The organism is Cognataquiflexum nitidum (genome assembly GCF_022538055.1).
Classification (GTDB): Bacteria; Bacteroidota; Bacteroidia; order Cytophagales; family Cyclobacteriaceae; genus Cognataquiflexum; species Cognataquiflexum nitidum.
In genome coordinates this window covers 1-57671 of the sequence record NZ_JAKZAM010000034.1, presented here as the reverse complement: position 1 = coordinate 57671, position 57671 = coordinate 1, and the positions used below count along the sequence as shown (strand labels likewise).

The 57671-nt window shown below is 40.6% G+C and carries 56 protein-coding genes (1 of these 56 running past the window's edge); 30 read left to right on the top strand and 26 right to left on the bottom strand.

Going from position 1 to position 57671, the window contains the following annotated elements:
• On the top strand, nt 1–432 hold the end of the coding sequence (locus MMU07_RS18750; protein WP_241128139.1) for a M28 family metallopeptidase. Its footprint begins 1671 nt before the window's first position; the window shows 432 of its 2103 coding nt (coding positions 1672–2103); its start codon lies off the left edge, out of view; the stop codon is at nt 430–432.
• A 134-nt stretch (nt 433–566) separates the two neighbouring features.
• Here the strand turns inward: MMU07_RS18750 and MMU07_RS18745 are convergent, their stop codons facing one another.
• From MMU07_RS18745 to MMU07_RS18735, 3 genes are read right to left on the bottom strand one after another with little or no spacing between them, the layout of a single operon-like run.
• Nucleotides 567–1736 carry a THUMP domain-containing class I SAM-dependent RNA methyltransferase gene (locus MMU07_RS18745; RefSeq protein WP_241128141.1) on the bottom strand — a complete coding sequence of 390 codons (1170 nt, stop codon included), beginning with the start codon at nt 1734–1736 and terminating at the stop codon, nt 567–569.
• 48 nt (nt 1737–1784) lie between these two features.
• The gene (locus tag MMU07_RS18740) at nt 1785–2618 is read right to left on the bottom strand and encodes a DUF4249 family protein (protein WP_241128138.1); all 834 of its coding nucleotides are present in this window, start codon (nt 2616–2618) and stop codon (nt 1785–1787) included.
• Nucleotides 2618–5008, bottom strand: coding sequence for a TonB-dependent receptor (locus tag MMU07_RS18735; protein WP_241128140.1), 2391 nt, complete (start codon nt 5006–5008; stop codon nt 2618–2620). The genes MMU07_RS18740 and MMU07_RS18735 overlap by 1 nt, the downstream gene beginning before the upstream one ends.
• 109 nt (nt 5009–5117) lie before the next feature.
• On the opposite strand from MMU07_RS18735, the gene MMU07_RS18730 reads away from it, so the two are divergent.
• The 8 genes from MMU07_RS18730 to MMU07_RS18695 all read left to right on the top strand — a co-directional run bounded on the left by MMU07_RS18730 (nt 5118) and on the right by MMU07_RS18695 (nt 12943).
• Nucleotides 5118–6083, top strand: a complete 966-nt coding sequence (locus tag MMU07_RS18730) for a vWA domain-containing protein (RefSeq protein ID WP_241128137.1) — start codon at nt 5118–5120, stop codon at nt 6081–6083.
• A gap of 15 nt (nt 6084–6098) precedes the next feature.
• Nucleotides 6099–6947 carry a hypothetical protein gene (locus MMU07_RS18725; RefSeq protein WP_241128136.1) on the top strand — a complete coding sequence of 283 codons (849 nt, stop codon included), beginning with the start codon at nt 6099–6101 and terminating at the stop codon, nt 6945–6947.
• Nucleotides 6948–7189: 242 nt separating this feature from the next.
• A complete protein-coding gene (locus MMU07_RS18720) occupies nt 7190–8368 on the top strand; it encodes an acetyl-CoA C-acyltransferase (protein ID WP_241128135.1) in 1179 nt (392 codons plus the stop codon).
• A gap of 71 nt (nt 8369–8439) precedes the next feature.
• Complete coding sequence (locus tag MMU07_RS18715; protein WP_241128134.1) at nt 8440–9576, top strand: toxin-antitoxin system YwqK family antitoxin; 1137 nt, start codon at nt 8440–8442, stop codon at nt 9574–9576.
• A gap of 84 nt (nt 9577–9660) precedes the next feature.
• Complete coding sequence (locus tag MMU07_RS18710; protein ID WP_241128133.1) at nt 9661–10596, top strand: phosphoribosylaminoimidazolesuccinocarboxamide synthase; 936 nt, start codon at nt 9661–9663, stop codon at nt 10594–10596.
• A 207-nt stretch (nt 10597–10803) separates the two neighbouring features.
• The gene (locus MMU07_RS18705) at nt 10804–11184 is read left to right on the top strand and encodes an STAS domain-containing protein (RefSeq protein WP_241128132.1); all 381 of its coding nucleotides are present in this window, start codon (nt 10804–10806) and stop codon (nt 11182–11184) included.
• A gap of 2 nt (nt 11185–11186) precedes the next feature.
• Nucleotides 11187–12101, top strand: coding sequence for a ribonuclease Z (locus MMU07_RS18700; RefSeq protein ID WP_241128131.1), 915 nt, complete (start codon nt 11187–11189; stop codon nt 12099–12101).
• A 35-nt stretch (nt 12102–12136) separates the two neighbouring features.
• Entirely contained in the window at nt 12137–12943 is an 807-nt protein-coding gene (locus tag MMU07_RS18695; RefSeq protein WP_241128130.1) for a queuosine precursor transporter, read from the top strand.
• A gap of 339 nt (nt 12944–13282) precedes the next feature.
• Here the strand turns inward: MMU07_RS18695 and MMU07_RS18690 are convergent, their stop codons facing one another.
• The 4 genes from MMU07_RS18690 to MMU07_RS18675 form a co-directional block, all read right to left on the bottom strand.
• Nucleotides 13283–14200 (bottom strand): helix-turn-helix transcriptional regulator, encoded by a 918-nt coding sequence (locus tag MMU07_RS18690; protein WP_241128129.1) that lies wholly within the window; start codon nt 14198–14200, stop codon nt 13283–13285.
• Between the two features lie 181 nt (nt 14201–14381).
• Nucleotides 14382–14858, bottom strand: coding sequence for an exonuclease domain-containing protein (locus tag MMU07_RS18685; protein ID WP_241128128.1), 477 nt, complete (start codon nt 14856–14858; stop codon nt 14382–14384).
• Between the two features lie 279 nt (nt 14859–15137).
• A complete protein-coding gene (locus MMU07_RS18680; protein ID WP_241128127.1) occupies nt 15138–16295 on the bottom strand; it encodes an AAA family ATPase in 1158 nt (385 codons plus the stop codon).
• Between the two features lie 549 nt (nt 16296–16844).
• Nucleotides 16845–18149 carry a DUF2254 domain-containing protein gene (locus MMU07_RS18675; protein ID WP_241128126.1) on the bottom strand — a complete coding sequence of 435 codons (1305 nt, stop codon included), beginning with the start codon at nt 18147–18149 and terminating at the stop codon, nt 16845–16847.
• A gap of 360 nt (nt 18150–18509) precedes the next feature.
• Between MMU07_RS18675 and MMU07_RS18670 the strand changes: the two genes are divergently transcribed.
• Nucleotides 18510–18716, top strand: a complete 207-nt coding sequence (locus MMU07_RS18670) for a hypothetical protein (RefSeq protein ID WP_241128125.1) — start codon at nt 18510–18512, stop codon at nt 18714–18716.
• A gap of 274 nt (nt 18717–18990) precedes the next feature.
• Nucleotides 18991–19398, top strand: a complete 408-nt coding sequence (locus MMU07_RS18665) for a hypothetical protein (protein WP_241128124.1) — start codon at nt 18991–18993, stop codon at nt 19396–19398.
• Between the two features lie 88 nt (nt 19399–19486).
• On the opposite strand, the gene MMU07_RS18660 is transcribed toward MMU07_RS18665, so the two are convergent.
• Nucleotides 19487–19906 (bottom strand): Dabb family protein, encoded by a 420-nt coding sequence (locus MMU07_RS18660; RefSeq protein ID WP_241128123.1) that lies wholly within the window; start codon nt 19904–19906, stop codon nt 19487–19489.
• 160 nt (nt 19907–20066) lie between these two features.
• Here MMU07_RS18660 and MMU07_RS18655 point away from each other — a divergent pair, with 160 nt between their 5' ends.
• Both MMU07_RS18655 and MMU07_RS18650 read left to right on the top strand, forming a co-directional pair.
• Nucleotides 20067–22496, top strand: a complete 2430-nt coding sequence (locus tag MMU07_RS18655; protein WP_241128122.1) for a penicillin acylase family protein — start codon at nt 20067–20069, stop codon at nt 22494–22496.
• Nucleotides 22493–24085, top strand: coding sequence for a glucoamylase family protein (locus MMU07_RS18650; RefSeq protein WP_241128121.1), 1593 nt, complete (start codon nt 22493–22495; stop codon nt 24083–24085). Before MMU07_RS18655 ends, MMU07_RS18650 begins: the two co-directional genes overlap by 4 nt.
• A 76-nt stretch (nt 24086–24161) precedes the next feature.
• On the opposite strand, the gene MMU07_RS18645 is transcribed toward MMU07_RS18650, so the two are convergent.
• From MMU07_RS18645 to MMU07_RS18635, 3 genes are all read right to left on the bottom strand, one after another.
• On the bottom strand, nt 24162–24497 hold the full coding sequence (locus MMU07_RS18645; protein WP_241128120.1) for a rhodanese-like domain-containing protein: 336 nt from the start codon (nt 24495–24497) through the stop codon (nt 24162–24164).
• Between the two features lie 64 nt (nt 24498–24561).
• Nucleotides 24562–24825, bottom strand: coding sequence for a hypothetical protein (locus tag MMU07_RS18640; protein WP_241128119.1), 264 nt, complete (start codon nt 24823–24825; stop codon nt 24562–24564).
• A complete protein-coding gene (locus MMU07_RS18635) occupies nt 24806–25702 on the bottom strand; it encodes a sterol desaturase family protein (RefSeq protein WP_418884522.1) in 897 nt (298 codons plus the stop codon). Before MMU07_RS18635 ends, MMU07_RS18640 begins: the two co-directional genes overlap by 20 nt.
• Before the next feature lie 377 nt (nt 25703–26079).
• Here MMU07_RS18635 and MMU07_RS18630 point away from each other — a divergent pair, with 377 nt between their 5' ends.
• Together MMU07_RS18630 and MMU07_RS18625 are read left to right on the top strand one after the other, a co-directional pair.
• Nucleotides 26080–26685 carry a class I SAM-dependent methyltransferase gene (locus MMU07_RS18630; protein ID WP_241128117.1) on the top strand — a complete coding sequence of 202 codons (606 nt, stop codon included), beginning with the start codon at nt 26080–26082 and terminating at the stop codon, nt 26683–26685.
• Between the two features lie 103 nt (nt 26686–26788).
• Complete coding sequence (locus MMU07_RS18625; protein WP_241128116.1) at nt 26789–27592, top strand: universal stress protein; 804 nt, start codon at nt 26789–26791, stop codon at nt 27590–27592.
• Between the two features lie 112 nt (nt 27593–27704).
• Here the strand turns inward: MMU07_RS18625 and MMU07_RS18620 are convergent, their stop codons facing one another.
• Together MMU07_RS18620 and MMU07_RS18615 are read right to left on the bottom strand one after the other, a co-directional pair.
• Nucleotides 27705–28547, bottom strand: a complete 843-nt coding sequence (locus MMU07_RS18620) for an alpha/beta hydrolase (protein ID WP_241128115.1) — start codon at nt 28545–28547, stop codon at nt 27705–27707.
• Nucleotides 28547–29386 (bottom strand): 1,4-dihydroxy-2-naphthoyl-CoA synthase, encoded by an 840-nt coding sequence (locus MMU07_RS18615; RefSeq protein ID WP_241128114.1) that lies wholly within the window; start codon nt 29384–29386, stop codon nt 28547–28549. The genes MMU07_RS18620 and MMU07_RS18615 overlap by 1 nt, the downstream gene beginning before the upstream one ends.
• Nucleotides 29387–29467: 81 nt before the next feature.
• Here MMU07_RS18615 and MMU07_RS18610 point away from each other — a divergent pair, with 81 nt between their 5' ends.
• The 4 genes from MMU07_RS18610 to MMU07_RS18595 all read left to right on the top strand — a co-directional run bounded on the left by MMU07_RS18610 (nt 29468) and on the right by MMU07_RS18595 (nt 33120).
• Nucleotides 29468–30544, top strand: a complete 1077-nt coding sequence (locus MMU07_RS18610; protein ID WP_241128113.1) for an AMP-binding protein — start codon at nt 29468–29470, stop codon at nt 30542–30544.
• A complete protein-coding gene (locus MMU07_RS18605; protein WP_241128112.1) occupies nt 30541–30963 on the top strand; it encodes a DUF2141 domain-containing protein in 423 nt (140 codons plus the stop codon). The genes MMU07_RS18610 and MMU07_RS18605 overlap by 4 nt, the downstream gene beginning before the upstream one ends.
• A 31-nt stretch (nt 30964–30994) precedes the next feature.
• Nucleotides 30995–32194 carry an ATP-grasp domain-containing protein gene (locus MMU07_RS18600; RefSeq protein ID WP_241128111.1) on the top strand — a complete coding sequence of 400 codons (1200 nt, stop codon included), beginning with the start codon at nt 30995–30997 and terminating at the stop codon, nt 32192–32194.
• A 167-nt stretch (nt 32195–32361) separates the two neighbouring features.
• Nucleotides 32362–33120: a hypothetical protein gene (locus MMU07_RS18595; RefSeq protein ID WP_241128110.1), complete on the top strand. Its 759-nt coding sequence runs from the start codon at nt 32362–32364 to the stop codon at nt 33118–33120.
• Here MMU07_RS18595 and MMU07_RS18590 read toward each other — a convergent pair.
• A complete protein-coding gene (locus MMU07_RS18590) occupies nt 33107–33562 on the bottom strand; it encodes a hypothetical protein (RefSeq protein ID WP_241128109.1) in 456 nt (151 codons plus the stop codon). The genes MMU07_RS18595 and MMU07_RS18590 overlap by 14 nt on opposite strands.
• Nucleotides 33563–33803: 241 nt before the next feature.
• Complete coding sequence (gene ppsA / locus MMU07_RS18585; RefSeq protein WP_241128108.1) at nt 33804–36203, bottom strand: phosphoenolpyruvate synthase; 2400 nt, start codon at nt 36201–36203, stop codon at nt 33804–33806.
• 142 nt (nt 36204–36345) lie between these two features.
• Between ppsA and rluF the strand changes: the two genes are divergently transcribed.
• Complete coding sequence (gene rluF / locus MMU07_RS18580; protein WP_241128107.1) at nt 36346–37080, top strand: 23S rRNA pseudouridine(2604) synthase RluF; 735 nt, start codon at nt 36346–36348, stop codon at nt 37078–37080.
• 61 nt (nt 37081–37141) lie between these two features.
• On the opposite strand, the gene MMU07_RS18575 is transcribed toward rluF, so the two are convergent.
• The 6 genes from MMU07_RS18575 to MMU07_RS18550 all read right to left on the bottom strand — a co-directional run bounded on the left by MMU07_RS18575 (nt 37142) and on the right by MMU07_RS18550 (nt 42170).
• Complete coding sequence (locus MMU07_RS18575) at nt 37142–37909, bottom strand: XRE family transcriptional regulator (protein WP_241128106.1); 768 nt, start codon at nt 37907–37909, stop codon at nt 37142–37144.
• A gap of 10 nt (nt 37910–37919) precedes the next feature.
• Entirely contained in the window at nt 37920–38177 is a 258-nt protein-coding gene (locus tag MMU07_RS18570) for a hypothetical protein (protein WP_113924905.1), read from the bottom strand.
• Nucleotides 38178–38502: 325 nt separating this feature from the next.
• A complete protein-coding gene (locus MMU07_RS18565) occupies nt 38503–40758 on the bottom strand; it encodes a Tex family protein (RefSeq protein WP_241128105.1) in 2256 nt (751 codons plus the stop codon).
• A 184-nt stretch (nt 40759–40942) separates the two neighbouring features.
• On the bottom strand, nt 40943–41560 hold the full coding sequence (locus MMU07_RS18560) for an outer membrane beta-barrel protein (protein ID WP_241128104.1): 618 nt from the start codon (nt 41558–41560) through the stop codon (nt 40943–40945).
• Nucleotides 41561–41699: 139 nt separating this feature from the next.
• Entirely contained in the window at nt 41700–42023 is a 324-nt protein-coding gene (locus MMU07_RS18555; RefSeq protein ID WP_241128103.1) for a hypothetical protein, read from the bottom strand.
• A 6-nt stretch (nt 42024–42029) separates the two neighbouring features.
• Entirely contained in the window at nt 42030–42170 is a 141-nt protein-coding gene (locus tag MMU07_RS18550; RefSeq protein ID WP_241128102.1) for a hypothetical protein, read from the bottom strand.
• Nucleotides 42171–42778: 608 nt separating this feature from the next.
• On the opposite strand from MMU07_RS18550, the gene MMU07_RS18545 reads away from it, so the two are divergent.
• Nucleotides 42779–43369 (top strand): TlpA family protein disulfide reductase, encoded by a 591-nt coding sequence (locus tag MMU07_RS18545; RefSeq protein WP_241128101.1) that lies wholly within the window; start codon nt 42779–42781, stop codon nt 43367–43369.
• Nucleotides 43370–43525: 156 nt separating this feature from the next.
• Here MMU07_RS18545 and MMU07_RS18540 read toward each other — a convergent pair whose 3' ends face one another.
• Nucleotides 43526–44143 carry an outer membrane beta-barrel protein gene (locus tag MMU07_RS18540; RefSeq protein ID WP_241128100.1) on the bottom strand — a complete coding sequence of 206 codons (618 nt, stop codon included), beginning with the start codon at nt 44141–44143 and terminating at the stop codon, nt 43526–43528.
• Nucleotides 44144–44359: 216 nt separating this feature from the next.
• Between MMU07_RS18540 and MMU07_RS18535 the strand changes: the two genes are divergently transcribed.
• The 5 genes from MMU07_RS18535 (at nt 44360) to MMU07_RS18515 (ending at nt 49774) form a co-directional block, all read left to right on the top strand.
• Entirely contained in the window at nt 44360–44938 is a 579-nt protein-coding gene (locus MMU07_RS18535; protein ID WP_241128099.1) for a TlpA family protein disulfide reductase, read from the top strand.
• 101 nt (nt 44939–45039) lie between these two features.
• Nucleotides 45040–45690 carry a hypothetical protein gene (locus MMU07_RS18530; RefSeq protein WP_241128098.1) on the top strand — a complete coding sequence of 217 codons (651 nt, stop codon included), beginning with the start codon at nt 45040–45042 and terminating at the stop codon, nt 45688–45690.
• 314 nt (nt 45691–46004) lie between these two features.
• Nucleotides 46005–47351: a flavin monoamine oxidase family protein gene (locus tag MMU07_RS18525; RefSeq protein WP_241128097.1), complete on the top strand. Its 1347-nt coding sequence runs from the start codon at nt 46005–46007 to the stop codon at nt 47349–47351.
• A complete protein-coding gene (locus MMU07_RS18520) occupies nt 47348–48478 on the top strand; it encodes a nitrilase-related carbon-nitrogen hydrolase (protein ID WP_241128096.1) in 1131 nt (376 codons plus the stop codon). Before MMU07_RS18525 ends, MMU07_RS18520 begins: the two co-directional genes overlap by 4 nt.
• A gap of 30 nt (nt 48479–48508) precedes the next feature.
• Nucleotides 48509–49774 (top strand): carcinine hydrolase/isopenicillin-N N-acyltransferase family protein, encoded by a 1266-nt coding sequence (locus tag MMU07_RS18515; protein WP_241128095.1) that lies wholly within the window; start codon nt 48509–48511, stop codon nt 49772–49774.
• Between the two features lie 102 nt (nt 49775–49876).
• On the opposite strand, the gene MMU07_RS18510 is transcribed toward MMU07_RS18515, so the two are convergent.
• Genes MMU07_RS18510 through MMU07_RS18495 form a run of 4 tightly spaced genes read right to left on the bottom strand, consistent with a single transcriptional unit; the run spans nt 49877 to nt 52830 of the window.
• Entirely contained in the window at nt 49877–50860 is a 984-nt protein-coding gene (locus tag MMU07_RS18510; RefSeq protein WP_241128094.1) for an MlaD family protein, read from the bottom strand.
• Nucleotides 50860–51618, bottom strand: a complete 759-nt coding sequence (locus MMU07_RS18505; RefSeq protein WP_241128093.1) for an ABC transporter ATP-binding protein — start codon at nt 51616–51618, stop codon at nt 50860–50862. Before MMU07_RS18505 ends, MMU07_RS18510 begins: the two co-directional genes overlap by 1 nt.
• Nucleotides 51611–52408 carry an MlaE family ABC transporter permease gene (locus tag MMU07_RS18500; protein ID WP_241128092.1) on the bottom strand — a complete coding sequence of 266 codons (798 nt, stop codon included), beginning with the start codon at nt 52406–52408 and terminating at the stop codon, nt 51611–51613. Before MMU07_RS18500 ends, MMU07_RS18505 begins: the two co-directional genes overlap by 8 nt.
• Before the next feature lie 53 nt (nt 52409–52461).
• Nucleotides 52462–52830 carry a response regulator gene (locus MMU07_RS18495; protein ID WP_241128091.1) on the bottom strand — a complete coding sequence of 123 codons (369 nt, stop codon included), beginning with the start codon at nt 52828–52830 and terminating at the stop codon, nt 52462–52464.
• Between the two features lie 423 nt (nt 52831–53253).
• Between MMU07_RS18495 and MMU07_RS18490 the strand changes: the two genes are divergently transcribed.
• The 4 genes from MMU07_RS18490 to MMU07_RS18475 all read left to right on the top strand — a co-directional run bounded on the left by MMU07_RS18490 (nt 53254) and on the right by MMU07_RS18475 (nt 57476).
• Nucleotides 53254–54630 (top strand): TIGR00341 family protein, encoded by a 1377-nt coding sequence (locus tag MMU07_RS18490; RefSeq protein WP_241128090.1) that lies wholly within the window; start codon nt 53254–53256, stop codon nt 54628–54630.
• 12 nt (nt 54631–54642) lie between these two features.
• The gene (locus MMU07_RS18485; RefSeq protein WP_241128089.1) at nt 54643–55104 is read left to right on the top strand and encodes a YciI family protein; all 462 of its coding nucleotides are present in this window, start codon (nt 54643–54645) and stop codon (nt 55102–55104) included.
• A 151-nt stretch (nt 55105–55255) separates the two neighbouring features.
• On the top strand, nt 55256–56599 hold the full coding sequence (locus tag MMU07_RS18480; protein WP_241128088.1) for a sugar porter family MFS transporter: 1344 nt from the start codon (nt 55256–55258) through the stop codon (nt 56597–56599).
• Nucleotides 56592–57476, top strand: a complete 885-nt coding sequence (locus MMU07_RS18475) for a carbohydrate kinase family protein (protein ID WP_241128087.1) — start codon at nt 56592–56594, stop codon at nt 57474–57476. The genes MMU07_RS18480 and MMU07_RS18475 overlap by 8 nt, the downstream gene beginning before the upstream one ends.
• Nucleotides 57477–57671 lie beyond the last annotated feature (195 nt).

Genomic DNA, 57671 nt, shown 5'->3' with positions numbered 1-57671 from the left:
AAAGACCTGACAACGCATTTTGAAAATGCGGAGAAAGGAGTCAAGGGTTTTGACAAAGATTTTAAAGGATTTGAAAATTCCAAAGCAGCCATAGCAGGTCTCAAGATTAGTGCAGAAGCTTTGGACAGCAAGATCGCCTCCACTTTGGCGAGCGGTCAACTTGATTCCAAAAAGATCAAGGCGATCAACAAAGACCTGATCGCATTGGAAAAAAGCTTCATAGATCCTAAAGGAATGTACTTTGGAAATTGGTACAGGTCACTTTACGCCTCTACAGATCCATTTAGCGGTTACGCTTCATGGATGCTTCCGGGGATCCAATACGAGACAGAAATGAAATCCTCTGCAAGATTGAAAGAATGGGATGAGCGATACAGCAAAGCCATCCTAGACCTCAAATCCAAAATGGATGCACTCCTTAAAAGCCTATAATCATTCCAAAAAAAACCGGCAGATGCCGGTTTTTTTGTTTTTATACATTTTTGCTCATCACCAGACACATCAATTAAAAATATGGCCTGATCCAGGGAATCACCCACTATGGGCCGTGGTCTGTGTATTGATAACTAATCAACCTTCTCCCTCGTCCCCCTATACAATTCAAATTTCAATAATCGGCAATCAATAGTCCCGTTATAAAATTCTATTTTTCTAGCTGCCCGAAGACCAACTTTTTTGCCAAGTGAAACATTACCGGTAAAAATATACCCCGTATAACCCGGGCATTTCTGCTTCATAAAATCACCCATTCTTTTGTATGTAATTGCCAGGTCCTCTTCTTCACCCAACCTTTCTCCATATTCAGGATTGAAATACACAACTCCGGAATCAGACTCAGGAACTGTCGTTTCCTCAAAATCTCCTACCTCAAATTCAATCAAATCCTCCACTCCTGCCGTACTTGCATTTTCCCTGCTAAATAAAATCGCCTGCTCGCTGATATCGCTTGCTATGATTCGCAGACCGGGTCGTTGAATTATTTCTGCCTTGAGCTTTTCCTTTTCTTCCTGGTAAAAATCCTCGTCATAACCTTTGATATGCATAAAAGCATAATGGTCTCTCAAAAGCCCGGGGAAACGATTGGTAGCCATCATCGCAGCTTCGATGGCCAAAGTCCCGGATCCGCACATGGGATTGACAAAGGGGCTCTCCTTATCCCAATCGGCGGCAATGATGGTAGCCGAAGCCAATGCTTCCAACATCGGTGCTTTGCCGGGAATCTTTCGGTATCCGTGTTTGGCCAAGGTATCGCCGCTCGTATTGATATACAGATTGGCCTGTGTTTCTTTCCAAAAAAGCTGAAAAACAGCCCCTTCCAACGCTGATCCTGAATCAGGCCTGATACCTGACTTTTCCCTGAATCGGTCTACGATGGCATCTTTGATCCTGACATTGACAAAAAGCGGATTGTCTACACTCTGATTGTCCACATGCGAAATGACTGAAAAATAGGAAGATTCAGAAATGTAATCTTCCCAAGGCAATGCCTTGATTCTCCTGTAAATATCATCCGCATGGTGGAGATAAAAAGACCTGATCTCATACAAGACATGGCTGGCAGTCCTAAGGTGAAGGTTCAAAAAAATACAATCTGACAAAGAAGCCTCCAATTCAATGGATGTCCTTTCGGTTTTTTTAGGCCTAAAACCCAAATCAATCAGTTCTTTTTCAAGGTATGATGAAAACCTATCCTTGCAGGTGACGACTACCTTTCCTTTCAATCCAAAATCTACCATAGCCACAAAGGTAAAAATATTATCCTTATGGAACCCAAAAGCTAAAAATCAAGGTTGCTTGGCGGGAATCTGCACTGTCTCACTGACAATGGGGCTTGTCATAAAATAACCTAAAATCGATCCCTGACCGTTTTTTAGCCTGATGTTGGATTGTGGGTTTTGGGGTGGCGGGGAAAAGAGCCCTCCGTCATTGAAAAGAAGGCTTACAAGCTGGTTCAAATAATCAAAAGCCCCTTGATTCAACCTGAACAGTTCCAGCCGGATTTTGTCGTTTGCCTTAAAAGGAAATCCCGAAAGTTCAAAACCATTGTCCAAGATGGAAGTCCCAAAAGAATCATCAAATAATAAATAATCAAATCTGCTATTCCTTAAGGTGTCATTCTCAATGATTCTGATCCTGTAATTGTTATCTTGGGTAAAAGGGATTTTCCCATACACTGTCAGGTAATAGCCCTCTTCCCTAAAAAGCCTTTCTTCTTTGAATTCTACAACTACGCTGTCCAAAACAGGCGGCGGCAGGATGGTTCCTTGGGATACATATTCGTTTTGGCCAATTATAACACTCAATTCATACCTCTGACCGACTATTCCTCTAATACCATTTTGAGCCAGGTATTTTTTGTTTGAAGGAGAATAAAAGAATAGGATAACTGCACCTGAGTCAATGTTTTTGATACTTACATCTGCATTTTCTACCACCTCATTGTCTCCCTCTAGGTAATAATCCTTGGACAGGGTTATTTTTACCTGATTGATAGAACTGTTGTCTGTCCATATTGCCTCAATGACAGGGATGGGCTCAAGGGTTTCCAAATCCAAAAGCACTTCTTCCTGACAGGAAGAAAACAAAATAAGTGTCAAAATTAAAATCAGGTATCTCATCAGAATTTGAAATTATAAGTCAATGCCGGTAAAAAGGTAAAAAGATAAGTCATAATCACCCCGGGTCTTTGGGACACTATTTCTCCTCCATCTTCAGGATCAAAATTAATGTCGTCATTAAATATGTCAGTAAACTGAAAGGTAAATGGGTTCTTTCTCCCATAAAGATTATAAATGCTGAAGTTCCAGCTTCCCCTCCACTTTCTTCCTTTATCCTGATTCTTCCAAGTGACCGAGGCATCTACCCGATGATAATCCGGAAATCTGTCATCATTTCTCTGATCACCATACACCGGTACCCTTTGGGAATCTACTACATAGGTCCCCACAGGAAAGGTTACTGCCTGACCTGTAGTATATACAAATGTAAGCCCTGCACTCCACCTATCTGAAAACTCATGGTTCAAGACAAAATTCACATCATGTGGCCTATCAAACCTAGGATTATACCAAGTATCATTACTGATGCCTACTATTTTTCTCCATGTTCTGGAATAAGTATAGCCAAGCCACCCGGTTGTTTTTCCAACATTTTTTCGGATCAAAAATTCCGCACCATAGGCATAACCCACACCTGACAGCAATTCTGTTTCTACATTGTCAGTAAAAAGTACACTTGCCCCTTGACGCAAATCCACGACATTTCTAAAATCTTTGTAATAAGTCTCTACCGAAACTTCCCAGGTTCCCTTGTCAAGGTTCTTGAACAGCCCGACAGAAAACTGATCACCTCTCAAAGGTTCTATGTAGGTTCCGGATGGAAGCCAACGGTCAATAGGAAGACCTGCAGAACTGTTGGAAGCCACTTGCACATATTGGTGATTGCGGTTAAAGGCGGCTTTGAAAGATAAATCTTCAGCTATAAGGTACCTGAGTGAAATTCTTGGCTCCAACCTTTGAAAAACCTTCATCCTTTCCAATCTTCCAAAAGTCAGGGTATCGGTCACCTCTACCTCTGGACCGGGTACTCCCCCTTCATACTGATAGACAACCCCTTTACCTACTTCCTGATAATGACTCAATCTCAAACCTGCCTCAACGAGAAGTTTATTGCCTAATTCTGTGGTACCCGAAACATAAATATTGTTGAGCAGACCATTCTTTTGGGTGGTATTGATATCGGAAAGGTTAGACTCCGGGGCTAGCTCCAAGTTGATCGGAGCAAAATGGTAAAGTTGCCCATGATAACCGGCTTTAACTACTGAATTATTCCCAAGCAGCCAGGTCCAACCTAGGTTTACGCCACTTTCAGAGAGAGAATTGGTCCAATTAAACCCATCCTGTGGGTCGTCAAACTTCACTTGATATTGATACCTGCTGTGGTATGCACTCAGGTCAAAGAATTTGGTAGAGCTGATGTTTCTGTTCCAATTAAAAGAAGAAATGAAATTGTTCCAGCCAAGCCCAAACTGCCCCGAAAGTCCCAAAAAGTCTGTACCATAATATGTGGAGAAAGATATTTTGTCCCTTTCTCCTAGCTTGAAAGTAAATTTTCCGCTCAGGTCATAAAAGAAAAGCTGGTTATTATTGATATTTTCATTGTTTGAAAGCTTCAAAAAGAGATCTGCATAGGTTCTTCTTCCTGATACAATAAATGAAGATCGATCAGAAAAAAGTGGCCCATCTACGGTTAGCCTAGAACTGATGGTGCCTATTCCTCCCTCGCCTCTGACCTTTTGAAAATTACCTTCTCGCATGGACACATCAATCACTGAGGAAACCCTGCCACCCAATTCTGCAGGAATATTTCCCTTATAAAACTCAATATCCGACAATGCATCGGGATTGAATACAGAGAAAAACCCAAAAAAGTGTGAGGGATTATATACCGGTGCACCATCAAGGTTGATCAGGTTTTGGTCAGCCGATCCTCCCCGGACAAACAAGCCTGTCGTCCCTTCTCCGGCAGTCTGCACTCCGGGCAAAAGCTGAAGACTTCTCAGGATATCTACTTCACCAAACAATGCCGGAATGTTCTTTATGGTCTCGATAGGTACCACAGATTTCCCCATTTCAATGCCTTTGACATTTTGTTCGGGATTGATTTCCCTAATGATGATCTCCTGCAAAGAAAGCTCTTCAGGTTTGAGAAAAAACTTCAAGGGTTTTTCAATATCCTTGACAGAAAGTAACCGCACTGATTGCGAATAACCAATAAAAGAAATAATAAGTTTTGCTGGTAAAGGGACAGAGGCCAAGCTAAAAACTCCATTTATATCAGAAACGACACCTTTCTGAGGCGCTGATTCCCAATAGATATTAGCCCCCGGCAGTGGTGTATTTCCTTCAACTTCATAAACGGTACCTGAGATAAATGACTGTTCTTGGGAATAAAGTAAGGTGGTACTCAAAAATAAAAGGACAATAAGCGTAAGTGGCAAAAACTTCATGTAGAAAATTTGGTTTTCATGGATAACGGATTTTGGCCGTTTGGTGTTGAAATTTATGTCATTAATTTCTTTTCCTTTTCTTTTCATCAATATTTTATAATTTCAGGGCATGATTTGGGCATACCCTGACGCGAAATTGATTTATGTATTGGCCATCGTTTTTGGCTTCCTGTACATGGTATACTTGTACCGTTTTTATTTGATCAACAAGAAACTTGTGGTTCAAAAACACAGGTTGATTATGAAACTTTTGCTTCGGATTTCCTATTTTGTTTTGTTTTTGATTGCCATGGCCGGACCATCTATCGGGACTTCCATGAAAGAAATCAAAGAAGAAGGAAAAGATATTTTCATTGCCATTGATTTATCCCAATCGATGAATGCTACCGATATAGGTCCAAGCAGGATTCAAAGGATCAAATATGAACTGAAAAACCTTGTCAAAAACTTTACAGGAGACAGGATTGGCTTGATCATATTCAGTTCAGAAGCCTTTATCCAATGCCCTTTGACTTTTGACCAAAATGTCCTGCAGCTACACCTTGATGGTTTGAATACAGGTTTGGTACCCAATCAGGGAACAGACATCAGTGCGCCCCTAAATATGGCGCTGAATAAATTTGACCTTGAAGAATCAGCAGAGGCCAACTCCAAATCCATCATCCTGATTTCTGATGGAGAGGATTTTGGAGATGAATTTCAGGACATTACTTCCAAACTCAGTGACAAGGGAATCAAGGTGTTTTCATTGGGAGTGGGCACAAGTCAGGGAAGCAATATTCCAAAAGGAAACGGAAAAATCATTGACCCCAACACCAACCTCCCTGCCATCAGCAGGCTTGAATCGGGTAACCTCAAACTGATCGCTTCCCAAACAGATGGTTCATATTTTGAACTGAGCGATGATGTACAGGAAATCCCAAACCTCATAGCGGCTTTGGAAAGACAGGAAGCCACTGTGACAGGATCAAGAATGGTGGAAGCCTCTGCCAACAAGTATTTTTATTTTCTGTTAATTGCATTGGGATTATCTCTCTTGGACTTGATGTTGCCATTCAAAACCATCAAATTGTAAAAACGTGTAACAATCATGATGACTTCAATACGGGTTTTCTTTTTATCGATTTTGATGATTACCTCTTCTTGGAATGAGGTAGGGAAAAGGAATGCCGCCATCAAAGCCGCCACAAAAAGTTACGAACAGGCAGATTATGAATCTTCTATCACCAACCACCTCAGACTGGTAAGTGAGTACAATCTCAGTACACCCAATGTCAGCTATGACCTTGCCCTGAGTCAGCATTATGGCGGTCAGCTCGAGCAGGCAGGCCTGACTTATCAGAGCTTATACCAATCGCCGGACAAAAACATTGCCTCATTTGCTTACAACCAAAACGGAGTCATCCTAGGAGAACAAAAGAAATACGATGAAGCACTTGATGCCTTCAAGATGGCTTTGATCAACAATCCCCTCAATGAATCTGCAAGATACAATTATGAACTGCTAAGCAGGTGGCTTGAACAAAACCCTGAACAGCAGGAACAACAAAAACAGGAACAGCAGGACAAAGAGGAACAGGAAAAACAAGAGGAGCAGGAAAAGCAGGAGCAGGACAAAAAATCTGAGGAAAAAAAGGACGGCGAAGGAGAAGAACAAACAGAAGAGGATGAAGCCACAGAATCCCAGAAAAAAGATGACAAGGAAGGAGAGAAATCCCAGGAAGAGAAAGATTCCGATGAAGCCAGTGACATAGAAAGTGATCTAAGCGACAGAGAAAAAGCGCTTGAAAAAGTAAAGGAAAAACTACAGGAAATGAACCTTTCACCGGAACAAGCAGCTCAAATCCTCGAAGCTATGAATGCTGCCGAACTCCGATATATCCAGCAAAACAAGAAAAAACCAACCAAAAAACCACAGAGGGGACTGCCGGAATGGTAGTTGGAGGTTGGGAAGGCGGGAAGTTTGGAAGTGGGATGTAACAAGTAAGAGGTAAGAAGTAAAAGGTGAAAATCGCGATTCTATGTCTAGAACCTTCACCTTAATATTCTGAATAGTAACCCTCGGTTTTCCAAACAAAGTTAAAGGTCTTGGTTCTTCTGTCTTTGTCTCATATCTCACGCCCCATATCTCAGGTCTCATATCTCATATCTCACGTCTCATATCTAAAAATATAAACCCAAATGAAAGAAGTCTATATCGTATCCGCAGTGAGAACTCCGCTTGGGAGTTTTGGAGGAAAGCTTTCGAGCCTTACAGCCATAGAGCTGGGCAGCATCGCTATAAAAGGTGCTTTGCAAAAAGCAGGCGTAGACCCAAATGAAGTTCAGGAAGTGATGATGGGAAATGTAATTTCTGCCAATTTAGGTCAGGCACCTGCCCGTCAGGCAGCCATCGGAGCAGGATTGGGGTACAACGTACCTTGCACTACTGTCAACAAAGTATGTGCATCAGGCATGAAGGCTGTGATGTTTGCTGCCCAATCTATCATGACCGGACAAAATGAGCTTGTCGTAGCCGGCGGTATGGAAAGCATGTCCAATGTCCCATACTATATCCCCAAAGGAAGGTTTGGCTACAAATATGGCAATGCCGAACTCGTCGACGGATTGGTAAAAGACGGCTTGTTTGAGGCATATTACAAATTCCCGATGGGCAACTGTGCAGACAATACCGCCAGAGAAATGAAAATCACCCGGGAAGAACAAGACACTTATGCCATCCAATCATACACACGTTCTGCTGAAGCGTGGAAATCCGGTGCATTCAAGGACGAAGTGATCCCTGTAGAAATCGCCGGAAGAAAAGGAGAAACCATCATCATAGATGAAGATGAGGAATTCAAAAATGTCATGTTTGACAAAATCCCCACGCTGAGACCAGTTTTTGAAAAAGACGGCACAGTGACTGCCGCCAATGCATCTACCATGAATGACGGTGCTTCCGCTTTGGTATTGGCGAGTAAAGAAAAAGTCGAAGAACTTGGACTGATACCCATTGCCAAAATCAGGGGCTTTGCAGATGCTGCCCAAGACCCGCTTTGGTTTACCACCGCTCCGGCTTTGGCTATTCCAAAAGCCATCAAAAACGCAGGTTTGGCCGCTGAAGATGTGGATTTCTACGAAATCAATGAAGCCTTTGCTGCGGTAGCCATCGCAAACCAACGTGAACTACACCTTGACAACGACAAACTGAATGTATTTGGCGGAGCTGTTTCCTTGGGACATCCGCTTGGCGCTTCGGGTGCAAGAATCATTACGACCCTATGTTCCGTGTTGGAACAGAAGAAAGGCAAAGTCGGTGTGGCAGGAATCTGTAACGGCGGTGGCGGAGCTTCGGCCATCGTCATCGAAAAACTCTAAAATTATCGGGGATAAAGGAACCATACCTTTATCCCCCTATTTTTTATACCTATTGTAGCCAAAAAAATCAAATGAGATTACCCGTCTTCTTACTTCAGATTCTAGGTAGATTGAAAACAACAACCTTGACCCTACTTTTTGGTATGGGGATTTTTTCTCCCTTATTTTCTCAGCAGTTGGTAAAGGTCTATTATGATGAGGACAAAAAATTACTGAAAGAAGAATATTTCACCCTTGGGGGCGTACCACAGGGAGAATTCAAACTCTACCTAGCCACAGGAGAATTGGCACAGACGGGCCAACTCAAAGACGGGAAGAAAGAGGGTTTGTTTATTGATTGGTATCCTGAGACAGGAGATACACTTAGGAAGGTAAACTATATCAATGACAAAAAGGAAGGGAAATCGATCAATTACTTCCCATCGGGCAAGATATCCCAAGAGCTAAATTATGTAGACAACAAAATCGAGGGAAAGATCATTTCTTATTTTGAGGAGGGGATGGTCAAGCAAAAATCAACCTTTAAAAATGACAAACCAAATGGGTGGACTTTGGTCTACAGGGAGGATTTGCCTGGATCCATATCGGAAAAGATTTTTTTCAATGAGGGAGTCATCGAAATCAGGGAAAATTATTACGAAGACCAAATCACAAACAGGTCGACTTACAAAGACGGCAAATTAAATGGTCTACAATTCACCTATTATCCTGAGGATAAAATTTCCTCTCGAATAAATTACAAAAACGGTATTCAGGAAGGGGAAGCTATATTTTTCTTCGAAAACGGGAATATAGCCAGACAAGGGAACTACAAAAAAGGAATCCCGACAGGTAAGTTTGAAAGTTTTTACGAAAGCGGAAAAACAGAAAAAGAGGTCAGCTACAAAAACGGAAACATCACAGGAAAAGCGATCAGCTACTATGAAAATGGAAAAACTTCAGAGGTGTCCAATTTCAATTCTTATGGTGAGATTGTACAGATCCTTGGCTATCATGAAAACGGCCAAAAGGAAAGGATCATTAACTTCAGAAATGGACTGGAGGAAGGTGAAGTTCTCATTTACCATCCAAACGGACAATTGAAAGAATCTATTTTCTACAGGTTGGGAAAGCCACACGGCATCCAAAAAATATATGATGAAAGTGGTAACCTGATTTCTGAAAGGTTATTCAAAGAAGGGAAGCCTGTCGACCCACCGACAAAATAAAAATCGGAAAAAAACCGATAATTAATCAGGCGCAAACCGCCAATAAACCCATCTTTTTCTAATTTTGCCAAATAGACAACAAAAATGAAAAAAGCCATAAAAGAAACCCATTTCAATTTCCCAAATCAAGTGGGTTTTTACAAAGGTAAAGTAAGGGACGTGTATATTTTTGAGAATACACTGGCCGTTGTCGCCACCGACAGGATATCCGCATTTGATGTGGTTTTGCCTAAACCCATCCCATTTAAAGGGCAGGTTTTGAATCAGATTGCAGCCCGTTTCCTAAAAGCCACGGCAGATTTGGTTCCCAATTGGGTGTCTGCCACGCCACATCCCTATGTGACGATCGGAAAAAAATGTGAACCTTTCAAAGTTGAAATGGTCATCAGAGGCTACCTGGCAGGTCATGCAGCTAGGGAATACAAAGCCGGAAAAAGAAGTATCTGTGGCGTTTCACTCCCGGAGGGATTAGCCGAAAACGACAAACTTCCGCATCCGATTATCACTCCCACTACCAAGGCATCTGAAGGCCACGATGAGGATATTTCCAAAGAACAAATTCTGGCACAAGGTATAGTAAGTCAGGAGGATTATGAAGTATTGGAAAAATACACACATGCCCTATTTGCTAAAGGAAGTGAAATGGCCAAAGAAATGGGATTGATTCTAGTGGACACCAAATATGAGTTTGGGAAATACGGAGATCAGATCCTTTTGATAGATGAAATCCATACCCCTGATTCCTCGAGGTATTTCTATGCAGACAAATACGATGAATACCAAAAAGCAGGCTTGGCCCAAAAGCAATTATCCAAGGAATTTGTAAGACAATGGCTGATTGCAAATGGTTTTCAAGGTAAAGAAGGCCAATCTGTTCCGGAAATGAAGGATGAATTTATAGAGGAAATTTCCAACCGCTACATTGAACTATATGAAAATATTATAGGTGAACCATTTGTTAAATCTGCCTATACAGATTTGGAAGGAAGTATAGAAAAAGCCATATTGGAGAATATTTAAAATGATTATCCGCCAATTTTGCCATTGACTAAGATAAATGTAAAAGCTTAGGATAATTCAGCCCACAGACCATGGAGGAATGTTCATAGCCACGTAATGGCACTCCCATCTGATTTCCATATAATGAGTGACAAGAAAGAGTTTATACACAATAATTAATTTAAAACACCGCCTTATTTTTAGGGGCAATATTCAAAAACGATAATTATGAAGTATTCAGTAGATAAAAAAGAACAATACGTAATTTTTACTCCTTTGGAAGAAAAGCTGGATTCAGCACTTTCTCCAAAACTCAAGTCCGAACTCCTTACCGTTCAGGCCGAAGGTTATGACAATTTGGTCATTGATATGAGTAATGTAAAATACGCTGATTCAAGCGGATTAAGTGCTCTTTTGGTAGGCAACAGAGAATTTGGCCGTAATGGAGGGATTTTTATCATTGCTTCCCCTCAGGACCATGTTATGAAATTAATTAAACTTTCCATGCTCGATAAGGTTTTTATCATTGTGGATACCATTGAAGAAGCTGCCGAAGCTATCTTTATCCATGAAATCGAAGGTAAAGATCAAGAAGAAGAGGAAGATTAATTTTGGAATTTGAAGTCACCATCCTAGGATCCAATTCCGCCATTCCTGCCCACGGAAGAAACCAGACATCCCAACTGGTATCCGTGGGCAATTCATTTTTATTGATCGATTGCGGTGAAGGAACCCAGATACAGCTCCGCAAGTTCAAACTCAAATTTGGAAGGATAGACTTTATCCTTATTTCCCACCTCCACGGAGACCATTTCTATGGCCTGATGGGATTGATTTCAAGTTTCCACTTGGTGAAAAGAGAGCGGCTATTGACCATCTTTGGACCGAGCGGATTGGATGAAATCATCACCACGCAACTCAAGCATACCAACACCAAACTGAGCTTCCCACTGCGATTTGTGCCTACACAAGCAGAGGGAAAAAACCTGATTTTGGAAGAACCCATGTTCAGGGTATTTACTTTTCCTTTGCAACATAGAATTCCCTGCACAGGATTTTTGATTGAGGAAAAGCCGGGACTTCGAAACATGATCAAAGAAAAATTGATAAAAACCAAAATGCCTATCGAAGCCATTGTCTCTTTACGTGAAGGAAAAGATGTGGTGGACTCCGATGGTAAAGCCCTCTACAGGGTAGAAGAATACACTTACCCTCCAAAACAATCAAAAAAATACGGCTATTGTTCTGATACGGTTTTTGACCCTACCTTGGTGGAGTACATCAGGGAAGTTGACCTACTTTACCATGAGGCGACATTCGGAGACGATGAAGCCGAGAGAGCAGGCACCACATTCCATAGCACCTCTAGGCAGGCCGGAATCATTGCCATGAAAGCAAATGTCGGAAAATTGCTCCTTGGACATTACTCCTCCCGATACAAAGACCTCACCCCGATCTTAGACCAAGCCAAGGAAGTCTTCGAAAACACTTACCTGAGCGAAGAAGGCGTGACTTACTCGATTTAACCATTTCAGCTTCCCAAATTCACCACCACACCTATATGGCAACTGCAATCGAACAGAAGACTTTTCAATCCAAAAAAACCAACCTGTTCATCATCCTGAGCGGTTTATTTCTGACCAATGCGATTTTGGCTGAAATCATCGGCGTCAAAATTTTCTCCGGAGAAATGACCTTGGGAATCGAGCCGGTAGGATGGAAAATCTTCGGAGACTATATCCTTGACTTCAACCTGACAGCCGGGGCGGTCATATGGCCTGTGGTTTTTATCACAACCGATATCATCAATGAATATTTTGGTAAAAAAGGAGTCAGAAAAATCAGCTTCATTACTGCATTTTTTATAGCCTATATTTTCTTGGTGATATCAGTAGTCACCGTACTTCCTCCTGCTGCATTTTGGCTCGAGGTCAATACTCCCGATGCGGAAGGCAATCCTTTCAATATCAACAATGCCTTCAATATGATCTTCAGACAAGGTTTGGGGATTATCATTGGATCCTTGACAGCTTTCCTATTGGGGCAGTTGATAGACGTTTACGTTTTCCAAAAGCTGAGAAAAATAACCGGGCCCAAAATGATTTGGCTAAGGGCAACCGGTTCTACATTGGTATCTCAGCTCATAGACTCATTTGTAGTCTTGGGAATCGCATTTTATATTTTTGGTAACTGGAGTTGGGCACAGGTAGCTTCCGTGGCGATCATCAATTATGTCTACAAGTTCAGCGTGGCCATCCTGCTTACTCCCCTACTCTATTTGGGACATTATTTGATTGATAAATACCTTGGAAAAGAAGTTTCTGAAGCCCTCACTCAAGAAGCAGCAAGTGACACCTCCTTCTTATAATCATGATTCCGGTCATTTTTTCTAATCCCAATTATGTGTCTAAATGTATACTGTTTATCCGGTTCTGGTTGGATTTTGTCTATTGACAAAATAATAATGGCGATCCCAAATCCCGAAACCAAAAAAGCAGGCTTCTGAAGTGCTTTAATTTTATGATGTGAAAACATTGGTATCAGAAAAAAAATTAGCCTTCACCAATCAGTACCAATGTCTTTTTGTTAATGCCGATTCGATGAACTTTTCCAAAGTTCTGAATAGAGGTTATATGATGCTCTTATTTTTGTCCCAAATTTGGAAAAGCTTTCCACTAATCAATAGCCTATCTTAACGACATGGAAATCAGTAGTGCTTATAAGCTTTCTCATGGGATTTTTTCACCTTATCGGCCAATTCTTTTGGCTCGATAACTTTCAGGTATTCTCCGAAAGAAAGTAATTCCATCAAAAAATCATGGGTTAAGCATAACCTGAGTTTAATCCTTATTTCATCTGAATTGTCAATCAAAATCACCTGAGAGTCATGCAAAGGCAATGTTTTGATATACTTTCCCTGAAAAGGGTCAAATGCTAAAATTATATCTTGGGGTGATTCTCCATTTGGGCTTATTATCCCAAAGCAATAGCGATAATTCTCTTCAACGCTGTAATTCTTTGGATATACAAAAGTCTGCTTTGAAATTTCGAGCTGCGTCAAACGGTCCAAAGCAAAACTTTTGATGTCATTGTCTTTGGAGTCTTTAGCAATTATATACCATCGGTTTTTGAATTCCTTCAAAGCATAAGGTTCCACTATTCGTTGACTCAGCTCGCCGTCCCAAAATTTCTGATAGGTAAATTCGATTTTTAACCTATTCTTGATACTATGAAGGAGTCCGTACAGATTTTCTGTTCCCTGTGGCCTGCGTTTCTCGAGGTGAATGAAAGGAGTTAAATCCTGCGCGAGGTTTAAAGAATTAAACATATCAAAGGCCTCCATCATTCTTTGGAAATTCATGTTTTCATTCTCGTTTTGACTGATAAAATAGCCCTTGTTGGATTTTGAAAATTCGATGTCAATCCCAAAAACGTTTCTGATTTCCTTGATGTCTCTTTGAAGCGTTCGCTTAGAAAAACCAATATTCAAAGTATCATCCTGCATCTGCAGGTAGTCAAATTGATTTTCTATATAAGCTTGTAACTCCAAATAGGTAGAATATGGCTTTAACTTAAGCTTTTTGAAAATAAGCAAGTAGCGCGATATGTAGCCTCGTTTGGACATTAGTTAATGAACTCCTTTAAGTAACATAAATATTTTTTTCTCTCTCTCATTTATCATTTTTATCCTGTTTTTTTTGTTCTTACCAGTTTTTCCGATTAGAAATGTAAATTTCATTGCAACCACTTGGATAAAACAACATTTTATCTAGAACATTTTAAACACTCCTTATAATCTCGCCCCATTATTGGTTTTGTAAATACATTTTAAATAATTCTGCGCAAGCCATTGCGTCACTCAGGGCATCATGGTGGTTTAATTGGATTCCATAGTTTTTGCAGAGAAAAGCCAAGTTAACTCCAAATATGCGGTAGGTACAATGCCCGGTAAATACCGGATTGGAAATACCATAGTACGCCAATGTCTCTTCCAAACATGGAAAATCAAAGCGGAATCCATTGTGGGCTACAACATGCTGGTTTGTGATAAATGGCTCAATTTGATCCCAAATTAAATCAAACGTTGGTAATTCCGCAGTTTGTTCGGGAGTAATTCCATGTATGTCAATAAATTTATTCCAATAGAAATTTTTTGGTGGCTGGACGAGAATAGATAATTTCTCTGTAATGATTTGATTCTCCACCCGGACCAATCCGACCTGACAAATACTCCATCGGTATCCCTGCGCTGTTTCAAAATCTATGGCGGTAAATGAATCCATAATCTATAAAGCTGGTGCGTGTTTTCCTTTATTAGAACCGCTTGGATGCCTCATGCATAGATAGCTTGTCAAGGAAGGAAGTGAAGAATATTTGGTACCACAATATTTACAGACGTATTGTGGTTTTTCGCTCCCTTCATAAAGTTTGTGCTTGCCTTTATTTGGCCCGGTTGGATGTCGCATACATTGGGCACTCGTCAGACTGGCCACACTTGGATACTTTGTTCCACAATATTCACAATAAAAATTTGCCATTTTCTTTTGAATTCAATTTGACGCCTACTCTATACAGTTTTCGGCTTGCCTGTTTTTGCTTAAAAGTTGAAAACCTACAGGATTACTTGTTTTTGCTTGATGGTAATCCCTCTCTTCTTGATTATAGATAGAAGTCAATGGCATGGGCTTGCTAAAGATGGTATTGAAGCCAAGTTTGTTGGATAGCTGTTGGGCTTTGGCCACTTCTAATTCTTTGAATTCATACTTTGCTATAAGTCTTCCTTTCCGAATCAATGCACTGTCAATCTTTGAAATATCAATGTTGAAAGAACAGATTATTTGAACATTCAGACAGTCAGCAAGCAATCCATCTGAAATATTCAACAATGCCGAAACCGGTGAATCTCCATCCTGCTCCCGATCCACTACAATATTTTCGGCATCTTCAATGACAAAGATGGAATTTGGATTTTCGATCAGAATGGAAATAAGGTTTGGGCTTGTGATGGCTCCTGCCATATTAGGCGGAAGAAAAATAATTTTCTTTTTAAGTGATGCGATGAGGTATCGGATATAAGAAGTTTTTCCTGTTCCGGGTTTCCCATGAAGCAGGATTATTCCCTTGTCATTTTTCTTGGAAAGTCTTTTTATAATAGCCCGATGAACTTCATAAAAGCCTTCGTTATAATTATCTTCAATATTCAATTTCGGCTTTGTTATTGCCAATGCTTCTGTATAAATCCCTTTCAAGCCACTCACGAGCAATAAAATCTTAGGCTTTCGATTGCTATTTCCTTTTTTGAATTTTTTAATTCCTTTGATTATTTCCTCAATTCTTGAAGGGTCAGTTTTTCTGAATAAAAATCTAACTATGGAACAATTGGTGTCAAAATCAACTAATAAATCTTCCTCCAAAAAATAATAAATATCATCAAATTCTGCTTTAACACTTCCACCAAAGTACCTTTTGTTGAAATAATGCGCTTTAACTTCTGCTCCAAACTTATTGCTAAACCAGACATTGGCCTTTTTGCAATCAATATCTATCTCGCTGATTACATTAGGAATACAATTATAATGTGCGACAAATAGCGTCAACTCGTTCAGGTAAGAAGTATTCATTTCAGAAAATACTTCAGAAAGGTTGATTTTTGAAGTGGTCTTTTGAAGATCAAAAAAATTCTCTCCGCTATTGTTCATTATTGGGTAGGCTGTTTTCATGCTTCTATTTTTTTCTAGTTTCTTTTTCAAAAGTAGAAGGATGAAACGCCAAAGTATGTCGCTCTAAAATTAATTACATAGAAATCAGGTTGGGAATTTCGGGTCGGGGTGATGGGATTAACGATACTTTTGTTAAAATATCATGCTACTCTTTTTGGCCGCTAAGGCATTTCTCTGTGATCATGTTATGCTTTTTCACAAATTCAAGGGCCCTATCACCCTCTACCTCCTCCAACCATTTATAGGGATCTTCTTGGGACATTGCACTAAAGCAAACTGAGAAAAATAGGATCGATAATATTTAGTAGTTTTTCATGAGGGATGTTTTATTGGTTGGAAAAATTAATAGGAAATTTTAATGAATGGGTTGAAAAAATGAGGTTTTGGATTTTGACTCATTTTCTCGCCAACGCTCATTCTTACATTGATTCATTTTGGCAAAGGAATCAATATCTAAGTCGTCCTACTGTTACTATTTGCAAGTATCAAAATATTCAATTTTCACGAATTGGTCTAAAGAAAAAAAATATTGATGCCCTGATCAACCAACTAATTTAAAATCTTCTTGGACCTTTTGATCAAATCTTCTTGGTCATGTTCTTCCTGTATAGTTTGCTTACCGATGGTCAACACCATTTCTGCATGCTTGATTACAGCTTTTTTGTGTTTTTCATCTGTAAATTCACTTAGGGTAATCAATGACTCCATCAGCCTGATTATTACAGCAGGGCTACCGGCCGAAAACTGCCTGATTTGGTTGAAAGCAGCATCCAAAACTCCATCGAAAGCGACTGTATCCGCAATAATCCTAAGATTTCCTTCCCCATCAAATCGATTTCTTGAGGGAAATTTAGCCTGTGCCAAATAGGACATGGTTGCCGTCAAATTGTCTATACAGGCAATGGCTGTGAAAGGGTCATTGACTCCGGGAGAAAGGGCGCGAACGGCAATTTCGACCATCTGATAAATAGAATATTCAATATCCTGCTGTGAGGTTTTGGTTTTTCCGATGACAAATTGCTCGTGGATTTTTTCAAACTCCTCTTTTTCCCAATTGCCTTTGGAATAAAGCATCCCAATTTCCACCCCTTCCACCAAGTGCCCACCCGGTCGGTGATACAAATCAAGAAGTGAATCATTACGGCTAATAATTTCCATCAATGTTTCCCCGTAGATATATTGGAGATAGCCACTTTTAGTGGATTTTATTGAACTACGATTTGGATATCCTGAAATGGACGCAGAAATATCAACGTTTTCTCCGGTATGGTTTTCCTCACCCATTTTTTCAGGAAAAAGGGTGAGAACTTGTTTAGAAATAAAGTCCGAGATATCAGAGATCACATGGTCCGCCTGAATGCTGGTAGCGATCCGGTGGATAAAAATTATCAATAAAATGATATTGGCAATGGCAGCAATTATCGCCACAAGAATGGAAATTGAAGGTATAAAGGTGAAATCATCGCCTGCTTTGAGGGAATTCAGAATCAGCAGGCAATAGAGGTAAGTTGAAATATAAGCCCCAAGTACAACCTGATTAAGCCTGACATACATAAAATTTTTGATGAGTCTTGGGCCAAATTGCGAGGAGGCAAGCGTCAAGGCCACCAGGGTAATTGAAAATACAGTTCCCGCGACACCCATCATCGCACCGGAAATGGTCGAAAGGATACTCCGTGCAGAATCAGAACTGTTTACAAAAAAGAAGCGACCTAAGCCATCTTGTGACACATCGATGAGTCCATCAAGATAGACAAATCCAATTGACAACAGGATGGAAATGATGATGATAATGACAGGAACAAACCAAAAAGTCGCTTTCAATTCACTCCACTGAAACAATATTTTTTTCATGGGACAAGTTCTTAGGTCAGAGGTTTATAAATGATAAGTTAAAAATTTTAAACTTGAAAGAAGCATTGAATATGGTTAGCCTTAAAAAATATTATAATTATCCACTTTTACACCGGTAGCCAAATATCATTTTTATCCACCTCGGCAAGCTCTGTGAAGGGATATCGTGAGATCAGATGGTTTTTGGGAGCAAAAAGGTCAAGATTGGAATTGTGTTTACACCAAAAACAGCGAAGGTTGATTTGTCAATTCAATTGAGTATCTCGGCTACTTATGTAACTTTGAAGCAACTATTGCCGGCAGACGTTCAAAACAAATAAGGAACAAGGCAATGAGTATCAATTCTTCAAAATTTGAAATATGAAAGTTTTATTAGACATAAAAGATGATAGGGCCAAACCCTTACTCGAAGTGCTTAAAGGCTTATCGTATGTAAAAGCCACAACAATATCTGACGATAAGGCTTTACTCATGGAAGAGATTAAAGAAGCAGTGGAAGAACTCAAGCTAGTAAGAGAAGGCAAACTGAAAGGCATTCCCGCAAAGCAGTTATTAGAAGAGCTATAATATTATTGCTGTTCCTACTTTTAGGAAAGAGTTGAAAAAGTTGGGTAGTCGATTAATAATATCCTACACAAAGTTGGGTCAACCCTAAAAAAATCAATGGTCAATTTCCTAAATGACATCAGGTTGAATTGATTTTTGGCTCAGGATGATGTAAAAATAAATGCCTAAACAAATTGTTGTTTAATTGAAGCATTTATGAGAAATTGGTTTTCAGATTTATAGTTTAAATTGCACAATTTCTGTAATTGTTTAAAGCATCTAAAAACCAACCAACATGAACAAATTTGTTAAAATCGGCATTTTTGCCCTTATCATTATCCTAGCGGGAGTATTTTACTGGAGGTATTACTTTGTATTCAGTGAAGGCGTCAAAGGTGGCACTCTTAATTATTTTGAGAAAAAGGGTTATGTCTTCAAAACCTGGGAAGGCCGTATCGTTCAGGAAGGTTTCCAAAGTCCTACTGCCGGTGCCCTTCAAAGCAACGAGTTTAGATTCAGTGTTCAGGATGAAGCACTAGTGGAGTTACTCGAGCGTGCTAGTGGAAAATTTGTAGAATTGCGGTACAAGGAATACCTCAATTCTTTACCTTGGAGAGGCGCAAGCGAAGTTGTCGTCTATGAGATCATAGAAATAGGCGGAAAAGGCGAGGTAAATACCGAGTTGCCGATGAATAAAAACTGAACCGAGAATATAATTTTTCCAAAAAAATCAAACAAAAAACTCCAACAGAAACGAACCTGTTGGAGTTTTTAATTTTTTTACTTTCTGATTATTTAGTCCAATAATCCACCACCAACACTTTGTCCAAATGTGGGCCCAATACTGCACCAAAAGCCTTATGGTCAGGATGTGGAAGGTAAATTTCTCTGTCTGCTTCAGAGGCAAAGGTTAGGAAAAAGCAATGCGTAAAGCCTTGATCCAATCCCTCAGGACTGTTATTGGTGCCCCATTCAATGGACTTGATGACATCAATCTTTGATGGAAGTGCGGTGAAGGCATCTACCACTTTCTGAATGTCCTCCTCAGTGGTACCATCTTTGAACTTAAATAAAACAACATGTCGCAGGGCTTTGTCCATAGTCACTATTTCTTTTTCGATTACTTTTTCAATAATTTTTTCTTCTTTTTGGGGAGCTTGGCAGGCTGCAAACAACAGCAGCGAAAAAGCCAAAATCATTAAGTTTCTCATGGTTGAAGGTTTTTGGTTATGGTGGCAATTTGAAAAATAAAGATGAATGGTTTCGACCGTTTATCCAATTTTCTGATTGGATTCAAAATATTTTCAGAACTTAAAAAGGACATTAAACCTCCCTGAACATTTATTTGTATCAGGCAAGAAATTAAGAACAATGAGAAAACTCCAAAAACAACCAAACATCTTATTTATACTTCTCCTCCTTTTAGGAATAAATCAAAATTCTTTTTCACAGCAACTCAGCATAAAAAATCTGCACGGGGAAGTCGAAGTATTTCGGGACAGCAGCGGAATCAACCATATTTTTGCCAAAAACGAACATGACCTTTTTTTCACCCAAGGCTACATGGCTGCCAAGGACCGCTTATTCCAGTTTGAAATCTGGAGGAGGCAAGCCACAGGAACCATGGCAGAAATCTTCGGGGAAAAAGAATTGGATCGGGATAAAGGGGTAAGACTTTTCAAATTTCGTGGTGACAAAAAATCCGAATTGGCCCATTATCATCCTAGGGGTGAATTGATTGTTGAATCCTTTGTGGAAGGAGTCAACACCTACATTTCAGAAGCCCGCCAATCGCCGGAAAACCTTCCTGTAGAATTCAAGCTTTTGGGGATCTTGCCTGAATTTTGGACTTGGGAAGTCGTTATTTCCCGCCATCAAGGACTGCTCGAAAACGTCAGGGATGAATTGAATTTTAGCAGAATAGTAAGTCTCATCGGCGCTGAAAAAACGAAAAAAATCCACTATTTCCACCCGAACGAACCCATCTTGGATCTTGACAAGTCTATCCCGACAGAGTTGCTGTTCAAGGATATTCTTGCTCCCTACAATGCTTTTCGCAAAAGCATGACCTATTATCCTGAATACATCATCCCGGAAGCCCGAAACAATCCCGAAAAATTCATAACCCAATTACTGGATTATGAAACCGACATTCAGGAAACCCTCGAGACTGAGAAATTTTCCATAGGTAGCAACAATTGGGTAGTCAGTGGCAAATTAACTGAAAGTGGTTATCCCATCATGGCAAATGACCCCCATAGACTGATCGCAGTTCCTTCGCTTAGGTATATGGTTCACCTCCATGCACCGGGTTGGGATGTGGTGGGCGGCGGAGAACCTGTGATTCCGGGTATTTCGATAGGTCACAACCAATTTGGAGCTTGGGGTTTGACGATTTTCGAAACAGATAACGAGGACATGCGCATCTATGACATTCATCCCGAAAATCCGCAACTATATTTCCATAAAGGAAAATGGCATGAGATGGAAGTGATTTCCGATACTATCAAAGTAAAAGGAAAATCCAATGCTGTTGTGAAACATTTCTATACCATCCATGGTCCTGTGACATTCGTAGATCAGGATTTGAAAAAAGCAGTTGCAGTACAGTGTGCATGGCTTGAAAAGGGTGGCGCACCCTATTTGGCTAGCTTGAGAATGAACCAATCGACAACTTGGGAAGAGTTCAGAGATGCCTGTACTTACAACCACATTCCCGCTGAAAATATGATTTGGGCAGACAGGGAAGGGAACATCGGTTGGCAGGCAACAGGAATCTCACCTATCAGAAATGGTTTTTCGGGTATGGTAGCAACCTTGGGAGATGGCAGTAAGGAATGGGACGGCTACTTGCCCATCGCAGAGAGACCACATGATTATAACCCTGAAAATGGTTTTATAGCCACCGCCAACGAAAACGTAACTCCTGCTGACTATCCACATAAAAATGCCCTAGGCTATGAATGGGCTGATCCCTTCAGAGGTGACCGGGTCAGGGAAGTTTTAGGAAAAGGAACTGACTTTTCGATAGACGAAATGGGAAAGCTTCAAAATGACTATCTGTCGCTTCCTGCAAGAACCTTGGTCCCCTACTTAAAGGATCTTGTTTTTGAGAAAAATGAATCCAGTGAATTGAGGGATATGCTTTTGAATTGGGATTTCAAACTGGAAAAGAACTCTGTTCCTGCAGGAATTTATGTCATGTGGGAAAGAAAAATCAGAGAAAAAATAAAGGAAATATCAGTTCCTAAAGAGGTGATGGAATTGGTTGGCAGCATACAGATGACCCGTGTGATAACTTGGATAGAACATCCAGAAAGCTTATTTTCAGGGAATGCTGCTATGGAAAGGGACAAGTTTCTCGCAAATTGCTTGGAATTGGCACTTCAGGAACTTGAATCGAAACTGGGTAAAAACAGCAATAACTGGCAATACGGTCAGACTTCCTACAAACACGCCTACATTACACATCCTTTGAGCCCCGCCTTGTCGGATGCCTGGAAGGAAAAATTGGATGCAGGTCCGGTGGCAAGAGGTGGTTACAGTTTTACCCCCGGTGCAAATGCTTATGGAGACAACAATACTTCAGGTGCTTCCTTTAGGATGGTGGTCGATACCGGCAATTGGGAAAAGACCATTGGCATCAATACTCCCGGACAATCAGGCAATCCCAATAGTCCATTTTACCGAAATTTATTTCCTATTTGGGCGGCAGACGAGTTTGTCAATATACCTTTCGGATACGATAGAGTCAAAAAAAACGCAATCGAGCGAATCTACTTAAAACCAATGATCCCATGAAAATCCGACATATTTTTATCAGCTGCCTGCTTGCCTTATCAGGTTTCTTTTCATGCAATCAAAAAGAAGTTGAAATCCGGGTGTTTCCTTATGACAGCCACATTGAGCTCCAATGGCCAAAAATCGAGGGAGCAAATTCTTATTTGATTTTTGCCAGTTTGGATGGAGGCGAATTTGCCCAAAGGGCAGAAACTTCGGACACATTGCTGATGGATTTTTGGATGAATAAGGAAGATGGAAGAAAGCCAATAGACTATAAAATTGAAGCAGTCACCAACAAAGGGAAGAAGGAAATCGCACAGATAACCACCCAAACCCGTGAAATGAATGAGGAAGAATTATTGGACATGGTTCAATTTTACACCTTCAGGTATTTTTATCATGGTGCTGAACCAAATTCAGGAATGGCGCCTGAAAGGATTCATATTGATGGCGAATACCCTGAAAATGATGCCCATATTGTCACAACAGGTGGAACAGGATTTGGGATTTTTGGATTGATAGCAGGAATTGAAAGAGGTTGGATAAGCAAAGAACAGGGACTTGCACACTTTGAAAAAATGGTCACTTTCTTGGAAAAAGCTGACCGATACCACGGTATATGGGCACATTGGATCGATGGCCAAACAGGCAAAACCAAACCTTTTTCTCCAAAAGACGATGGCGCAGACTTGGTAGAATCCGCATTCCTGATGCAGGGACTCCTAGCGGTAAGGGAATATTACCGAAACGGGAACAACGATGAAAAGGCATTATCGCAAAGGATCAACAAACTTTGGGAAGAGATGCAGTGGAATTTTCATACCAAAAACGGGGAAAACAAATTGTATTGGCATTGGTCCCCCAACTTTGGATGGGAAATGAATTTCCCATTGGAAGGATACAATGAATGTCTGATCACCTATGTCCTGGCGGCAGCTTCACCAACTTTTACCATCGATCCTCCTGCATACCATGAAGGTTGGGCAAGATCAGGCGATATCAAAAATCCGGTAGAAGCCTTTGGATTGCCTTTACAGCTCAGACACAATTATGCCGAAAAAATGGGAGGTCCATTGTTTTGGGCTCATTACTCTTACATGGGCTTGGATCCAAGGGGATTGAATGATGAGTATGCCGATTATTGGCAGGAAAACCAAAATCAAACCCTGATCAATCGGGCTTGGTGTATAGCAAATCCAGGAAACTTTAAAGGATATGGAGAAGATCTTTGGGGATTGACTGCCTCCTACTCCACCAATGGTTATAATGCCCACCATCCGGGAAATGATACGGGAGTTATTTCTCCGACTGCGGCACTTTCTTCCATCCCTTATTCCTATGAAGAATCTATGAAAGTCTTGAAAAACCTGTATTTCAACTACGGTGACAAGGTTTTTGGAAAATATGGTTTCTATGATGCCATGAGTCCGGAACATGAATTTTTCCCAAAAAGATATCTTGCAATTGACCAGGGACCAATAGTGGGCATGATCGAAAATTACCGGACAGGCTTGGGTTGGAAGCTGTTCATGCAGGCACCTGAAATCTCCACAGGCTTGGAAAAACTCGGATTCTCAGTCAACAAAAATGGATGGGAAGAGCAATGACAGATTGAAGGAAAAAAAAATCCATCGGTCAGTTGCCTGCCGATGGACTTTAACACCATTCAACCCAATCAATATTTTAAACGATTTCGTAAGGCCATCTGATAATTCCTCCGGCCATATTATAAGTGTGTTCAAATCCCATTTCACTCATGACTTCACAAGCCTGTCCGCTCCTGTTTCCACTTCGGCAGTAGATATAATACTTTTTATCCTTTGGAAGGTTTTGGATTTGAGACATAAAGTTTGGACTCATCATGTCAATGTTCCTAGCGCCTTTCAATTTTCCGGAATGAAACTCCCCTGCTGTCCTTACATCAAGTATTACAGCGTCTTTGGCAGTCATACCTTTTTGGAAATCTTCACAAAATAGGTCTGTATATTTTTTTGGTTTAGTTCTAAAGAAATCAAACATGTTTTTTCCGTTTTATTATGATTACAAAGTTATGGTCAGAAATATTGCCAAACCGTAACCAAAATCACATAGGGTTTTTTGCTTCTGTTTGATTCTCTACCGGTTTTGGGAGCTTACCGGTCAGGTGGAGGATGGAAAGTCTGATCAACAATGCCCAAGGAATGGCATGGTATACAAAATCAAACCAATCCAAAGCAGCCATCCCTTTGGCCCCACCAGCTATCCATTTGATCTTTCCCCATATGTGTGGCTCTGGGACAAAAGGAGCCAAACCCAACGTCAGGCTGAGGATAATGACAAATCGCCAATTATTGATGGTTGCTTTCATGTTGCTTTTTCTTTATAAAAGGGTAAGTGATCTGCTGGAAGAAAGTCTTTGGAAATTCTTCCATTCCTTCAAAACCCAAGGGTTCATCTCTGCCTTCATGAGGAATATAATTGGTACCAAAAAGGTAATCCCAAACACTGAGGGTGATGCCGTAATTGACTCCGTAAGGCCTGTCTTTCGGCAAAACTTTCACATGATGCCATAAATGCATGATGGGATTATTCAGAATATATTTCAGCGGACCATAAGTGATTCTCAGGTTGGCATGGTTGAGATGACCGATGGCGGTAGTGAAGATGTGCACTATAAAGAAGTCCTCCAGACCAAAGCCAATCATTGCCAAAGGGATATACTGGGCAGATTTGTAAAGGATGGTTTCCATCCAATGGAATCTCAAATGGGCCGCAAAACCCATTTCTTCAACAGAGTGATGGACTTTATGGAACTCCCAAAGGATCGGAACCCTGTGCAATACCCTGTGAACATTCCACTGAATAAAATCTGCAACCAAAAACAGCAGTAAAAACTGGGACCATCTTGGCCAGGTTTCTATGTTGAGGGCTACAGTATTTTCGATTCCAAATAATCCCAAGAAGTCATTGAATGCTTCTACAGCTACATTGGAAATGGCATTGTAGGCAATCAGGGAAAACAGGAAATAATTGAAAAACATATAAAATCCGTCCAGCCAAAAATCCTTTCTGAATACTGATTGATTTTCCCTCCAGGGACGGAAAATTTCCAATAACCAAACCCCAACCGATAGGCCAAGCAACCACCAGAAGTAATTGTGCCAGGAAGGGTAAAACATTTCGCTGATGAGGTAATTCCAATAACCATAATAAGAATCACCGATTATCTTGATGTATTTCTCCAATTCCATATTCTAGCTTTTTTTCTTTTAAAAGAAAAAGGACAATCCACGTGATTGCCCTCTTTCGATACTCCCATAAACCACAACTAATTATCTTTGTTTTCAGCTCGGAGAGATTTTCTCCTTTTACCCAAGCTTACTTTTTTTTGACCAACTTTAGACACCTATTGACTTATTCTGAAGGGTAAGAACCGGGTGGCGAAAACTTCAATTTTGATATCTGAAACTCTCTCGTATTCTTATTTCAATTCAAAACTAATCATAAGAACCCTACTAAAATGTGACGAATGTTACATTTATTCATGATTTTAATCTGAAAAAGTGAGTTTTATTACTGAAGGGCTGAAAATATTTAGAGATTTTTGGGGAAATAACTAAAAATGGACAATATTTTCTGGAATGAAAAGTTTTCTCAAACTCCCAATCTATATGGGGAGCATCCTAATGAGTTTGTAAGATCCAATATCGATTCGATGTCGGCCGGCAAAATCCTTTTCCCGGGAGAGGGAGAAGGCAGAAATGCCTTGTATGCTGCTTCATTAGGCTGGCAGGTGACAGCCATAGACCAAAGTGAAACCGGCAAAAAACATTGTTTACAAAAAGCCGAAAAAATAGGACTTCAGATCGAATACCAAGTTTGTGATGCTATGATTTATATGCCCGAACCGGAATCTTTTGACGTGGTAGCCTTGGTGTATTTTCATCTTCCAAAGGAGATTTTGGCTGAAGTTTATTCCAAATTTGAAAAAGCCCTGAAAGTGGGAGGCAAAATGATCATTGAAGGTTTTGGTAAAAAACAACTTCAATACCAATCCGGAGGTCCAAAAAACCCAGATTTCCTCTATAACCTTACTGATTTGAAATCTGTTTTTGAAAATATCCAATGGCACATTGAATATGATGGGGTCATCTACCTGAATGAGGGAAAGGGGCATGAGGGTGATGCCCATGTGGTCAGGCTTTCCGGGAAAAAAATCAGAAATTAAACTGATGAATATCAGGATTTTGTTTTTCCAATTTATCTAAATTGTGTTCAAATAAAATACCAAAAAGAAAATTTAAAAGTTTTATCCAAAACCTGAAATGGCCATGAAAATCCTTGTTCCCACAGATTTTTCAGACAATGCAAACAATGCATTGGATTTTGCAACGAAGATCGCCTTAAAAGAAAAGGCTTCCATTACACTCATGTTCGCCTTTTATGCCGTGTATGATTTTGCTGCCCAAGCCACAGAAATCGTCAATCAAATTGAATCAGATGCAAGAAAAGCACTAAAAAAATCAGCAAAGGAAGTAAAGGAATTGGGAATTGAAATTGAATATAAGATTGCCCAAGGTACAGTGGCCTCGACAGTAACAGCATTGGCATACAGGGAGGAATATGACTTGATCGTCATGGGAACCCAAGGAGCAAGCGGGATAAAAAAAGCGCTTATAGGATCAAATACCGGCCATGTCATCAAAGAAAGCAAGGTTCCTGTACTGGCAGTCCCACAAAATGCAAAATGGGAAAATTGGACAAAAATCTCCACCGGCCTCGAGTTGATCAAAGAAGAAGAAAAGTTCTTCAACACCCTGTTCAAGCTAACCAGTAATTTTGACCTTCCATATGAGTTTTTTCATGTCAAAACTGAGGATAGTTTTGAAAAGAATATTGGGATGATAGGACTCGAGGAAGTGCTTAAGGAAAAGTATGAAAATGAGGAAATCAGCTTTGTTGTAGAAGAATCTTCTGATGTCAACTCCGGTATTGAATCCTATCTCAAAAAAAATCCAGGATCTATTTTGGTGATGTTTTACAAAAACAAATCATTTTTCGAATACCTATTCAACAGAAGCACGAGTCTGGAGATGGCTTACCATACCCACGTGCCGCTTTTGGTGATCAAGTGAAAAAGGTGAATGGTAAAAGGTAAGTGGTTAAAGGTAAAAGGTAAGAGGTAATCGGTTTCCACCTCTTACCTTTTACTTCTTACCGTATTAACCAATAATCTTTATCCAAGATTTAAGCATCCACCCTCCCCTCAATCCACTTCACTATATCTCCCATAATTTGCTCTTTTTCATATTCATTGACCAGTTCATGGAAAAGGCCGGGGTATTTATTGAAGGATTTATCATGAGATGAAATTTTCCCAAAAAACTCCTCTGATCCTTTTGGATTGGTAAGCATGTCAGCAGTTCCGTGAAGCAACAAGACCGAAAGTTTGAATTCTTTCGATTTTTGATCTATTTCCTTCATCATCCTGAGTAGTTCGTAGCCTGTCCTGGCAGGAATCGCTTCATGGTAATTCAAAGGATCTTCATCATATTTTCTTACTTCTTCAGGATCGTGAGAAACTTTACTGCTATCCAATTTCAAAACCTTTAACCTTGGAGCTATTTTACTGACCACTGAAGAAGCTGCGATAAGAAATTTGGAAACATCATCAGCAGGCTTCAAAGCTGCGGCACTTAGGACAATTCCTTTTGCGTTTGGCTGGTATTTCAACACATAGGCAGCGACCAATCCACCTCCCATACTGTGTCCAAAAATAAATGCAGGGACATTGGGAACGTAAGTTTTTACTTTTCCGAACAAAGCATCGATGTCTTTGAGATAATCCTCATGATCGGAAAAGTAGGCATCCGGCTTTGGAAGACAAGATTTTCCATGACCCCTCCCATCGAAGGTAAAGACCGCAATATCTTTATCCACGAGCTTTTTGGCCAAATGGGCATACCGGGAAGAATGCTCCCCCAAACCATGAACAATTAAGATTGCCGCTTTGGAATGCTCGGGCATCCAAGCCTGAAGGTAAAGCTTCAAGCCATCATGGGTCATATAACTTGTCTCCAGATGTTTCATTAGGGGATCCATTTGATGTCTTTGAAATTCGGTTTTCTCTTTTCAAGAAAAGCATTTCTTCCTTCTTTTGCTTCCTCTGTGCCGTAGGCCAACCTCGTCGCTTCCCCTGCAAAAACCTGCTGCCCGACCATACCGTCATCCGTTAAGTTCATCGCAAACTTCAACATTTTGATGGAAGTGGGGGATTTAGCTAATATTTCCTGTGCCCATTCATAGGCGGTAGCCTCCAATTCGGCATGGGGAATCACGGCATTGACCATGCCCATATCATAGGCATCCTGCGCAGAATAGTTTCTCCCGAGGAAAAATATCTCTCGGGCTTTCTTCTGTCCCACCATTTTGGCTAGGTACGCCGAACCATATCCACCATCAAAACTCGTCACATCCGCATCGGTCTGCTTAAAAATGGCATGTTCTTTACTCGCCAAAGTCAGGTCACAGACCACATGTAGGCTATGTCCTCCTCCCACAGCCCAACCGGGGACTACGGCTATGACGACTTTTGGCATAAACCGGATCAACCGTTGAACTTCCAGAATATTCAGTCTGTGGTACCCATCCTCTCCGACATACCCTTGCTGACCACGGGCCCTTTGGTCACCACCCGAGCAAAAAGAGTAGATCCCATCTTTTGGAGAAGGCCCCTCCGCTGAAAGTAAAATCACGCCTATCGATGTGTCCTCCTGCGCATCATAAAAAGCATCGTAAAGTTCTTTGGTGGTTTTTGGACGGAAAGCGTTTCTGACCTCAGGCCTGTTAAAAGCAATTCTTGCCACACCATTACATTTTTTATAGGTTATGTCTTCGTATTCCTTAGCGGTTTTCCAATTGATCTCCATGCTATTTTTGGTTTAATTATTTTACGCAAGATAACAGCCTTAAAGGAATTTTGTTGATTTTTGAAAAGGCAATGCTTTACAATGGGAAAAATCATTCTTGAAAAAAATGCATACACTTTTGACCAAATCCTAAAAGGAAATTGGGAGGAAGGGGATGCTTATTTTAGTGAAGTCCTTCTCTTTTGCCAAAGTTGGCTGCAGGGTCAGGATTCCTTTCTGCTCCAAACTTCTGGTTCGACCGGAATCCCAAAGACCATTGCTGTAGACCGAGGACAGATGGAGATTTCGGTTGCCGCAACGGGAAAATTCTTCGGGATTGCAAAAAATCCCCGCCTGCTCTGCTGCCTGAATATCCAAATGATAGCAGGCAAAATGATGTTGGTGAGGGCAATGGTGTGGGATGCGGACCTGATAGTAACCAAGCCAAAAGAAAATCCTTTCGAAGAAGAATGGGTGGATGGCGCATTTGACTTTGTGGCCATGGTCCCGATGCAGGTAGCATCATGCCTTTCTCAAAACTCCTCCCTCCAAAAACTGAAAAAAATCAAAACTCTTGTGATCGGCGGAGCACCTTCCCCAAAATCACTTCTTGAAAAAATCTCTTCTGAGAAGATTCCTGCTTACCAGACTTACGGGATGACGGAGACTGTTTCCCATATTGCTTTGGCCAAAATAGCAGGGACTGAGTTGGTATTTGAAACACTTCCCGGGGTAAGCATTGGCGCAGATCCTGACAAAAGGCTTTGGATAGAAGCGCCAATGGCAAAAGAAAAAAGGTTGCAGACCAATGACTTGGTAGATATCCTGGATGAGAAGCATTTCATGTGGATCGGGAGATCAGATTTCACCATCAATTCCGGAGGCTTCAAAATCCAACCGGAGATCTTGGAGAACCAAATTGCCCCTACCATTGAATCCTACTATGGAAAGGTGCCGTTTTTTCTTTTCGGACTGGATGACGAGAAGTTGGGTCAAAAACTCGCTTTAGTCATAGAGCACCCAATATTGGACAATCCAAAAAAAAGCAACTTATTGCACTCAATTTCACAGATTGTAGATAAATACCAAATCCCAAAAGAGCTAATCTTCGTTAGGGAATTTGTCAAAACTCCTTCCGGTAAAATCAATAAATCAGAAACCATAAAATCAGCAAGATGAAACTATTCATTTTTATTTTGACCATATCCACTTTGTTTTATACCAACCAAAATCCAACAACACTGACCCTTAAGGTGACTGAAGTCAAAAATGATCAGGGTTTTGTTAGAGTCTTGTTATTTAAAGGAGGGAATGGTTTTCCTGAAGAGGAATCAAAAGCCTTCAAAAGCGCCTCAGTTAAGATCAAAGATGGAATAGCTATAGTAGACTTTGGTTCCATTCCTGAAGGCACTTATGCCCTTTCGGTATTTCATGACAGTCAGAATACGGGCAAATTAAGAACCAACTCATTTGGAATCCCGAGGGATGGATATGGGTTTTCCAACGACGCCATGGGTACTTTTGGTCCTCCTACTTTTGAAAAAGCGGCATTTAAAGTAACCGCCGGTAAAAATAATGTCAGTATCAAACTGAGATGAAATTACCTTTGTGTCAATAAACTCTTCCAAAATGATCCTTCTTGATTACCCCTATGTCTCAGATTTTCTGTTACAAACTATCATTGAAAATAAATTTGAAGTAATTGCCACCAAAGAAGCCAAACAAATAGCCGGAAACAAGTTTAATAATTGGATAGCGGAGGAAGATGCGGCCCGACGTCTTCGGGATAATCCCCACACTCCTATTTATACCAATTCGGAAAACAGCATCAGTTGGATCCAACAACATACCCAAGGTACAGGCCTTCCCGAAATCATTGACCTCTTCAAAAACAAGTATAAGTTCCGGCAACTTATCAAAACGGCCTATCCTGATTACTTTTTCAAAGCTGTGGCAGTGGAAAAACTGAGGAGTATGGACGTTTCCGGATTCAAATTTCCGTTTATCATAAAACCTGCAGTGGGTTTTTTCAGCATTGCGGTATACAAAGTGGACAGCCCCGAAGCCTGGACAGGCACAGTGGCAAAGATTGAACAAGACATTATCAGGACTCAATCTCTCTACCCCAAGGAGGTCATCGACAATACCGAATTTATCATCGAACAATACATCAGAGGCGAGGAATATGCTTTTGATTGTTATTTTGATGTGAAAGGTAATCCGGTGATTTTAAACATCCTGCACCATGTTTTCACCTCAGAAAACGACGTCAGCGACCGGGTGTATTCAAGTTCTCCTGATATCATCCAAAAACTTCAAAGTCCTATTCATGACTTTCTTGCCGTCATTGGATCTAAAGTAAATCTCAGAAATTTCCCCTTGCACATTGAAATCAGGATGGACGAGAAAGGAAAACTTTTCCCTATCGAGGTCAATCCCATGAGATTCGGCGGTTGGTGCACCACAGGAGACCTGTCATGGTTTGCTTATGGAATCAATTCGTATGAACATTTCTTTTATTCCAAAAAGCCAGATTGGGAATCCATATTCCAAACCAGAAAAGGGAAAAAATACAGTTTGATCCTTTTGGATAATACCACAGGTTTCAAACCTGAAGAAATCGCAGGGTTTGATTATGATGCGCTGCTCGCAGATTTTGAAAACCCGCTACACCTCAGAAAAATCGATCTTGACAAGTTTGGGGTTTTTGGCTTTTTATTTACCGAAACTTCTGAGAAAAATGAATCCGAGCTGACAGAAATACTCCATTCAGATCTCAAAAAATACATCCAACTCAAATCAGGCTTTAAAAATGCAATAATGATATGACTAATTTGCTAAAAGCGGTTAAATCACCTTTCAAAAACGAAGTTTGAAACTAGATGAAAATGCTATTGAACCTTTCATCTTTCCCAAGAGGTTCTTACCGAAATACTCAAAATCAAAAGAATCGCTTAATTTTGAGTAAGAATATCCTTTATTAGAAGCCAAACAGCATGCATCTTAGAACAGAAGACCTGACAAGAATCGAAATTGAATATGATTCAGGCGTAATGCCACCGCCATACAGTCATATATTCAAGTTAAAAATCGGTTTTGGAAAGAATTTTCTGGATACCCAATTGGATTTGGTGTATACAGACCGTGAGGAGATTTCCGAGGATGATATCCTCAATGAGGGTTTTACCATGGATGATGATTATCATTTTCAAGGGGAAATTCCTAAAGTTTGGGAAAAACCTCTGAAGGAACTATATACCAAGTCAAAATGGTCCAATAAAAAACTCGATGATGAGGGAGGTGTCAAACTCCTTGCAAAGGATTCGCAGGGTCAAATTGTCCGAACCATTCCGTTGAATCAAGAAGATTGGCAGTTTTTATCGCAGGATTGTATTCAGGCCATCTACGAAATTACCCAAAAAGAAGCCCCTCTCACGATTCATTATCTGATAAGGGAAAAGGAAACTGTTCACGAAATCGGTTTGACAGTGAAATTTTCGATCAGAAAAATTGAAGCAACCGTAAACGGAAAAGCCAAAGAGGCCGATTGGGATATAACCAAAGAATTGCTTTCCTTCATTTTTTTGCCTGACTATGATTACGGAATCGCGACTGAGTCAAAGCCAACTCAAAAAGGTCATTTTATCGAGTGCGGCGATGGGTATTGGCATGACATGCAAAAAGGAGTCTTCAATATTGACGACTCCTTTGATGCAGTAAGCAAAATCAAGCAGGGCTTTATCAGACTGATTTAAAATCAGGATTGGCATTGGTGTAAAAATCCCTCACAAAAGCCCGGAGTTGGTTATCGGTAAGCTTATCACTTGTCTGTACAGAAAGCCATTTTCCATCAAAAGATTTGTTTTCGCGCAAGCGGTTGCGCATTTGTTCTTTGGCTACACCCGGACCAAATAGAAGAATATCATCAAAAGAATGAAGTTTGGCTTCCATCATTTTGAAATATTCATTGAGTTCCTTTTGGGAAATATTATGCTTCCGGTGTTCATTGTTGGAGGAATGGAGATTTGAGGAAGAAAACCTTGTTTTATCACTTCCTTCCCCAACTTCCCGCTTCATACTTTCAAAAGGGGATTCAATGGTCTCGATCAAAACGGTGTTCCCCTCATTGAATCCAACAAAATGTGCTTTGGAGTGGTCTATCCACACGCCTACTTGTTTGAATGAATTGCTGTTCATATTATTTGGGTTTTATTGATATAAATGTTCAAGATCTTGGTTTTAAAATCATTTTACATGTCTGTACACGATGATGTCATAAGTGTACATATATTTTTAAATCTTGTCTGCAGACTGAAATGCCCGGTACTTAGGTCTTCCCGCGCAACCGGAGAAGAATTTATGGTTGCTCGCAATGAAGGGTATATCCATTTCATTTTAATTCCTAAAAATAAGTTACTGTTTTAAGGCCAATATTCCTTTAAATTGAAGTACTTAATTTTTGATTTTCGTCCGTTTTTTTTGATTCTGCAAGTGCAATGTTTTCTATTCCTTTCAAAAGCGCATCAGGATTGAAAGAAATGCTGTCTATGCCTTCGTCCACCAAAAAACCTGCAAATTCCGGGTAATCACTCGGCGCCTGTCCACAAAGCCCGATTTTGACTTTGGATTTTTTGGCTGATCGGATTACCGATGAAAGCATGCTTTTGACGGCACCGTTGTTTTCATCGAAGATATCCGAAACTATTTCTGAATCCCTGTCAATCCCAAGGGTCAGTTGGGTAAGGTCATTGGAACCAATGGAAAATCCATCAAAAATCTCCGCAAATTCTTTGGCTAAAATGACGTTGCTCGGGATTTCTGCCATGACATAGACTTCCAAGTCATTCTTGCCTCTTTCCAATCCAAATTCTTTCATGGTCTCCAAGACCTTTTTCCCTTCCTCGACAGTCCTACAAAATGGAATCATCAGCTTGACATTGGTAAAACCCATGTCTTCCCTGATGACACGCATTGCCTCACATTCCAATCCAAAACCTGCTTTGTACCGCTTATTATAATACCTGGACGCTCCGCGGAATCCGATCATGGGATTTTCTTCTTCCGGTTCAAATACCTTTCCACCAATCAGCTGGGCATATTCATTTGATTTGAAATCACTCATTCTGACAATCACATCTTTGGGGAAAAAAGCCGCGGCCACCATCGCAACAGATTCGGATAACTTCTCAATAAAATATTTCTTTTTATCGGGATATTGTTGGGTGATGGCGGCGATGGATTTTTTGTCATTGGAATCATGAAGCTTATCAAAATCGGCCAAAGCCATGGGGTGAATCCTGATTTCATTGCTGATGATAAATTCCATTCTGAGCAATCCTACTCCCTCATTGGGATAAAACGAGAACCGAAAAGCCTTGGAAGGGTCGGCTAAGATAAACATCGGCTTGGTTTTAGTTGGCGGCACTTTCTGAAGGTCTATGACTTTCTCTGACCACTCCAACTTCCCATCATACACCATTCCCTCATCTCCTTCAATGCAGGAAACGGTAATCATTTGTCCATCTTTCAGTTTTTGGGTAGCGTCTCCTGTCCCCACCACGGCATGGATTCCAAGTTCACGGGCCACGATGGATGCGTGGCTTGTTCGCCCTCCTTTATTGGTAACAATACAAATCGCCTTTCTAAGCATGGCATTCCAATCCGGATTGGTAATGTCGGCCACGATGATGTCGCCATCCTTTACCTTACCCACATCCTTGACAGAATGGACAATGCAGACAGGTCCGCTTGCAATGGATCTTCCCACAGCCTTTCCCTTTGTGATCGGGTCAGCCTTGGTGAGCAATTTGTATTCTTTGGTTGTGATTTTTTGATCCTGTCCATGGATGGTTTCGGGCCGGGCCTGCACGATAAACATCTCGCCTGTCAAACCGTCTTTTGCCCATTCGATGTCCATAGGAAGCCTATAATGTTTTTCAATTTGCAGACACCATTTGGCAAGCAGTTCTACTTCTTCATCTGAAAGAGAGAAAATGTTTTGTTCCAAAGGACTGGTTTTGACGTTGATGATTGGTTTTTCCTTACCGACAGCGTAGATCATTTTGTTTTCCTTTTCTCCCAATTTCCTGCTGAAAAGGCTTTTTTTACCTTTTTCTATGGATGGCTTGAAGGCATAAAACTCATCCGGATTGACCGCTCCCTGTACAATGTTTTCACCCAATCCCCAAGCTGAGGTGATGTAAATCACATTAGCAAAACCTGACTCCGGGTCAATGGTAAAAGCCACACCGGCGCTGCTGATATCCGATCTGACCATGCGCTGCACACCGGCTGATAAGGCTACCTGCATATGGTCAAATCCATTGTCAATCCTGTATTTGATAGCTCTGTCATTGAAAAGTGATATATAGCAACCATGGATTGCCTCAAGGATCCTTTTTTCACCAGCCACATTCAAAAAACTGCTGTGCTGTCCGGCAAAACTCGCCGTCGGCAAATCCTCTGCCGTAGCAGAACTACGGACAGCAAAAGAGAACCCTTCACCCTGATTCAATTCTTTGAAAGCAGAAAGAACGTCTTGCTTTACTGCTTCCGGAATTTTTCCTGAAAGCATAAGTCCCCTACAAGCATCTCCAACTTCGGGCAAATTATTCAAGGATTTGGTGTCAAGCTTTTTTAATTCCTCGTTCAGAGAATCGATCAGGTTGTTTTCTTTTAAAAATAGCCTGAATGCTTCTGCAGTAGTCGCAAAACCATCAGGAATCCTGATACCGAGTGGACCCAATTCGTGGATCATTTCTCCCAAAGAAGCATTCTTACCTCCTACAATCGCAATATCCTTGTTTCGGATATCTTTAAATGGAATAGCGTACTTCATGGATAGGTTGTTTAAGGGGTTTATTGAGGAGGATAATTTACTTTGTATATCCAAAAAATAATATGACAGAAATCACTTAGGCTTCTGACTTTCATTTTTATTCTAAATGCCTGTTCTTTGCAATCTCAAATCATAGCTGAAAATGACCGATTCCAACGGCACACGCATCAATAAATACCTCAGTGAAGTGGGGTTTTGCTCCCGAAGGGAAGCAGACAAACTCATCGATGCGGGAAGGGTGACCATCAACGGCAAAGTTCCTGAAATGGGAACCAAGATTAACGCCGGAGATGAAATCCGAGTTGATGGAAAGTTGATTTCGGAACCTAAGGAAGAACATGTTTATATTGCATTCAACAAACCTGTCGGAATCGTCTGTACCACAGATATCAAAGCCGAGAAAAACAACATTATCGATTATATCAACCATCCGAAGCGGATTTTTCCGATAGGCAGGTTGGATAAGGAAAGTGAAGGGCTCATCTTGCTGACAAGCGATGGAGATATTGTGAATAAAATCCTCCGCGCCAAAAACAACCATGAGAAGGAATATGTCGTGACGGTGGACAAACCCATCACCAAAACTTTTATCCATAAAATGGGAAATGGAATTCCAATTTTGGACACCATTACCAACAAATGTGAGGTACGACAGGTGAGTGCTTACAAATTCAACATTGTCTTGACCCAAGGTCTCAACAGGCAGATTAGGAGAATGTGCGATTACCTTGGCTACAAAGTAACCAAACTCAAGCGCATACGCATCATGAATATCATTCTTGACCAACAGATGGGAAAATGGCGCGATCTGAGCAAAAAAGAAATGGCTGAGGTCAACAGATTGATTGCTGATTCTTCAAAAACCTATGAAGACTAGTATTTGGTCATGGTACAAGGAGTATTGGCAGGATTCACATTGATTGACTTAAAAAGAACCCTTATCGAAGGCGGATGATCTCTGACTTCAACTCAATGATCATTTGAGAAATATCATCCAAGCTTACAGGCTTGGCTTTGTCTTTTGGATTAGGGAAGTCCGTACTGATAAATGCCTTCGCTTCCCATATCTCGACGACATCTTCTGCTTTGACTTCGTAAGGTTTGTAATGTTCATTGTCAGAAACTAAAAATAATTTACCGTTTTCGTCGAGGTAATTGAACACCCTTTTGTAAACTACCCCCTCAGAAGAGGTGACAAGAACATATGTTTTGCCGCTTTTGATATCTCTCAATTGCTCAATATAAGAACCGATAATCACCGTTCCGGCGACCAAGGGAAGCATGCTGTCTCCGCTGAGTTCAAACGCCCGATAGGTAGCACTTCTCGAGAGGGTTGGAATATGAAACTGCGGCAAGGATTCCATGTACTCAGGATCCGCAAAACCATTCAGATAACCTGCTGATGCTTTTTGTCCCACCATCGTGATGTTCTCACGGTCGCTCTCGTCTGCGGCAATTGTCAGGATTTTGATTTCTTTGTTTTTCGATGCTTTTCTTCCAAACTGTTGGATATCGTGGTGGAGCAATTCATCAATACTCACCGCAAACAGTTCCGAAATGATATCCAAGGCAGAAAGCTTTGGTTCGGATCTTCCGTCTTCATAAGCTGAAATCATGGTGCGCTGCACACCAAGCTTTTCGGCGAGGTCAGTTTGGGTCAATCCCTTTTCTGTCCTGAGAAATCTAAGATTCTTGGCGAGTATCATATGAGTTCTTTTAAGCTGAATACAAATAAAAATTGTTATCCTCTTTTTGTTGGTGCATTACCGAGAATGGATTCAAACCCGAGGTTGCCATCCTTCTTCTCTCCAACCGCTCTTGGATTTCGGCGATGATCTCCCCTACCGGCTTGGGTTCGTTGACCAAAAGGTAACCATATTGGGGCTTCCTTTCATCTTCGATAAAAAACTTCACCTGACAATTTCCCGAAGGAAGTTCTTTTTGAGTTACACTGATTTTGTCGATAGCTTCCATGTCCATAGCGTTTTAACAGGAGCTAATATAAAAATGTTATTTTAAATAACATATATATGTTTATAAAAATAACCTTTATTCGACATATACTGTCGGAGTAATTGGAAGATTGAAAAATCTGGGATTGGAAAATTGAAGGAATTTGATTCAAATCCAAAATCATGGATTCAATATTGGCATTAAAATCAATTCCCAATGAACTCAGTGAAAAAAGTCCTAATCCACAAAAGTAGCTACTTTCATGGATTACGGACTTTTTAAAATAAAAAAAGCCTCTGCTTCCAGAGGCCATTTTTCAATTTTTCAATCTTTCAATTTTCCAATCCTACCGAAACCTCCCCTTCAGCATCGCCAACTTCGCAGCCAAGTCACCTTCTACTTCCGCTTCTTTCTTTTTCTTTTCTTCAGGTTTTTCTTTTGGGCTGAAGCTTCCTTTGGCAGCAAATGGATCCGATTTCATACTCAATGCTATCCGCTTCCTCGCAATATCCACTTCCATGACAGTGACCTGTACTTTTTGGTTGACGGAGACGACAGCAGCAGGATCATTCACAAACTTATCGGCCAAATGACTCAAATGTACCAAACCATCCTGATGAACCCCGATATCTACAAAAGCGCCAAACTTGGTGATATTGGTAATGATCCCCGGAAGTTTCATTCCCACTTTCAGGTCTTTCATTTCATTGACTCCATCTTGGAAATTGAATACCTCAAAACTTTCCCTTGGATCCCGTCCAGGTTTGGAGAGTTCTGACATAATATCCTGTAATGTCGGCAAACCAACTGTCTCAGAAACGTAATTCTTCAAAATGATTTTTGACCTGAGTTCTTCTGAAGTCATCAAGTCTGCTACTTTGGCACCGATGTCTTTTGCCATTTTTTCCACCAAGTCATACCGCTCAGGGTGGACGGCGGAAGCATCCAATGGATTTTTGGCATTTCGGATTCTCAAGAATCCTGCAGCCTGTTCAAATGCTTTTTCGCCCAACCTAGGAACTTTGCGGATTTCACTTCTGCTTTTGAAGGGCCCATTTTCCTCTCGGAAGCTCACGATGTTCTGTGCCAAAACCGGCCCTAGACCAGAGACATAAGTCAGCAATTGTTTGGAAGCAGTATTGACCTCCACCCCTACACCATTCACACAACTCATTACAGTATCATCCAATGAATTCTTCAACGCTCCCTGATCTACATCATGTTGGTATTGGCCGACACCGATTGACTTTGGATCGATTTTCACCAGTTCTGCCAAAGGATCCATCAGCCTGCGTCCGATAGAGACTGCTCCACGGATAGTAAGGTCATGGTCCGGAAATTCTTCCCTTGCCACATCGGAAGCGGAATAAATGGAAGCGCCGCTTTCATTGACCATGGTGACGATGACATTTTTTGGCAAACCCAACGATTTGACAAATGCTTCCGTCTCGCGGCTTGCCGTACCATTGCCGATAGCGATGGCTTCTACCCGATGCTTTTCTACCAAATGTCTGATGGTCGCCCCGGCCTCGGCAGTTCGCTTTTGGGGCTCATTGGGGTAAATCGCATCATAACTCAGCAACTGTCCCTGCGGTCCCAAGCAGACGGTTTTACAGCCTGTCCTGAATCCGGGATCAAGGGCCAAGACTGATTTTTCTCCCAAAGGTGCTGCCAATAGCAATTGCCTCAAGTTGTCCGCAAAAACCTTGATCGCCTCCTCATCGGCTTTCTTTTTGGTAAAAAGCCTTACTTCCGTCTCCATTGATGGTTTCAACAATCTCTTGTAGCAATCCTTAATCGCCAATTTCACCTGCTCCACTGAAGAATTTGCGGCATTTTGAAGGATCTCCTTTTCCATCAAGCCAACTGCTGAAATTTCATCAGGACAGGTATCCAACATCAGGAAAAGCTCTTTTTCTCCCCTTCTCATTGCCAAAACCCTATGGGAAGGTGCAGATTTGACAGGCTCTGACCATTCGAAATAATCTTTGTACTTGATCGCTTCCTCCTCCTTGCCGGGAATCACTTTGGATACGAATTGACCCTCTTTGATAAATAGGTTACGCATCTTCTTTCTCAGCTCCACATTTTCATTAACCCATTCGGCAATGATATCCCTGGCTCCCTGAAGTGCTTCTTCGATAGAATTGACCTCCTTTTCTGTATCTATAAAAGATGAAGCTTCGGACTCAAGGTCTATAGAAAGTTGCTCAAAAATCCTGGATGCCAATGGCTCCAAGCCTTTTTCCTTGGCGATTGTGGCTTTCGTTCTTCTTTTTGGTTTGAAAGGCAGATACAAATCCTCCAACAAAGACATGGTTTCTGCAGCAAGGATTTTTTTCTCAAGCTCGGGTGTAAGTTTTCCCTGCTCCTGTATGGATTTCAGGATTGCTTCTTTCCTTTTTTCAAGTTCTCGCAGTTGTTGGATTCTGTCTCGGATATTTGCTACCTGGACTTCATCAAGACTTCCTGTGACTTCTTTTCTATAGCGGGAAATAAAAGGAACAGTCGCACCTTCGTCCAATAATTCTACCGTGTCCGTAACTTGTTTGACTTTGATGCCGAGTTCCTCGGCAATTTTGATAAAATGATTTGATGACATTTAACTTAGGAATGAAATGATAAGCCTGCAAAGTAGCAAGCTTTAAAAAATACTCCTATCCATATCAAATAAATTAAATCCTTGTTCTTTCTAAGTTTTTGATTCTTTGGGGGAATGATTTTGATTGGGCAATAAAAAAACCCGCTTGATGTCAAGCAGGTTTTTTTACTAGATTATTAGCAGCTTATTGCTGCAAACGGAAAATAATACCGCCGGTAAAGCCGAACTGTACGATCGGAGAGAATGTGGATACACCCACGGATGTTCCCCCTCCCGGACTCCACCACAAACTCCCACCTGCTGCCAACACTGGCATCATCAGGTTTGCCTGCATCCTGATTCCAATTCTGTCAGTTGCAAAATATTTCATACCACCTTGAATGCCCCAAGAAAACTTGGTCACATTATTATATTCCCGGTCGGGAAATGCCAATGTACCCGTCCCCATTTTAAAACCAGCAAAAAAGGTCATCGCATCTGAAGCCGGAAATAACCTGTTGGCCCCAATCATCGCGTAATGCACATTAGTCCTGACATCCACCCTGTTGTTAAGCAATGAGGAAGATGCTGTAGCTCTTGTAGCCATATAATTATAAGAAAGCTCAATTTCCATAAAATCGTTAAGGGCAAATCCAAGATTTCCACCCCAATTTTGACCATCTCCCAATCTGGCAGTACCTGATGTGATACGATATGAGGCAGGAAATGTATAACCTGTAATAGGAGTAATCTCTAGGCCTTGTGCCTGGATTTCAAAAACTGAAACCACTGAAATAAGAATTATAACCAATAGTTTTTTCATAGCCGAAGTCAAATTTTTATGCTTGAGAAGCAAATATTAGAATTTTTTTTGAAACCAAAACACATAAAATCCCAGATTTAGTTATACTGTCAATCCTTTGCAATTAAAGGTTAAAAGGAATTACTTAATTTGTCCAAAATCAGTTTGGCTTACTTATCTTCTGTCTTTCGAAATAGAAAAGTCTTGTCAACAAAAATCTGATTACTGTCTTTGCCCTTAAATTGAACTGACCCCGGTCCATTCCGATATTTACCAAAATCATTGCCTCATCCGGTCCTCTTTCCTTTTTGCCATACCCGCATTCTACCCAGGGTTTCAAAGCAAAACCTTTATCTTCAGGAAAATCAGGATCTCCCACCACAAAATAGGTCAAAGCACCATTCTTGGTCTTTCTGAAAGTTTGCTCGTCTTGTGTCAAAGTGGGCTTGAAAAACATCCTTCCAGTGTCATAGGCATCTGTCAATACCTGCTAGGCAAAGGCCCTATAATCTCCTTCTGGGGCATGTAATCTACTGATTTCTATTAAGGCATCGCACCAAGCTAGTTGGGCGGCATTGATTTCAGCTATGGTCAGAGTGGGTTCAGCCACTTCGTTGACATTTACTTCCACTTTTGTCTCCCCCTGTGGTACTCATGAAGAAAATGCAGTCATTGCTCCCAATGCTGCGGCAATCATTAATTGGTTTATCATTTTTTGGAATAGTTGAAATTTTTAAAATAAAGATTGGGGTAATTAATGGATACCCTTCAAGATTGCCTTAGAAAAGTGCTGAATAATCCATGAATTCCAAAAAACTTAAATCAGGCATCATCTTACAATCTGTTTTTTTATTTGATTTGCAGAATTAGATGCAGGTCAGTTTATTTTTTACAATAAAAACTGATTGTCAAAAGTAAGGATAATGGCTATGATTTAAATCTTTTCAACTATTAGGGTTCTAATTTAATTTCGGTTTGGGGAATTAAACTTTGACATCGAAAAAAATTTTCACTTTGTACTTTTTATCACTCCAACTGAAGCAGCGGATTTTTAGGTTTGCCTTTCTTATATTTACAGTCTGACTATCCGCATTCTTGCTCCTATTTCTTATAGACAAAACGGCCTCGACTTCGCTCGGCCACCGAATCCGGTGCTATTGTTAGGAGGTGGAGGGAAATGCGGATATTTATAATTTACAATGTCTTTTCTTAAAAATCAGTCAAATAAAAAGTAAAATCATGCTTAGAAATAAAATTTTGTTTTCCTTGCTTGGAGTTCTGTTTTTAGGAGTTGCATTCTTTTATTTTACTGAAAAAGGAAAATCCATCAAAAGGCGCGTCAGATTGGAGCTTGTCGGCATGAACCTGATTGGTCCAAAAAATGAACCCCAAACAGATAAAGAAATCGAATTTGATTATGCGGGTACTTTTGTGGATATGGAAGGAAACAGGGTCAGCCTTGACCAATTCAAAGGAAAAACACTTTTTATCAATATTTGGGCTTCTTGGTGTGGCCCATGCAGAATCGAAATGCCTTACATCCACAGCTTATATGACAAAGTAAAAGACAATCCGGGCATCGAATTTTTGATGGTTGCTACCGATCAGGATTTTGGCAAAAGCAAAACCTTTATTAAGGATAAGGGATATACCTTTCCTGTTTTCCATGCCGATGAGGGTTTGAATTCCTCACTCTACACCAAAGCTATCCCGACAACAGTGGTGGTAAGTCCTGAGGGAAAAGTCATCTATTACCTCAATGGAACAAATAATTTTGATACTGACCACTTCAGAAATTTCTTGATATCAAGCTCCCAAACGTCCCGTTAAGAACTCTTCAATATTCCTGTCAATCGATAAAAAAGCAGGACAACAGGTATAAATACTTGCTATAAAACAGAATCAATCCAATCAGTTAAATAAATTTTTAAATCCCAAGAAGGAAAGCAAGGAGGCTTCTCCCTGGAAAAAAGGGTATTGCCGGGATTATTGTTGCAACCGAATAATCAATCCGGCATTCATGCTGACCGGAACGATCGGAGACCATCCGCTTATATTGGTTCCTGTATTTGGATTCCACCATATACTTCCCCCTTCGCTTACAATAGGAAGCAAAAGGGTGCCCTGAAGTCTAAACCCAATCCGTTCAGAAACATAGTAGCGCATTCCTCCCTGAAACCCAAGGGAAAATCTTGTCCGGTCCACATTGGGGCTGTCCTCGAAAAGCAAGGATGCTGCTCCGATTTTCAGACCGCCAAATAATATCACTTTTTCTGATGCAGGAAAAAGCATATTTACCCCTCCCATCAAAAAATGAAGGTTGGCTTTGGTGACCTCTTCTTCCACCAAATACACAGAATTCGCTCGGGCATCTGTCCCAAAATAATTATAGGAGATTTCAAATTCTAAAAATTCATTGGGAGTGTATCCCATCGAAATCCCCCAATTTGCACCTCCTTCCAATTTTCCGGTACCTCCTGTGATGTCAAATTGAGAGGAGAAAGTGTAGCCGGTGGTGGGTGTAATTTCAAAAGTCTGCGCAGTGACAAATCTTCCGGAAAGCAAAGCTAAAATTATCAGGCAAATTGAAAATCCATTTTTCATAATCCTTAGAATTTATATACCCCAATGAACAGCTATCGATGCTTCCAACATTATAAATTTAACTTTTTGTCGAATTTTTTAATGCTTAAGGCACTTCTTTTTTACTTTTAAATCCAAGCATACAAATTCCTAAAAGAGAAACCAGTATGAATTATCACAGAGTAAGCTGGTTGATCTTTGTAATTTTGCGTGGTGATGGAGAAAAATAATACAAAAATGATTGATTGGAAAAAGGAGTTGAAAAGTTGGGGATTGATTCTATCAGTTTTCGCATTTCTATATTTTACAGGGTTGATTACCCCGATTATGGGAGGACTGCAGTCGCTGCTTTTAGCCACTGGTATCAAAAAACCAAAAATCACTTTGGTCAATAAAGAAACCCAGACTTTTGACTACGCCGGAAGGTTTATCGATATGGAAGGGAATCCTGTCAACTTGGAAGATTACCGGGGCAAGACTGTCTTTATCAACCTTTGGGCTACTTGGTGTCCTCCATGCCGGGCCGAAATGCCACATATTGAAGATATGTATGCCAAAGTCAAAGACACCGAAAACCTAGAGTTTCTGATGATTGCTCTTGATAAGGAAATGGAAAAAAGCAAGTCATTCATTGATGATAAAGGTTTTACTTTCCCGGTCGTCCATGCGAGCTATGGGCTCAACAATTCCCTTCAGAGCGAATCTATCCCGACCACTTTGGTCGTGAACCCAAAAGGAGAAATCATTTTTTATCAGGAAGGGATGAGCAACTTCAACACAGAAGAATTTAGGAATTTCTTAACAGGAAAAAATTAATCCTTTGGTGTGCAAACACTTAAAAAGTTAAAACCTGAAGTAAAAAACTAAATAAACAATTTATTCGTAGACGGGGTATTGTTCACTTAAAATAATCCTCTATGAAGAAATTGTCAATTTTGTTCCTTTTCGTAATCGCGGTTATCGCTCAAGTCTCCGCGCAGGAATCAACAGAAAAATCTGTTTTTGATTATTCAGAAACCAAACATGAGTTTTCCTTAGACCTTGCTCCGATCATTCTTGGGCAATATCCGAGTAACCTACTCTATAGAAATCATTATGTCAGTAAAAATGGCAAAAATGTGGCCTTGAGACTTGGTGCTAATCTCAATGCCAATTTCAGTTCCAACCAAAATGATGATGGAAACCAAAATGACTTGAACAGAAACAATCAGGGGATCAATGTCTACGTTGGAAAAGAATGGCAAAAAACATTTCATCCAAGAATAATAGGCTATTATGGAGTGGATTTTGGGGCTGGATTTGGACGGAATGAAATCAGGAATACATACCAAAGCACCAATACGATCAATAGCACTTCCTTCAATTTAAACTCAATAGGGTTTCTTGGATTGAGGTACCATTTTTCAAAACATTTCTCCGTTTCAGCTGAGACTTCAGCTGCTTTGAATTTCCATACAGGAACAAACAGAATCGAAAGGCCTGACGTTCCTACCATCAATGAAAACTTCAATAGTGTTGGCTTGTCTATGTCCCCATTAAGAGCCATCCGCTTTTCCTTCCACTTCTGATAACTTTCCAGAATCACATCACATTTTTTCATAACAAAGACTTTTTGTGGATCAGGGTTTGATCAGGATGTTGAATCCAAATCCGAATTCACATGAAGTCTTTGCCTTTTCTGATTTTTTTCAATTTTGGTTTTCGGATACTATATCCCAACCATACCTTAAGCGAAAAAAATTACTTTTTGAGATAGAAAAAATACCGACCAAAAGGAGAAAGGTTTGAATTTGAATATTGATAAATTGCTATCTTGAAGGTCTGACAAGTCATTTATTTTCGACTGAAAAAATGACTTATTCACTTTGCCCAAAATATCCCTATGCTTGACACCATCATCATTGGCGGAGGGTTCTCCGGGATTGCCGCCGCACGCATCCTCCACAAAAGGAACAAATCCTTTATCGTACTTGAGGCAAGGGAACGTCTGGGAGGAAGGGTTTACACCAAAAGATTTGAAAATGGGCAATACCTGGATTTTGGCGGACAATGGATTGGCCCTACCCAAGACAGGATGTATGCACTCTGCAAAGAATACGGAGTGGACTATTATGAGACTTACAACGATGGCTACAATATCCTTGACTTTGATCAAAAAGTAAAAAAGTACAGAGGTTTGATCCCAAAAATCGACATCTTCTCATTGCTCAACCTCGATTGGTTATTGCATAAAATGGAAAGGATGGCCAAAGGAATCTCTGCTTCCAAACCTTGGTCGCATCCCAAAGCGGAAGCTTACGACAAGATCCTACTTTCAGATTTTATAAAAAACAACAGCCTCACCAAGGCAAGCCATAAAATTATCACCTACGGTCTAGAGACTGTTTTTGCCTGCGAGCTCAACACCATTTCTTTACTTCATGCATTGTTTTATATCAAGTCAGGCCATAATTTAAATAGTCTTATCAGTATCAAAGATGGTGCTCAGCAGCATAGGATCGTTGGAGGCATGCAGACGCTTGTCGACAAAATAGCAACTGAATTCTTAAACAAAGTCCACTTTAATCATTCTGTCCAGTCCATTATTCAAGATCAAAAAGGTGTGAAGGTTTCGGGCGATGGTTTTGAATTTGAAGCAAAAAATGTAATCATTGCCATTCCGCCACCACTTGCTGCTGAGATCAAGTTTTCACCTGAGTTAAGTGCTCAAAAGTCTCAGATAATCAACTTGATAAGTATGGGTAAGGTAGGTAAATGTTTCATGGTCTATGAGAAGCCTGTTTGGCGGGATAAAAATTTCAGTGGACAGGCTTTAGCTGATAAGCATTCCCCATTTCAGACTTTTTTTGATTCCTCTCCCAAAAACGGCGAATACGGAGTAATCCTTGGTTTCACGATTGCGGACAGAGCAGAGAATTTTTTCAAAAAATCACTTGAACAACGAAAACAGACCATGCTGAAGAAGTTGGTGGACTATTTTGGGGACGAAGCCAAAAACCCAACAGCTTACCATGATTTTACAATGACCGATGAAACCTGGAGCCGTGGCTGTTATGCGGGACTTTATCCCGTCGGCGTTTGGACCGAATTCCAAGATGCCTATTCCAAACCTGAAGGCAGGCTATTTTGGGCAGGGACGGAGTCTTCAGATGTCTGGTTTGGCTATATTGAAGGTGCCGTCAGAGCAGGAGAAAAAGCCGCACATATGACAATCGGAAATCCATCATGAAAAAAATATTGCTCGTAATATCGGTATTAGTCCTGATTTGGACCATTTGGGCAAACACAGGTTCCCATCCTGAGTTACCTGCCATTACACCTGAAATCAGCGTTACTGAAAACATTTACCCCATATCTTCTGACAGTATTCGGGGAAATGTGGTTGGAATCCAACCCTACATGCTGGAAACAGATTACCTGACGCAGCAACAGTTTCTCGCCAAACTGGAATCCTATTTCCATACTGCCAAGGAAAGCGGGTTTTTCAAAGAAAATACAATCGTTTTGCTGCCGGAATATCTAGGAACTTGGCTCGTAATCCTAGATGAAAAGAAATCCGTGGCCAATTCGGGAAACCTCACCTTAGCCATGGCACAACTGATTTTGAGCCATCCATTAGATTTTATCAGCTATTATTCAAGATCAGACAAAGAATCCGACAAACTTGCTGCCACCCTTTTCAGAATGAAATCAGAAAAAATGGCCAAAATTTATGCAGCGGTTTTCAGCCATCTTTCTTCTCAATATCAGGTATACATTGCAGCAGGATCTATTTTCCTTCCGGGTCCGGAAATCAAAGACGGTACCTTGACCGTTGACGCAGCGCAAGAAATCTACAACACCTCTTTTTTGTTTGACCCAAATGGCAATATCCACCCCCAAAGTATCCGAAAGGCATTTACTATAGATTCAGAAAAGCCTTTTGTAACCCAAAGTCCAAGTCAAATGATTCCGAAATTTGAATTGCCTTTTGGCAAAGTTGGGATTTTAGTCTGTGCCGACTCATGGTATCCGGAATCCTATCAGGCGATAGAGGGTGTGGACCTAGTTTTGGTCAACTCCTATTGTGCGGTGGACGGGGCAATGGATGTCCCATGGGCAGGCTATAATGGGGCTCCCATGCCTAGTGATGTCGATCCGAATGACATCGGGAAACTGACAGAAAAGGAAGCTTGGATGAAATATGCACTTCCGGGTAGAATCGGGAGCTCGGGTGCCAAAATAGGCGCAAATGTATTTTTACGAGGTCAATTGTGGGATTTGGGTACTGATGGCCAACCGTTTTTCATCAGAGATGGAAAATTATTGGAAACCAAAAAGGCTGAAAAAGGAGGAATCTGGAACATGGACTTTTGACTTTAGCATATCTTTAACCAATCACTGACTATGTGCGATACCCTGGTTGCCCTTCCCCACTTTACCAAAAACAAAAACCTGATCTTTGCAAAAAATTCAGACCGCGAACCGGATGAAGCGCAGGCATTACAACATTTTCCAAGGATTTCCCAAAGGGAAAACATAAAAGGGTCCGAACAGAATCAAACGTTAAAGTGCACATATATTGAGATTCCACAAGTCAAGGAAATCTATGAAGTGCTGCTTTCCAAGCCATTTCAAATGTGGGGAGCAGAAATGGGTATAAATGAATTTGGGGTTGTGATCGGTAATGAAGCCGTATTTACCAACGTCAAAATCCAAAAACAAAACACCGGGTTGACCGGAATGGACATGCTGAGGTTGGCATTGGAACGGAGCGAAACTGCAGAGGAGGCGCTAAACTGTATCACTAACCTTTTGTCCCTCTATGGTCAAAATGCATGTGGCGGTTACAAAAACAAGGATTTTTTCTACCACAACAGCTACATCATCGCTGATCCAAAAAAGGCCTACATCTTAGAGACAGCAGGTAAATCCTGGGCAAGCCGGAAAGTGGAAAGTTTTGCAAGCATTTCCAATGGTCTTGGTATCGGAACGGATTTTGAAAATATACATTTGGCAGAGGAAAAACGGACTTTCCCATTTTCTCTGAAACCAAAAAGCACTCCTTTCTCCTTTAGAGATTATTTCTCTGATTTCCTTTATACCAAAGTGGGGAGATCAAAAACCCGCCAAGCCTGCAGCAGCAACCTCCTTTCTGTTAGCAAAGGGGATTTTACAGCGGAGAAAGCCATGCAAATCCTCCGAACACACAACCTCCCTGAGCATCAATTCAGTCCCAGAAAATGCAATACTTCTTCTCTTTGTATGCATGCCACAGGACTGACCAATCCAAGTAGTACGACAGGCAGTATGGTGTCAGAAATCCGTACAGGCCTACCTTCTACAGTTTGGATGACAGGTACCTCCATGCCCTGTTTGTCGGTTTACATTCCTTTTTTTATTGGGACCAAAACATTGGAAAATTTCCTCCAACCTGGAGCAAATCCCGACAATTCGTTGTGGTGGAAAGCTGAAAAAGTCCATGGTTGGATTTGTGAGGATTATCAAAACAGAAAAACCGACTTCATCAAGGAAGCAAAAATATTAGAGGACGGCTTTTTGAAAGAGGAAAAAAACCTCCTCCTATCCGACGCCAAAGCCTCTCAACTTGAGGCATTCAGTGCAAATTGTCTTCATGCCGTGATGGACATGTATTCCAATTTTAAATTCTGAATTCCACCCATATTGACAAAATCCCACATCGCCTAGATACAGAGCCAAAAAAGCCCTTTCGAAATTGAATCAAAAGGGCTATTTCAATATTTGGTTCTTTCTTTAATTGTTTCCTGCAGCTTTAGCATCTGCCTTGGCTTTCTTCTTAAAGCCTCTTCTGAAAGGCCAAGTATATTCCAAAGCTTCTAAGCCTCTGTTCAGATTCAAAGTTGAACTGTCAACATTCACCATGGTGCTTTTTAGATTTTGGGCAAACTCGGGGTCGTTCAATAACATCCCTACAGCATTGTTCTGATCATCAAGTTTTTCAGAAACCCTGTTCAGGTTATCTGTCAGGACTTTTGTGTTTTGGGCTGTAGCCTGCAACTCACCGACTGTCGCTTTGAGGTTTGCAAAAGTCTCCTTATCGTTGGTAATATCATACAGCAAAGTTCCTTTTTGGTTGAGATTTGAAGAAAACTGACCAAGATCGCCCATCATTTTGTTGCTTTTGGCAGTAGCTGCTTCTAAGTTTGAAAGAGTATTTTTAAAGTTCTCCGCGATCAAACTGTCCGTCATAACAGCTCCTACAATGCCTTTTCCCTCGGCGATTTTGGTGGTGAGCACTTTAAGGTTTTCGGTGATGGTAACGAGGTTTTTGTTGTTTTCCTGAAGTGTTTCCATCATTTTATCCGTATCAAGAGGCATTTCGGCCGTAAGCCTATCCCCATCCTCCACAGCTGGCGCATTAGTAGTTCCGCCATAGATAACAATGATTTTGTTTCCGATGAGACCATCAGAACCAATCGTGGCTTTGGAGTCTTTGCGGATATAGTCTTTGACCTTTTCCTCTACACTCATGACGATTTCAACCTGGGATTCCCCATAGAAATTTATTTTTCGTACAGTTCCGATTTTGACACCGGAAAACCAGACATTGTTACCTGTTTGTAATCCTCCGATATCGTCAAAAACAGCATTGAGTTTTATGCTTTTTACAAATTTCTTTTGCTGTCCCCCCATGGTAAGGACCGCCGCTATAAAGATGATAATCCCGATCAGTACAAAAACACCAACGATCACGGATTTTTTATTGTCATTTCTCATTATCTGATAAAATTATAGTCGTAAAATGATTTTACTTGTTTGTCAGTAGCTTCCTCAAAAACTTTCTCAAAAGTTCCGACAGCTTTAAATTGCCCCTTTATCAAGACGGCCATTCTGTCCCCTGTCTGTTTGGCGCAGGTAAGGTCATGTGTAATGACAATCGAGGAGGTTTTATACCTTTCCCTTACTTCATTGATAAGGTTATTGATTTCTATACAGGTCACCGGGTCCAAGCCTGCTGTAGGCTCATCATAAAGCATGATTTCCGGATTGAGTATAAGTGTTCTTGCGATGCCGATTCTTTTCTTTTGTCCTCCTGAAAGCTCTGAAGGCATCTGATTGATGGTATTGGGCAAGGCCACGGCTTCAAGCAATTCCTCTACTTTAAAATCAATTTCTTTCCTAGTCAAGTTTTTGACATTTCTGACCAAAGGGAACTCCAGATTCTCCCTTACCGTCATACTATCATACAAAGCGGATGCCTGAAATGAAAACCCTATCCTCAGGCGAAGCTTATTCAATTCCTTCAGATTAAGCTTTAGGGTGTCTATACCAAAAATTTTGACCGAGCCTTCGTCCTGCTTGAGTAAACCTACCATTATCTTGATGAGAACAGACTTGCCGCTCCCTGATTTACCTAGCACGACGAGATTTTCACCTTTGTAAAGGTCCAAATCCACATTTCTGAGAACATGGTTTTCCCCAAAAGATTTGATCAAGCCCCTGATCTCTACGACTTTTTCCTGTTCGTTAAGCATATCGGATGGCATTTACAATTTGCATGATCAAAAGCTCCTCCACAAAGATCAGGAACATAGACATTACCACTGCTGCATTGGCGGCTTGCCCAACTCCCTCTGTGCCTCTGGAGGAATTATAGCCCTTATAGCAACCTACTATGCCAATGGTAAAACCAAAAACCAGAGATTTAATTACCGATGAGAATATATCGAGAAAGGAAACTGCCTCAAACACCTGAACAAAGAAGGTTGACAAACTCACCAATTCGTTCGCATTGACACTTGCATACGAACCCATCAATGCGACAAAGTCTGTATACATCACCAAAACCGGGATCATAAATGTAGCTGCCAAAGTTCTGGTGATTACTAGATATTTAAATGGATTGATCGCAGAAACTTCCATAGCATCTATCTGCTCGGTCACATTCATAGATCCGATTTCAGCCCCGATGCTTGAACCCACTTTTCCGGAGGCTATCAATGCTGTGACCAATGGACCCAAAGCCCTCACAACAGCAATAGAAATCAAAGAGGGCAACCAAGAAGTCGCACCAAATTCTGCCAAAGAGGGGCGCGATTGGTTGGTAAACACTATGCCGATAATAAAGCCGGTAAGTGATATCAAGGGAAGAGACCTATATCCTATTTCGTAACATTGTCTCAAAACTTCCTTAAACTCATAAGGCGGAAACCATACTTCTTTAAAAAACCTCTTGACGAATGCAAAGGCCTTTGCCATGCCGGTAAAAAACTCATCCAGATTTTTGGATAAAACAGGTTTATCTACCTTTTTGATTTTTGACATAAATAGCTAAAATTCATTTCACTAATCTAAACAAATCCGATTGGATCTAAAGATTATGTTCCCAATATTTCGGTTAATACTTCGTTGCTCAAGGGTTTAACCAAAAAACCTGAAACTTGTGGATATCCCTGGCTTTTTTCTACATCCATCGGATCCATAGAAGAGGTGAGCATTTTGACTTTGACCATTTTATTCATTCTATTCAACTCATCAAGAAAATCCCATCCCTGCATCTCAGGCATATTGACATCCAATATCAGAAGGTCAGTATCATTTTCCTTAAGCCATCCAAGTGCCTCATATGGATTTTCAAAAAACAGAAGGTCTATTTCAGGATTGATTCTAAGAATATTTTTGCGGTTGATCATGTGTTGGATTTTATCATCATCCACAAAAATCAATTTGCTGATTGGCTTCATCATTTGGTAAAAAGATTAAACTTAACAAGCTGTAACCATTACAAACCCATTGACCCAACCATCTAAATCTTATAAATTTTGATAGGGTTGATAAAGGATTAGGGTTACCCACAAATATAACAACTTAATCTACTCGTCAGGGAAAGTTTTTGATAAATTGAATATTTAGCCAAGACTAATTTTTTTAGCTTTGCCAAATTTAGATAAATCTAAAGTTGATTTATTTACCTTAAAATGAGGTATTTAAGATCACTCATATAATCTTATGATTTTGATTAATTACGCTATCCCCCACTACATTATTTTAGATCATTTCAATTGCTTTTTTTTAGCAACAAATATTGAATTATAATTTTTTTGCAAAGAATTAAATCAATTTTTCCTAAGTTTATTTCTTAGATTGCTAGATAAATCAACTCTCTTTATATGGAAGAAACTCCTAAACCTTCCCGAAACAGGAATAGGTTTTTTTCGCTTTTAATTTTTTTCAAAGACCGGTTTGACCTTCATGAAGGTAAGGAAGATGAGCTCGAAACCATCGACTATATCGGCAAGAATGTAGAGTTCAAGGGTGCCAATCTCTGGATTCTGATCTTTGCAATATTGGTGGCATCGATAGGACTAAATGTAAACTCTACAGCTGTCATCATCGGTGCTATGTTGATATCTCCTCTAATGGGACCCATCATGGGCATTGGCCTTGCTGCCGGAATCAATGATTTTGACCTGCTCAAAAAATCAATGAAAAATCTTGGAATTGCTGTAGCCATCAGTATCATTACTTCCACTGTTTACTTTTCATTTACTCCTCTCAATGATGCCCAATCTGAACTACTCGCAAGGACAGAACCTTCTATATGGGATGTTTTGATTGCTTTGTTTGGAGGCTTAGCGGGTATAGTGGCCGGTTCTAGAAAAGAGAAAAGCAATGCCATTCCCGGAGTAGCCATAGCGACAGCGTTGATGCCCCCACTCTGTACAGCCGGGTATGGTTTAGCTACCGGCAACATCTATTACTTCCTTGGTGCATTTTACCTCTTTTTTATCAATTCGGTTTTTATCAGCCTTTCCACTTATCTGATCGTAAGGTTTATGAAATTTCCAAAAAAGGAATTTATTGATTCAAAGAGAGAGAAGACCGTACGTACCTACATTTCAATTTTTACCTTACTGACCATTATTCCAAGTGTTTATCTAGCATACAATATTGTAAAGAGAACATTTTGGCAAAAATCGGCAACAGAATTTGTCAACACAGAATTTGACTTTACTGGAACACAAGTGATTTCAAGAAATTATAAATACAATCCTGACAGCAGTTTGATTGAGATTTCATTGATCGGAGACAGAATTGGAGAAAACGAAATTGCTCAAATCGAAAAAAAACTTGTTGCTTTCAAATTGGACAAAACTTATCTGAAAGTGAGACAAAGTGGGGATCAAGGAATGGACATCAATATTCTCCGTTCTGATATCCTCAAAGACCTCTATGAAAGAAACGAAGCTCTGATAAAAGATAAAGATTTGAGAATCGCGCTATTGGAAAGAGAATTGAATGAATATAGCTTTAGCAGCAGGCAGGTAACCGACATCGCCAAAGAGGCAAAAATACATTATGCAAACCTGGATCATTTTACACTTAACAGGTCTATCATAGCCAATCTTAGAGAAAACAGGCAGGATACCTTGCTTTTGGCAATAGCCAAATTCAATAAATCCCCCTCAAATCAAGAAAAAGACAGATTTCGGAGTTGGCTAAAATTAAGAACCAAAGCAGATACCATTTCCCTTATCTTTCAATAAAGATTTTCAGCCATGAAAAAATCTATCCTCTATCTTCTCATTCTCTCCATTTCTGTTATTCATTCAGAATTGAAAGCCCAAAACGGAAATTATGATGCAGAACTTGCCGAAAAACTAAAAGCAGATGACCTTGGCATGAAAAAATACGTCATGGCTTTCCTTTATTCAGGTGACAGCGTCGCTGAATACACCACAGAAGAAAGGGCTGAAATCCAAAAAGGCCACATGGCAAACATTACCAAACTGTCAGAAATGGGTAAACTGATACTAGCTGGTCCATTTTTCGGGAAGGAGTCATTAAGGGGAATTTTTATTTTTGACGTGGAGACCAAGGAAGAAGCAGCTCAACTTACCAACACCGACCCCGCGATTATGGCAGGGGTTCTCAGGATGGAGCTCAAAGAATGGTATGGATCAGCGGCTATGATGATGATTCCCGAAATCCATACTAAACTCCAAAAACCAAAAAATTGAATTTAGCCAAAACTAGATCTTTTAAGGGATAGGGAAATTTTTTGAGAGAAAACTCTTCTGAATGATACCTGAATCACTATCAAAACATATCCAAAATTTTAAAATTCCGATCTTCTGTTTAGTTTTAGACGCCTAACTCTAAAACCTATTTATGCAAAGCAAAAACTACGTTTTGTTCTTATCCATCACCGCAGCATTGGGTGGATTCTTATTTGGATTTGATACCGCTGTGATTTCAGGTGCAGAACGGGATATCCAAAAACTTTGGGACCTGGATGATTGGAGTCATGGCATGGCCGTAGCTGTGGCATTGTATGGGACAGTATTTGGTGCATTGTTTGGGGGGATACCTGCTGATAAATTTGGCAGGAAAAATTCACTTATTTGGATTGGTGTTTTCTATTTAGTCTCGGCTGTGGGTTCGGCATTGGCAAACGACGTCAACACATTTATGTTTTATAGGTTTCTTGGAGGATTGGGTGTTGGAGCCTCATCGGTGGTCGCGCCCATGTATATTTCAGAAATAGCCCCTGCCAAGAGAAGAGGACAATTGGTTGCTTTGTACCAATTCAACATTGTCTTCGGAATCCTTATGGCTTATTTTTCAAATTACCTGATCGGGACTGCCAATCTCAACGAAGCATGGAGATGGATGCTAGGTGTGGAAGCAATACCAGCTTTGATTTACAGTGTTTTGATCCTCAAAGTCCCCAAAAGCCCGCGTTGGCTGATCGCCAAAAAGCATGATTATGACCAGGCAAGGGAAATACTCACCAAAACAGACCCTGAGGGTGTAGATGAGGCCATGAAGCTCGCCATTGCTGAGAGTAAAGAAATCAAAGGGAAAATCTCAGTCTCTGCCCTTTTCAATCCGAAGTTTAGGAAAATCTCCTTCTTTGCCTTCTTAATGGCATTTTTCAATCAGATGTCGGGGATCAATGCCATCATCTATTTTGCGCCAAGGGTTTTTGAATCCGCCGGGATATCAACAGAAGATGCGCTGTTTTCGACTATTGGGATCGGTGTGATCAACCTAGTGGCTACCATGCTTGGCCTTTATCTTATTGACAGAATCGGGAGAAAAATGCTCATGTATATCGGCTCAGTGGGCTATATCATCTCACTTTCCCTGATGGCTTACAGCTATTTTGGAGGTTTTGTACCCCCACAGCTTCTTCCTTATTTCGTATTCGGTTTTATTGCATCACATGCTATCGGGCAAGGCTCGGTGATATGGGTATTTATTGCAGAAATCTTCCCCAATGAGCTCCGTGCTTTTGGTCAGTCATTGGGTTCATTTACCCATTGGATATTGGCGGCTGTCGTAGCCAATATTTTCCCCTACTTTGCAAATACCTACGGGGCAGGAAATATCTTTGCCTTCTTTGCCCTGATGATGGTATTACAATTACTCTGGGTAATCTTCAGAATGCCCGAAACCAAAGGAAAATCCTTGGAAGAAATTCAAAAAGAACTACAAAAAAGCCATGCCTAAGAAAGTCATATGTTATGGAGAGATGCTTTGGGATTGCTTTCCTGAGCACGAAATCCCCGGAGGAGCACCCATGAATGTCGCCCTGCATCTCAATCAACTTGGACTTGATGTACAGATGATTTCCCGATTGGGAATAGATGATTATGGAACAAGGTATCTTGATTTTGTCAAATCCTATCATTTTCCAATTGATTTGGTGCAAAAAGACCCCGTTCACCATACCGGAACTGTGACCGTCCATAATGAGGATCCTGAAAACATCAAATATACTATCGTTTCGCCTGCTGCTTGGGATTTTATAAGTTTGTCTGAGGCAAACAAAAACGCCGTAAAAGATGCCGATGCTTTTATCTTTGGGAGTTTGGCTGTCCGCAACACCGTGAGTTGGGAGACTTTGTACCAACTCCTTCATTTGCCAACTTTGAAAATTTTTGATATCAACCTCCGTGCTCCGTTTTTTGATTTTGAAAAGATCGAGCTCATGCTCGGATTTACAGACATCCTAAAGATCAATGAAGACGAATTGGAGATTGTTTCTGATTATTTTAGCGTGCCTTCAGATGTAGAGAGTTGCTGTAAACTCCTTACAACCCACTTCCCTATCAAAATGGTATGTGTGACCTTAGGATCCAAGGGAGCTATGGTTTACCAAAACGGGGAAGTTTTCAGACATCCCGGCTACAAGGTCAAAGTAGAAGATACTGTTGGTTCGGGAGATGCTTTTCTTGCGGGATTTGTCAAAACCTACCTGCAGGGAAAATCACCCAACGACATTCTCGATTTTGCCTGTGCCATGGGCGCTTTTGTAGCTACCAAAAAAGGAGGAACACCAAGGTATGAGGAGAGTGAGGTTTGGAGGGTGGTTGGAGTTCAGTGATATAGTGTTCAGTGGGCAGTAATCAGTGAGCAGAACACAGTTGGCAATTTTAAATGAATAGTGTATTTTATTTACAGGTTTCATATTCAAAGAGAAATTAACCGATATTAAAATTTTTGTAACTACTCAGGTTGTAATTTAGCTATATGAGTGAGGTTTTGGAGGACATTTTCTGACTTTTTGATCAAGGTGTCG

Excerpts from the sequence above, each read along its gene's own strand:
- MMU07_RS18745 (WP_241128141.1), bottom strand. The coding sequence starts at position 1,736 with ATGGTAGATTTTGGATTGAAAGGAAAGGTAGTCGTCACCTGCAAGGAT.
- MMU07_RS18740 (WP_241128138.1), bottom strand. The coding sequence starts at position 2,618 with ATGAGATACCTGATTTTAATTTTGACACTTATTTTGTTTTCTTCCTGT.
- MMU07_RS18735 (WP_241128140.1), bottom strand. The coding sequence starts at position 5,008 with ATGAAGTTTTTGCCACTTACGCTTATTGTCCTTTTATTTTTGAGTACC.
- MMU07_RS18730 (WP_241128137.1), top strand. The coding sequence starts at position 5,118 with ATGATTTGGGCATACCCTGACGCGAAATTGATTTATGTATTGGCCATC.
- MMU07_RS18725 (WP_241128136.1), top strand. The coding sequence starts at position 6,099 with ATGATGACTTCAATACGGGTTTTCTTTTTATCGATTTTGATGATTACC.
- MMU07_RS18720 (WP_241128135.1), top strand. The coding sequence starts at position 7,190 with ATGAAAGAAGTCTATATCGTATCCGCAGTGAGAACTCCGCTTGGGAGT.
- MMU07_RS18715 (WP_241128134.1), top strand. The coding sequence starts at position 8,440 with ATGAGATTACCCGTCTTCTTACTTCAGATTCTAGGTAGATTGAAAACA.
- MMU07_RS18710 (WP_241128133.1), top strand. The coding sequence starts at position 9,661 with ATGAAAAAAGCCATAAAAGAAACCCATTTCAATTTCCCAAATCAAGTG.
- MMU07_RS18705 (WP_241128132.1), top strand. The coding sequence starts at position 10,804 with ATGAAGTATTCAGTAGATAAAAAAGAACAATACGTAATTTTTACTCCT.
- MMU07_RS18695 (WP_241128130.1), top strand. The coding sequence starts at position 12,137 with ATGGCAACTGCAATCGAACAGAAGACTTTTCAATCCAAAAAAACCAAC.
- MMU07_RS18690 (WP_241128129.1), bottom strand. The coding sequence starts at position 14,200 with ATGTCCAAACGAGGCTACATATCGCGCTACTTGCTTATTTTCAAAAAG.
- MMU07_RS18685 (WP_241128128.1), bottom strand. The coding sequence starts at position 14,858 with ATGGATTCATTTACCGCCATAGATTTTGAAACAGCGCAGGGATACCGA.
- MMU07_RS18680 (WP_241128127.1), bottom strand. The coding sequence starts at position 16,295 with ATGAAAACAGCCTACCCAATAATGAACAATAGCGGAGAGAATTTTTTT.
- MMU07_RS18675 (WP_241128126.1), bottom strand. The coding sequence starts at position 18,149 with ATGAAAAAAATATTGTTTCAGTGGAGTGAATTGAAAGCGACTTTTTGG.
- MMU07_RS18670 (WP_241128125.1), top strand. The coding sequence starts at position 18,510 with ATGAAAGTTTTATTAGACATAAAAGATGATAGGGCCAAACCCTTACTC.
- MMU07_RS18665 (WP_241128124.1), top strand. The coding sequence starts at position 18,991 with ATGAACAAATTTGTTAAAATCGGCATTTTTGCCCTTATCATTATCCTA.
- MMU07_RS18660 (WP_241128123.1), bottom strand. The coding sequence starts at position 19,906 with ATGAGAAACTTAATGATTTTGGCTTTTTCGCTGCTGTTGTTTGCAGCC.
- MMU07_RS18655 (WP_241128122.1), top strand. The coding sequence starts at position 20,067 with ATGAGAAAACTCCAAAAACAACCAAACATCTTATTTATACTTCTCCTC.
- MMU07_RS18650 (WP_241128121.1), top strand. The coding sequence starts at position 22,493 with ATGAAAATCCGACATATTTTTATCAGCTGCCTGCTTGCCTTATCAGGT.
- MMU07_RS18645 (WP_241128120.1), bottom strand. The coding sequence starts at position 24,497 with ATGTTTGATTTCTTTAGAACTAAACCAAAAAAATATACAGACCTATTT.
- MMU07_RS18640 (WP_241128119.1), bottom strand. The coding sequence starts at position 24,825 with ATGAAAGCAACCATCAATAATTGGCGATTTGTCATTATCCTCAGCCTG.
- MMU07_RS18630 (WP_241128117.1), top strand. The coding sequence starts at position 26,080 with ATGGACAATATTTTCTGGAATGAAAAGTTTTCTCAAACTCCCAATCTA.
- MMU07_RS18625 (WP_241128116.1), top strand. The coding sequence starts at position 26,789 with ATGAAAATCCTTGTTCCCACAGATTTTTCAGACAATGCAAACAATGCA.
- MMU07_RS18620 (WP_241128115.1), bottom strand. The coding sequence starts at position 28,547 with ATGAAACATCTGGAGACAAGTTATATGACCCATGATGGCTTGAAGCTT.
- MMU07_RS18615 (WP_241128114.1), bottom strand. The coding sequence starts at position 29,386 with ATGGAGATCAATTGGAAAACCGCTAAGGAATACGAAGACATAACCTAT.
- MMU07_RS18610 (WP_241128113.1), top strand. The coding sequence starts at position 29,468 with ATGGGAAAAATCATTCTTGAAAAAAATGCATACACTTTTGACCAAATC.
- MMU07_RS18605 (WP_241128112.1), top strand. The coding sequence starts at position 30,541 with ATGAAACTATTCATTTTTATTTTGACCATATCCACTTTGTTTTATACC.
- MMU07_RS18600 (WP_241128111.1), top strand. The coding sequence starts at position 30,995 with ATGATCCTTCTTGATTACCCCTATGTCTCAGATTTTCTGTTACAAACT.
- MMU07_RS18595 (WP_241128110.1), top strand. The coding sequence starts at position 32,362 with ATGCATCTTAGAACAGAAGACCTGACAAGAATCGAAATTGAATATGAT.
- MMU07_RS18590 (WP_241128109.1), bottom strand. The coding sequence starts at position 33,562 with ATGAACAGCAATTCATTCAAACAAGTAGGCGTGTGGATAGACCACTCC.
- ppsA (WP_241128108.1), bottom strand. The coding sequence starts at position 36,203 with ATGAAGTACGCTATTCCATTTAAAGATATCCGAAACAAGGATATTGCG.
- rluF (WP_241128107.1), top strand. The coding sequence starts at position 36,346 with ATGACCGATTCCAACGGCACACGCATCAATAAATACCTCAGTGAAGTG.
- MMU07_RS18575 (WP_241128106.1), bottom strand. The coding sequence starts at position 37,909 with ATGATACTCGCCAAGAATCTTAGATTTCTCAGGACAGAAAAGGGATTG.
- MMU07_RS18570 (WP_113924905.1), bottom strand. The coding sequence starts at position 38,177 with ATGGAAGCTATCGACAAAATCAGTGTAACTCAAAAAGAACTTCCTTCG.
- MMU07_RS18565 (WP_241128105.1), bottom strand. The coding sequence starts at position 40,758 with ATGTCATCAAATCATTTTATCAAAATTGCCGAGGAACTCGGCATCAAA.
- MMU07_RS18560 (WP_241128104.1), bottom strand. The coding sequence starts at position 41,560 with ATGAAAAAACTATTGGTTATAATTCTTATTTCAGTGGTTTCAGTTTTT.
- MMU07_RS18545 (WP_241128101.1), top strand. The coding sequence starts at position 42,779 with ATGCTTAGAAATAAAATTTTGTTTTCCTTGCTTGGAGTTCTGTTTTTA.
- MMU07_RS18540 (WP_241128100.1), bottom strand. The coding sequence starts at position 44,143 with ATGAAAAATGGATTTTCAATTTGCCTGATAATTTTAGCTTTGCTTTCC.
- MMU07_RS18535 (WP_241128099.1), top strand. The coding sequence starts at position 44,360 with ATGATTGATTGGAAAAAGGAGTTGAAAAGTTGGGGATTGATTCTATCA.
- MMU07_RS18530 (WP_241128098.1), top strand. The coding sequence starts at position 45,040 with ATGAAGAAATTGTCAATTTTGTTCCTTTTCGTAATCGCGGTTATCGCT.
- MMU07_RS18525 (WP_241128097.1), top strand. The coding sequence starts at position 46,005 with ATGCTTGACACCATCATCATTGGCGGAGGGTTCTCCGGGATTGCCGCC.
- MMU07_RS18520 (WP_241128096.1), top strand. The coding sequence starts at position 47,348 with ATGAAAAAAATATTGCTCGTAATATCGGTATTAGTCCTGATTTGGACC.
- MMU07_RS18515 (WP_241128095.1), top strand. The coding sequence starts at position 48,509 with ATGTGCGATACCCTGGTTGCCCTTCCCCACTTTACCAAAAACAAAAAC.
- MMU07_RS18510 (WP_241128094.1), bottom strand. The coding sequence starts at position 50,860 with ATGAGAAATGACAATAAAAAATCCGTGATCGTTGGTGTTTTTGTACTG.
- MMU07_RS18505 (WP_241128093.1), bottom strand. The coding sequence starts at position 51,618 with ATGCTTAACGAACAGGAAAAAGTCGTAGAGATCAGGGGCTTGATCAAA.
- MMU07_RS18500 (WP_241128092.1), bottom strand. The coding sequence starts at position 52,408 with ATGTCAAAAATCAAAAAGGTAGATAAACCTGTTTTATCCAAAAATCTG.
- MMU07_RS18495 (WP_241128091.1), bottom strand. The coding sequence starts at position 52,830 with ATGATGAAGCCAATCAGCAAATTGATTTTTGTGGATGATGATAAAATC.
- MMU07_RS18490 (WP_241128090.1), top strand. The coding sequence starts at position 53,254 with ATGGAAGAAACTCCTAAACCTTCCCGAAACAGGAATAGGTTTTTTTCG.
- MMU07_RS18485 (WP_241128089.1), top strand. The coding sequence starts at position 54,643 with ATGAAAAAATCTATCCTCTATCTTCTCATTCTCTCCATTTCTGTTATT.
- MMU07_RS18480 (WP_241128088.1), top strand. The coding sequence starts at position 55,256 with ATGCAAAGCAAAAACTACGTTTTGTTCTTATCCATCACCGCAGCATTG.
- MMU07_RS18475 (WP_241128087.1), top strand. The coding sequence starts at position 56,592 with ATGCCTAAGAAAGTCATATGTTATGGAGAGATGCTTTGGGATTGCTTT.